The sequence below is a fragment of the Streptomyces sp. NPDC047706 genome (assembly GCF_043204795.1).
Classification (GTDB): domain Bacteria; phylum Actinomycetota; class Actinomycetes; order Streptomycetales; family Streptomycetaceae; genus Streptomyces.
The window spans coordinates 1-40,742 of the sequence record NZ_JBIDCW010000023.1 but is presented as its reverse complement, the minus strand read 5'-3'; the positions used below and the strand labels follow the sequence as shown (position 1 = coordinate 40,742).

Below are 40,742 nucleotides of genomic sequence, written 5' to 3'. Positions count from 1 at the left end.
GGGTGGCGACAGGCAGGCCGCCGCCGGGTGTGACGCCGCTCGCCCCCCACCCCCACCTGATGTGGGGGGGGGTGGCGCTGGGGGTATGCCGCTGCCGCGGAATCGCACCTGCGGCCCCGGCTCCCGACTGCGCCGCCCTACCGGTCGGAGCTGCGGCCGCCGCTCCCCACGGCGCCGCCCTTGGCTCCGCCGCCCGGCGTCCGGCGGCCGCCGGACGCGCGGCCGGCCTTGCCGGAGGCAGCGCCGTTCGCCGTACGGCCCCCGGACTGGCGGTCCGACCGGCGGCCGCCGGTTCCGAGGGCACCGCCCGTCGCCCCGCCGGAGCCGGTCCGGCGAGCCGAGTCGCGGCCACCGGTCGCGGAGGAGCCGCCGGACGCTGTCGCCCCGGCCGCGGCCCGGCGGTCCGACCCCCGGCTGCCCGTACCGGTCGCGGCGCCTGTCGCCGCCTTGGCCGCGCCGGCGCTTCGGCGTCCGCGGTCCCCGGGCCGGCTGCCGGTCCTGCGGGCCGGGCGGGACGCGGTCGGTGCCGCCGGCTGAGGGACCTCGATGGTCACGGCCACGCCGGACGGCTCGCGTGCGCCGGTGATGGCGGCCAGTTCCGCATCGCTCGCCCCGGCCGTCCGGGGGCGGATGCCCGCGTCCGACATGAGCCGCGCGACGTCGCGCTTCTGGGTGGGCAGGACCAGTGTGACCACACTGCCGGAGCCCCCGGCGCGGGCGGTGCGGCCGCCCCGGTGGAGGTAGTCCTTGTGGTCGGCGGGAGGATCGACGTTCACGACCAGGTCGAGGTCGTCGATGTGTATGCCCCTGGCCGCGACGTTCGTGGCCACCAAGGCGGTGACCTGACCGTTCTTGAACTGCTCCAGGGTGCGATTGCGCTGCGGCTGGGACCGGCCGCCGTGCAGGGCCGCCGCTCGGACGCCGACGGCCAGCAGCCGCTTGGCGAGCCGGTCCGCGGACCTCTTGGTGTCGAGGAAGAGGATGACCCGGCCGTCACGGGCCGCGATGCGCGTGGTGACGGTCTTCTTGACGGTCTCGTCCTGGATGTGGAGCACGTGGTGCTCCATCGTCGTCACCGCTCCGGCGGACGGGTCCACGGAGTGGACAACCGGGTCGGTCAGGAAGCGCTGCACCAGGCGATCGATGTTGCGGTCCAGGGTGGCCGAGAAGAGCATGCGCTGTCCGTCGGGCCGTACTTGCTGGATCAGTTTCGTGATCTGTGGCAGGAAGCCCATGTCGGTCATCTGGTCGGCCTCGTCCAGCACCGTGATGCCTACGTCGCCGAGTACGCAGTCACCGCGCTCCACAAGGTCGTTGAGCCTGCCGGGACTGGCGACGACCACCTCCGCGCCGCGCCGGAGGGCACTCGCCTGCTTGGTGATGGACAGCCCACCGACCACGGTGGTCAGCCGGAGGTTCACCGCCGTCGCGTAAGGGGTCAGCGCGTCGGTCACCTGCTGGGCGAGTTCACGCGTGGGCACCAGCACCAGGGCGAGGGGCGCCGTGGGCTTCGCGCGCAGTCCGGCCGTCCGGGCCAGCAGCGCCAACCCGAACGCGAGGGTCTTGCCCGAGCCGGTACGTCCCCGTCCCAGCAGGTCGCGGCCTGCGAGTGAGTTGGGCAGTGTGGCTGCCTGGATGGGGAAGGGCGTGGTCACGCCTTGCGCGGTGAGGGTCTTCAGCAGCCCTGCCGGCATGTCCAGACCGGCGAAGTCCTCGACGGCGGGTAGTGCGGGCGTCGTGCTTTCCGGCAGCCGGAACTCACTCGGCGACGACGCGGACTGCCGGGGCGACGTGGCGCGCCGGTTCGGCTTCTGGGGCCTGCGGGACATGCAGTGTTCTGCCTTCCTGGAAACAGCACAAACCGGGGTCCGCACCGTGACGGTGCAAACCCCGGTGAGCGGATACGCGCGCCCGGCGATCAGGCGGGGACGATGTTCTCCGCCTGGGGGCCCTTCTGGCCCTGAGTGACGTCGAAGGAGACCCGCTGGCCCTCCTGGAGCTCACGGAAGCCCTGCGTCGCGATGTTCGAGTAGTGGGCGAAGACGTCGGGGCCGCCGCCGTCCTGCTCGATGAATCCGAAACCCTTTTCGGAGTTGAACCACTTGACGGTTCCCTGTGCCATGAGCTGCTCCTTCCGTAGGCAGAGGCCCCATCCGGAGACGCCGGAAAACAAATAATGCGCCTGCAGGAGAAACATTCCCGTCAGGCGCACACAGGTTCATGGGTACCACAACTGCAACAGCGGCAGCCTAGCACGGCTCGGCGGCTGATGCGGGGTGCCCCCACGAGCCGGCCGACCACCGGCGGACCCGGGCGCCCCGCGCATGCCCTCGAAGCGCGTCGCGGTGCGGAAAACTCGCTGGACATCGTCCCTGCCGGCGGCAAACGTGTCGGTATGCAGCAGGAGCAGATCTGGGACGCCGGTGCGGCGCAGCGCTACGACACGCCTGGCTCCGGCATGTTCGCGCCCGAGGTCCTCGGGCCCACCGTCGGCCGGCTCGTCCAGCTCGCGGCGGACGGAGCGGCACTCGAGTTCGCCATCGGGACCGGCCGGGTAGCCGTCCCGCTCGCCGAACAGGGTGTCTCCGTCACCGGCATCGAGCTGTCGGTGCCGATGGTGGAGCAACTGCGGACCAAGGCCGACGAAGCGTCGATTCCAGTGATCATCGGTGATATGGCGACCACCGCCGCCCCCGGGAAGTACGCGCTCGTCTATCTCGTCTTCAACACGATCTCCAACCTGCTCACGCAGGATGAGCAGGTCGAGTGCTTCCGCAACGCCGCCCGCCACCTCTCACCCGGGGGACGGTTCGTGATCGAGCTCTGGGTACCCGAGCTGCGCAAGCTCCCGCCGGGCCGGGCGGCCACCGTCGGGCAGTGCGAGCCCGGCTACATCGCTTTGGACACCTACGACGTCCTGCGCCAGCACGTGGTGTCGCACCACTTCCACTTCGACGAGTCCGAGCAGGCGCGCCTGTACCGCACCCCGCATCGCTACATCTGGCCGGCCGAACTCGACCTCATGGCTCAGCTGGCCGGCTTCGAGCTGGAGACACGGCATGCGGACTGGGCCGGCACCCCGTTCACCGCCGAGTCACGCTCGCACGTCTCCGTGTACCGGATCCCGCCGATGCCGTGACACCGCCTGATCCACGCCGGCTGACCGGGGCGTGGATCTGCCAGAAGGGCTGCGCGGGGCGGGAGTTCACGACTGGTGACGGCAGGTCACCTGGCCGGCCGGTCGCGGTCAGAGTGGAGCGCCGCCGAAGCCGATCTCGTTGCCGTCGGGGTCCCGGTAGGTGACCTTGCGCACGCCGTTGGAGTAGGTCTCGCGACTCGTGGGCTCCACTCCCCGACCGGTGATCCCGGCGATGCGCGCGTCGAGATCGTCGACGAACACGGTGTGCAGGGCATGACCGGCGCGCCCGGGCCGAAGCTCGATGTACACGTACCGGTGCTCCGCGAGCTCCCAGACGGCTTCCCTGTCGTTCGGGACGAACGCCGCAGGGGAGCCGAGCAGCCGCTCGTACCAGTCCAGCGCCGCCGGGTAGTCGTTGACCGGAATGCCCGCGAAGAGGTCGACAGCCATGAAGCACATGGTAGGGAGTGACCGAGAGGAACGGCTCCTGCGACCACTTCACGGCAAACGGTGTCCTGGACAAGCAGCCCCACGGTCAGACCGCGCCACCGCACCTCGCCCTCGGCGAGCACGGCCGGCAGGGTTCGACTTCCCGGCCCCGTTCCCATCGGTCACGAGCAGCCGGTCGTGCTCGGACACCTTCACGCTCATGCGTGCGAGACGCCCCGGGACCCGCACCCCGTCCAGGGATAGGAGCGGGCCGTCCCCGGCGGTGGGCGCGGCGAGCGCCGTACTCGCGAAGAGGGCCTGTCTCTCGCCCTCCCCGGTGTACGGGGTCAGGTGCCGCGGTCGCGTTCCCGGACATCACGTTGCCGTGCGACGGGGCGCTTGACGGAGCTAACGCCGATCACTGTCGCCGGCCTGCTGCTTTCTCGTGGCCCGCAGACTGGTGAAGGTCGTGACGGCCAGGACCAGCACGATGAAGGCCAGCGAGAACGGAATGCTGATCTCCGGGACGTGGACCCCGGACTCGTGCAGGGCGTGGAGCACCAGCTTGACGCCGATGAAGCCCAGGATGATCGACAGGCCGTACGACAGGTGGACCAGCTTCTCCAGCAGGCCGCCGATCAGGAAGTACAGCTGTCTGAGGCCCATCAGCGCGAAGGCGTTGGCGGTGAACACGATGTAGGGGTCCTGGGTCAGGCCGTAGATGGCGGGGATGGAGTCCAGCGCGAACAGCACGTCGGTGGAACCGATGGCGAGCATCACGACCAGCATCGGGGTCATGACCCGCTTGCCGTCCTGCTTGATCCACAACTTGGTGCCGTGATAGCGGTCGGCCACTCCGAAGCGCCGCTCTGCTGCCTTGAGCAGCTTGTTCTCCTGGTACTCCTCCTCGTGCTCCTCCTTTCGCGCGTCCTGGATCAGCTTCCACGCCGTCCAGATCAGAAAGGCCCCGAAGATGTAGAACACCCACGAGAACGCCGAGATGATCGCCGCGCCGGCCGCGATGAAACCGGCCCGCAGCACCAGCGCCACCAGGACACCGACCATCAGCACCCGCTGCTGGTACTGCGCCGGCACCGCGAACTTCCCCATGATCAGCACGAAGACGAACAGGTTGTCGACGCTCAACGACTTCTCGGTGATGTACCCGGCGAAGAACTCCCCCGCCGGCCCGCCCCCGCCGTAGAAGCCCAGGAACACCCCGAACGCGCAGGCCAGCACGATCCATACGACCGTCCAGGTACCGGCTTCCCTGATCGACACCTCGTGGGGCTTACGGCCGATGAAGAAGTCGACGGCGACGAGGGCACAGAGGACGGCGACGGTCAGCAGCCAGACGGTCGGGGAGACGTTCATCGGTCCACTCCAGGTGCTGATGAGACCGGCGGCATTGCCGGGCTGCTTGCCGAGTTCCACGCGGAACAGGCGAACAAGACGTCCGGGTGATGCAAGGGGGTGACTCGGGAGCGGGCTCCTCGAAGAAGCGGAGTCCGACCAGACAGGCGATACCCCTCAGCGCGTCCGGCATCGTCGCGGGTGTGTCACCGAGCCGGTCGACTCGGCGTACTCCCCGAGGCTGCCGGTCCCTCCGGTCGTGCGCAGCCGGTCGACCCGTGGCAGGAGAAGTGCAGCAGGATCGTGTCGCCGGAACTGCGCTCGGTGGAGTGTTCCTCGATCCGCGCAGAGATTTCGTGCGCCGGTTCGTTGCGCCCGACCGCGACGCGAAACCACCGCTGCCGGGTATCGCCCAGGACGTCGGCGAGGGCTTCGGCCTCCTGCGCCGGTGCCTTCAGCGCGAGCCGAGGCCTGGGCCGGGCCTGCCGCCGGGCTCGGACCCCGGCTCGGTCGTGGTCAGGTCCCCACCGTGGAGTGGCGGCGGAGGAACACGTCGAACGCCTCCGCCACCTGCTGGTCCGTCGCCTCGGACAGCTCCAGCACGTCGTCGTCGAAGGTCAGGCGCAGGGACGGACGCCTGCCATGGCAGCGGCCCCACCAGTCGCGGACGACGTTCAGCACCTGGCTCAGATCGGTGGCAGTCGCACCCAGGTTCACCAGCAGCGCGCCGATCAAGGCGACCTCGCCCGCCCTTGCGCCGGGCGGGACCGGCGGACCGGGGACGGCCGTCACATCGTCCACATCGAGCTGGAGCAATTCCTCACGGAGATAGCCGGTGAGCTTCGCGATGTGCTCGGCTTTCGCCCCCTCCTCGGACAGGAGAATCTGCAACTGAGTTTCCACCGGGAGCCCCTTCGTTCGTGCTCGTCGGGGCGGCGCGGGTTCCGGACGTCGATGGGCCCGCGCCCTTTACATCCAGTCTCTGCCGTCCGCTTTCGGGTGGCAAACTTGCCTGTGAGCCAGCGTGATTGACGTTTCAACCGGAACCGCTCGGGTGAGTTCTGCGCCGGCAACGACATGCCGGCTGCGGACGGTCACGGCCACTCACGCCGAGCTCCGGGCACCCGGCTGGGACGGACGGGCTCGGCGGACACCTCGGGCGGGGCGCGGGTGCCTCAGCCGGCGGGGAGCGCCTCGGTGACAGCGGGATCAGCCCCGCCACCCGGCCGCTCCGCCGGGGTGGCGTCGCCTCCGGCGCCGGGTCGTCTACTCCGCCGCCACGATGCGCTCCACCGCGGCCGTCACCAGTTGTTCGCGCTCCGCCTCCGTGAAGACGTCCGGCAGGGTGAGCTGCTCGACGATCAGCCAGTTGAGCGTCAGCATGAGCAGCTTGACGGCCATGGCGTCGCCAGGGAGGCCGGAACCCTCGTGGTGGGCGACGTTGGCGTCGACGTCGGCCCGGACCCGCTCGGTGAGGACCCTGCGCAGTTCGGGTCGGCGGGTGGCCTCGAGGCGGAGTTCCAGCAGCGCGAGGTAACCGGTGCGGAACGAGGCGACGCGGCCTACGAGTTCGCGCATCAGTGCGCCGTAGGTCTCCCGGTCACGGTCGGCCGCCTGATGGCGGGCGATCGTGGCCTCGTCGGGCTGGAGTCGCTCGTAGACCCGTGCACCGGCCTGGGTGAACAGGTCGTCGCGGCTGGTGAAGTAGTTGGACGCCGTGCCGACGGGAACGGCCGCCTCGGTATCGACGGCCCGGAAGGTCAGGCCGCGTGCGCCTTCTCGGGCCAGTACCTCGATCGCCGCGTCGACGAGCGCAGCGCGTCGCTGGTCGTTCCGTCTCACCATCGACACCACTCCAGGCGCAGTACTACGTTCAAACCACTCCAGGCAGAGTAGTGCATCTGGGGGGATCGCTGCGCGAGGGGACCCGGTGCACCACGCCGGCCTCACGCAGGGCCGACGGGCAAGGGATCAGAGAGGCTGAAGCCGGGTCTGCAGGAGGCAGAACTCATTGCCTTCCGGGTCGGACAGGACATGCCAGCTCTCGCTGCCGGTCTGGCCGACATCGACGGGCCTGGCGCCGAGGGCGAGCAGTCGCTCCAGCTCGGCGTCCTGGTCGCGGTCGGTGGCATTGACGTCGATGTGCAGTCGGAGCTTGCCGGATCGCCGGTCGGCGCTGGGACTGAGCACGAGGGTGGGCAGCGGGCCGCCGAAGCCGACGCCGGACGGCCCGATCTCGATGCTTCCGTCATCCTCCCGGCCGAGTTCGACGTAGCCGAGGACCTCGCTCCAGAACACGGCGAGGCGTTCGGGGTCGGCGGCGTCGATGACCAACTCACTGATGCGGCATGCCATGCCCGCGAGTGTAGGCAGCCGGCCCAGGAGGCGCATCGTCCGCAGGGGCTGAAGTCCGCCGGTCTGCGCTCCCTCACCGACGAGCAGTGGGAGTTGCCCGACGCCTCCGACGCGATCGTCTTCGGCTCGCCGACCTCACTCGGCCCTCGCCCCGGCAACGAGCATCGCGCTCCGGTCCCGGGTGAGCGTCCTCGCGGTCGCGAGGATTATCCTCTTCGTGCGGATAATAGGTGACGCATTCCACCCCGCGGAGCCAGCCCTCCGAGAGGTGTGATGCGCGTCCGGCGATCGGGGCGCCGGCCTTCTCGAGCGGTGCACCGAACCAGCAGCTGCGTGGAGTGGACATGAGGGTTCCGCAGAACCGGAGTCCAGCGCCATGGGCACGTCACGCCCCTGGCCCCGGAAGCGCGAGGACCGGGCGAGGGCCTGGCCCCGGGAGCCGTGCCGGTGCTGAGAACGCCCGGCAGGAGCATCCAGGCGCGAGCCGCCGGGCCCAGGATGAGCGCGCGAAGACGGGCCTGGACGCGCTGCCTCGGCCCGTGGCGGCTGTGGTGGGCGCCGGTGGTGTGCTGGGAGCGGCGCATGTGGGGGTCGGGTACGCGCTGGAGCAGCGCGGCTTCGCTCCCGACATGATCGTGGGCACCTCGGTGGGCGCGCTGAACGGAGCCATCGCTGCCGCGCATCCCGACGAGGCCGCTCCGTGGCTCGACAACGTGTGGACCCAGTTGCGGCGCCGTGACGTGTATCAGCTCGGCTACCTGTCCTCACGGGCGAGCCTTTTCACCGACCGGGGCCTGCGCCGGCTGATCGCGGGGTCCGGGCTGCCGTCCCGGATCGAGGAACTGGTCGTGCCCTTCACCGCGGTGGCCATGGACCTGGCCACCGGGGCTCCCGCGTTGCTCGACCACGGGGACCTCCAGTCCGCGCTGCTGGCCAGTGCGGCCATCCCCGGGATGCTGCCCCCGGTGGAGCGTGCTGGGCGGACCCTCGTCGACGGCGGAGTGGTCGCCTACGTTCCCGTGCATGCGGCCCTGCAGGCCGGGGCGGCCAGCGTGGTGGTGTTGTCGACCGGGCCGGAAAGCGCGCCTTTGAGCCCGGACATCCCACGCCGGCGTGCGGGCGCCATCGCGGCGCGGGCCGGGCTGCTGCTGTTGCACCACCAGATCCAGCGCGACCTGCGCGAGGTGTCCCGGCACATCCCGACGGTGGTGCTTCCGACCGGTATCGACGCCTGGCCCTCACCCTGGGACTTCAGCCATTCCAAACGGCTGATCAGCACCGCGGCACTCGCGGCCGGGGACTTCCTGGACAGCCTGCGCATCGACGGGCCGGGCCTGTACCAGGGCGGCGACCTCGTCACAGCGCCGACCGGTCCGGGCGCGGGCCCGCAGGGTTCCGGCGGGCCGCCGGCCTCCTTCGTCCAGGGAGGCGGCCCGTGAGCACCATCGCCTTCCTCAACATCGCCATGCGGGGCCACATCAACCCGACCCTGCCGATCGTGGCGGAACTCGTCCGGCGCGGCCACCGCGTCACATACCACACCTCGCCCGCGTTCCAGGACGAGATCCAGGCCACCGGCGCGAATGTGCTCCTCCACCCCGGGGGCGACCGGCCGATCGCCGATCCGCCGATGCCGGTCACGCTGATGGAGGGACTCACCCGCACCGCCGTCCGCCTGCTGCCAGGCGTCCTGTCCGACCTGCGAGGCATCCGGCCCGACCTGATCGTCCACGACAACGCCTGCCCGTGGGGCGCCATCGCCGCCCGCGAGCTCGGGGTGCCGGTGGCGTCGTCCTTCACCACCTTCGCGTACAACCGGAGGGTGCCCAGCCCCACCAGCGGTTCCTGGGCACTGCTGGCCTCGGCCGCGGCACACACCCGCAACGTGCGGGGCTATCTGCGGGCGCGCCTGGAGTTGCGCCGCCGTTATGACACCCGGGGGCTGCCCCCGCTCGACCTGGGGAATATTCGCCAGGCCCTCAACCTGGTGTACACCTCGCGGGCGTTCCAGCCCGGCAGCGACGGCGTCGACTCCTCGTACCGGTTCGTCGGGCCCAGCATCGGTGCCCGCCCGGCCGACCCCTCGTTCCCCGTCGAGGACCTGCGCGGCCCGGTGCTGTACGCGTCGCTCGGCACGCTCTTCGGCGCCGGCCCGGCTTTGCTGCGCTCCTTCGCCACCGCGCTCGCCCCGCTGGGCGGGACCGTGATCGTCTCCACCGGGCGCACCGATCCCGAGGCGCTCGGCCCGTTGCCGGCCCAGGTGCTCGCCCGCCGCTCCGTGCCCCAGCTTCAAGTTCTGGAACGTGCCGCCCTGTTCGTCACCCACGGCGGGATGAACAGCGTCAACGAGGCCCTGTACACCGGAGTTCCGATGCTGGTGATCCCGCAGGGCGCCGACCAGCCGCTGGTGGCCCGTCGTGTGGTCGAACTCGGCGCCGGTCTGTCGATCCGCAACCACGACGTCACCGAGAGCTCCGTCCGCGCCCTCGCCCGGCGTCTGCTCGACGAACCCCGGTTCCGGGCGGCGGCGGGAACCCTGCGTGCCGCACAGCACGAGGCCGGCGGCTACGAGCGCGCCGCCGACGAACTCGAGCGGTATCTGCGGCAGTCCGGCCCGGTCGGTCGTCCGGCTCCGGCTCCGCTCGATCCGTCACAGCGAGGCTGAGTGATGTCACCCGTCGTCGTCATCCTGCTGTTGCTCGCCGGAGTCTCGGAGGCCGCCGGGCGCGTCGTGCCCCTGGCGGTGCGCCGCCCCGGCGTGTCGCGAAGCCACCTGATCAGCCTGCTGGTGACGGGCGGAGTCGTCGAGGCGGTCGTGTTCGGGCTCTGGCCGCTGACCGCATGGGCCCTGGCCGGCTTCGTGCTTGCCTCCCCGCCTCCGGGCGACGGCCTGCTGTGGACGCCGGGCCTGGTGGCTCCGCTGGTGTTCACCGCAGTCCTCGCGTTCCCACTGCTCGGACCGTTCCTCCACCTGCTGCTCCTCGTGGGGGTGGGTGTGACGCTGACCGGCCCCTTCGCCGGGGCGACCGGGCTCGGCTGGTGGACGGCCGCCGCAGGCCTGGCCGTCGCCGGAGTCGGCCTCGGACTCGCTGTGGAGGCCGTCCGACGGCTGGTCGTGTGGCTGAGCGTGCCCCGCAGGCCGGAGCCGGTCGCATGAACGAACTGCTCCTGTGGGTGTGCGGTGGAATCGGGACCGCCTTGATCGCCGAGGCGCTGCTCGCCCGCTACGAGGTGCTGGTGTACGGCGCCGGCTGGCGGGCGCCGACCACCGAACTCCCCGCCGGTACTCCTTACGCCCGGGGTGCGGCCCCCGATGCCCCTCCCGGCGCGTACCTGGTCTTCCTGGACGGCATCGGCAAACGCCGCGTACGCGACAGCCGGGACGGTGGCGAACTGGTCAGGGCCCTGATCGCCAAGGCGCCGGAGCTCCGGGTCCTCGGCCAGGTGCAGCCGTACTCGCCGCTGGCCGATCCGCTCGCCGACCGGCCGGTCTGGGCGTGGCTGCGCCGCCGTGCCGGCCTGCTGCTGTTCCTGCACAACGTGATGCAGATCTTCGTCGCCGCGGACCGGCGCTACCGGCCGCTGTACAACCGCGCCGTCGGCAGTCAGACAGCCGCACAACTCCGGCTCGCCGGCTACCGGCCCGACAGCGGCATCCCCGTGGTGCTGCTCAGTTACAGCGGCGGTGCCCAGGTCGCCACCGGCGCCGTGGAGGAACTGCACACCCGACTGCGCGCCCCGCTGCTGCTGGTCACGCTCGGCGGGTTCCACAACGGCGCGAACGATCTCACGTACGCCGAGCGGCTGCACCGGCTCACCAGCGCGAACGACCGCATCGAGCGGGTCGGCACCTGGATCTTCCCGCAGCGCTGGCGGCTGTGCCGGCGCAGCGGATGGAACCGGGCCGTCCGTGCCGGGAAGGTCATCGGGCACCGGCTCGACCCGGCAACCCACGTGGGCCCCCTCAGCTACATCAGCCCCAAGGCGCTACTGCCCGACGGCCGCAGTCATCTGGACCGCACGGCCGACACAGTGATCGAGGTCGTCCGGGCCCGCGAAGGGGTGATCCCGCCCCCGGCGTCGGCAGGCGGCCCGCACTCGGGCGACGGCGCGGCCTGACGAGCCGCCCCGCGACCGGGTGCGGCAAACCGGGTGTCCGCAGCGTCGTCGGCGGCTGCGTTGTGGAACGCGACAGCCGGGTGCCCGGGGCTGCGCACATGGGGGGAGAGACATGAAGCGGCTGACCAGGCTCGGCACGGCGGTGGCGGTCGGCGCGGCGGCGTTGCTGCTCGCCGGCTGCGGCACCCCGACCGACTACAGCGAGGTCGTCACGTTCACCGACGAGCACGGCCGCCTCTGCACCGCGGCCGTGGTCGTCGACCAGGAACAGAACCAGCGCGACGACTACGAGATCGCCGGCCTCGACCGCGACTACCCTCCGCAGGGCCGCACTCCTGGGCCCACCCGCTACTCCCCCCTGCCGCCACGGGCCGTCGAGTGAGCTAGGCGCAGGGGAAGTCCGTGTCCGGCAGGCGGCCCGCGGTCGCCTGCCGGGTGCGCGCGGTCAGCGGCGGCGGACGGTGATCTTGTGATCGGCGGTGACGCTGTTCACGGTCACGCGCAGGACCGTCGACGGTGTGCGCCGCCGGGGATGTGCTGCCGATGCCGGTTCCGTGCGGGCAGGGCAGGCGTGGGTGCCCTGCCCGGGGCCGGTTTCAGTGGTGACGGGCCCCGGATCGGGTCTCGGGTGATGCCGCCTCAGGCGCGGTGGCGGAGGGCGAGGGTCCAGGTGTCCACCGTGCAGCGGCCGGTCTCGTCCGCGTGCTGCCCGGCGACGACCACGGCGACCCGGTCACCGTCCCACCGCAGCGCCCGCGTCGTCCGCGCCCCGATGTCCGCCGAAGCGCCGGCGAGTTCGGCGAGGACGGCGCTGTCGAGCCTGCGGCCCACCGCGCGGACCACTCCGCCGTCGAGGACCAGGATCGTACCGTCGGGCAGGACCAGCGGCTCGGGCGGCAGCGGGTCGGTCAGGCGCGGGCCGCGCTCCACGACTCCGCCGGGCAGGAGCCGGACGACCCGGCCGCTGGTCGGCACGTTGCGGTCGGCTTCGACGACGCGCAGACCGGTGCCGACGACGTAGTGGCCGTAGGAGCGCCAGTTGTCCGTCCGGGTGCCGTCCCGGTCGTACTCCCAGGTGTCGAAGACGTCGTAGCCCTCCAGCCCGAGCACGAAGCGGCCGCCTCCCCGCGCGGCGGCGCGCTCCCCGCGCAAATCGGCGACGAGCCGCCCGTCCGCCATGTCGAGGAGCAGCGCCGGACCGAGGTTGCCCCAGGGCGTGTACTCCAGGGAGTCCGTGGTGACGAGCACCCGGTCGCCGGACAGGTGGGCGGCATTGGGCCGCCCGCCGCAGCGGTGCGTCCAGCAGGTCCGGCCGGTGGCGTCGACACAGCTGACCGACCCGACGGCGCCGAGGATGCGCAGCCCGTCCCGGCGCGCCAGCGGCTCCTGCGGGCACGGGGACCGCTTGTACGGCGGCTCCCCGACCGCGCGCCGGTGGTCCACGACCTCGGCGACCCAGGCGGCGGCGCTCCCGCCCCGCGCTCCCCCACCCGTGTCCCACCTCGACATGCCGGGGATCGTAGCGGAACGCGCGCCACGGGCATCCCGGTCCGGACAGAAGGCGGTGGGCGGTCGTCAGTCCTCAGCCCGTGCTGGTCCACGCATCCGGGCGGGGCGTCAGCACCGCCGAGGCGACAGCGCCGGACGAGGCCACGACGTCCGTCACGAATCGCAGGCGTCCGACGCCGAGTTGTCGCAGCCCCCGCCCGTGGTCGGCGGCGACGACGAGGCACACCGCGACCAGAAGGAGCCGCCACAGGGCCATCACCGGACGGCGCGTGACGCGGGGCAGCTCGGCGAGCGAGTCGTGCAGTCGCTCGCAGTGGAAGGGGACATGGCGCTGTTCGTCGGCCAGGATCCGCCCGGCGATGTCCGTGACGAGCGGGTCGTCGGTGCCGTCGCGCAGAGCCCGGTAGTAACGCAGCGCGACCACTTCCGCGATCAGCAGCACCAGGAGTTCCATGCGCAGTCCCAGCAGGCGCCGCAGCCTGACGAATACCGTGTCGCTCCAGTGGCCCGTCAGCGCCGGTACACCGCCCGCGGCCAGCAGCCGGGCCAGGAGGCGGGCGTGGTTCTGCTCCTCGGCGACGAAGAGCCGCACGGCCTGGGCGTAGTCGTCGTCGCCGGCCTCGTCCGCCTTGGCGACGAGGTTGGCGCCGTCACCGTCCTCGCCCACCTGGAAGCGCTGAACGCCGGCCCACACCGCGGGATGCAGGGTCGCGCGGTGCCCCCAGTCCGGGTCATCGAGAGCAACCCTGCGCGCACGTTCGTCCTCGAACTGCCTTGTCCACTTGGCGAAGCCGCTCGTCCGCACCCGGGCTCCCCTCTCCCGGGCACGGCCGGCGCGCCCTGGAGAGGGACGACGCGTGCGCGCACCGAACAGTTCCACGGCTGCCCGGTACCGGGACTTGCTCCCCGCCCGCCACCGGGGCCGACGCGCACGCCGGCGTCAGGGACCGGGGAGAAAGTGTTCGCGCACGAGGATGACCTGGTCGATCCACTCGTCCAGTACCTCCTCGTCACGGGTGGTGACCCGGCACGAGTGGGAGACGCCGTCGGCGAGGTGCACGGTCACGGTGAGGCCGAGTCCGCGCCCCTTCTCGTCGTAGGTGACTGCGCGGACGGCGCTCCAGGAGAGATGGGTGGTACGTCCGTTGTTGCCGAGTGAGATGCCGTCCGTGTCCGCCACCACGGCGTTCCTGCGGTCCATGGCGAGGAGCTGCGGCTCCTCGGTGCCCGCATCCGCCGTGGGTGGCAGCTTCGGGGTGCCGGAGGGTACGCAGGGATCGGCGGCGGTGGCGCGGAGGGGACCACCGAGGTGGGCCGGTAGCCGTCGGACCGCTGCTGGTCTTCGGGGGGCGCGAGCGTGTTCAGCAGTTGCTCGGAGGTGGGCCGCTGCTCGGGCGACTTGGCCATGCAGGCGGCGACGACGCCGCGCGGAGGGCACGGCGGTCAGGTCGGGCTCGTGGTGCACCGACCGGTACATCATCGCCGCCGGGGTGCCCTCTCCGAAAGCACTGCCACCGGCGGCGGCGACGAGGACCGCGCCCAGTGCGAAGACGTCCGCCGCCGGGGAGACCGGGTGTCCCTCGGCCTGCTCGGGGGCCAGGAATCCCGGGGTGCCCACGGCGATACCGGTGACCGTCAGGCGTGAGCCCTCCACGGCCCGCGCGATACCGAAGTCCACGACTCGCGGACCGTCGTGGGCCATGATGATGTTGCCGGGCTTCAGGTCACGGTGGACGAGCCCGCAGTCGTGGATGGCCTGCAGGGCTTCGGCCAGGGCAAGCCCGAGCTGCCGCAGGGCCATGCCTCCCATCGGCCCCTGGGCGGCGAGGAGTTCGGCGAGCGTCGGGCCGGGAACGTAGGCGGTCGCCAGCCACGGCGCCGAGGCGTCGGGATCGGCGTCGACGACCGGCGCCGTGTGGAAGCCCCCACGGCACGCGCCGCGGTGATCTCCGCGCGGAACCGTTCGCGGAACCCCGGATCCTGTGCCAGCTCCGGCTTGGCGACCTTCACGGCCACCGGGCGTCCGCCCCGCGAGCGCGCGAGACACACGGTGCCCATCCCGCCCTCGCCGAGCACCCGCTCGATCACGTACGTACCCATCCGCCGCACACCGGCCCCTTCCCCGGGCACCACCCTAGAGCAGCCGAGGCCCCTGGAGCGGTGACCTTCCCTCTGCGCTGCCGGCCAGGTCCGGCCGGCGTGAGCCGTTCGGCTTGACCTTGACACGGTGGCAAGGCCTTCACTGCGGGCAAGGAGGTGGCCGATGATCGCGCCGCAGGAGGACACGAACACGATGCGAGCTCTGCAGGGACTGGACGACAGCAACCCGTCGGTGCGGCTGCGGGCGGCGCTGGCGGTGGGCACGGCTCCGGACGTCCGGTTCGTCGGCAAACTCGTCGAAAGAAGCGCGGTCGAGCCTGAGTTCTACGTGCGGGACATGCTGACCTGGGCACTCACCCGGCACTCGCCGTCGATCACGGTCCCCCTGCTCATCGAGGAGCTCCGCTCGGACGTTGCGCAGGCACGCAGTCAGGCTCTGCACACCCTGTCCAAGGCCGGCGATCGGCGAGCGTGGCCGGCGATCACACGGGACCTGCTGACCGACGCCGACGACGAGGTCGCGAGAAGCGCCTGGCGGGCAGCCGTCGTACTGGTGCCCCCGGGTGCGCAAGCCGGACTGGCTGAAGTACTGGCGACCCAACTCGGGCGTGGCGAGCGGGAGACACAGCTGAGTCTCAGCCGGGCTCTGTCCGCGCTCGGTGAGGTGGTCATGCCGGTCCTGCGCGCCGCGACGACCGATGCGGAGCCGCATGTGCGTGAGCACGCGATCGCCACGGAACGGCTGGTGCGCGACCCGGATGCCGGAATCGGTTTCGCGATCGAGGAGGCGAAGCGCATCGTAGCCCTGGGAAGGAGCGGTCACGAGGGGTGATGGGCAGTGTTGATCGGTGATGTGGCACAGCGGTCCGGGGTCAGCGCCCGCATGCTCAGGCATTACGAGTCGCTCGGCCTTCTGCGGCCCGCGGGACGGACCGATGCCGGATACCGGGAGTACGCCGGCGAGGACATCCGGCGAATCTTCCATATCGAGAGCCTGCGGTCACTCGGTCTGTCGCTGCGCGAGGTCGGGCGCGCGTTGGACGATCCCGGCTTCGAGCCCGCGGAGCTCGTCGAGGATCTGATCCGCCGGACACGGGAACGCATCGCGAGTGAGACGGAGCTTCTCACTCGACTCGGCCGGATCGGTGCCGCGGAACCCGCCGGCTGGGAGGACGTGCTCCGAATCGTCGCGCTCCTCCAGGCCCTGGGTTCAGAGAGTGCCGGAAGGCGCCAGCGTGCGGCCCTTTCCGCGGTCGAAGGAGCTGCGGTGCCCGTGGAGGCCGTGGTGGAGGCGGCGCTGAGCGAGTCCGACCCGATCGTCGCCGGCGCCCTTCGATGGGCGCTGGCTCAGTCGGGCGGCGGAGCACTGGCACTTCTGGCGGAGGGGCTGCGCTCACCGACGGCGGAGGTCCGCAAGCGCGCCGTCCAGTCCATCGCCGACATTCCGGCCGGCGAGGCGACCGCGCTACTGCGGAGTGCCCTGACGGACACCGACGTCACGGTCCGCCGGTGTGCGGCTCTTGAGCTCGGGGCACGCGGGGTGGCCGACGCGGTCCCGACGCTCCTGGACATGATCGTCGATGAGGTGAACGACGTGGACGCGGCTGACGCCCTGAGCGGGCTGGCGAGTGATCCGGCGATGGCGGATCAGATCTCCGCCCGGCTCGTTGAGCGTCTCGGCCGGGCCACCATGGGAGCGTCCGCACGCCGGCGGCTGGCACAGGCGCTCGCGGAAATCCCGGGGGACGGGGCGTCTCGTGCCCTGGCCGGCCTGTCACACGACGAGGATCGGGCGGTTGCGCTCACGGCGACGTACATTCTCGGGCTGCGCGGTGCGCGATAGGGGGCTTCTCGCTGCTGACCCCCTCGAAGGGCCGTCGGGCATCGGGCAGCGCCGTCCTCCGGCTCGGCGGTGCGCCGTCCTCCGGCTCGGCAGTGCGCCGTCCTGCAGGCTCGCTGATGCACCGGTCCTGCCGATCCGCGGAGCGCCGTCCCCCCAGCTCGCCGGTACGCCCGTCCTGCCGATCCGCGGAGCGCCGTCCCCCCAGCTCGCCGGTACGCCCGTCCTACCGATCCGCGGAGCGCCGTCCCCCCGGCTCGCCGGTACGCCCGTCCTGCCGATCCGCGGAGCGCCGTCCTTGCTGACCGGCCGGGGACGACCTGCGGCACATCCCGTTCCGTACCCTGGCGGCATGCGCATGCGCCCCACCCTGAGCTGGATCCCTTCCGAGGACCTGCCGCCGGGCACCACAGACCTGGAACCGATCGCCGGCGCGCTGAGCACCGGCCGTGTTCTGGTGCTCAGCGGGGCCGGCATCTCCACGGAGTCGGGCATCCCCGACTACCGCGGCGAGGGCGGGAGCTTGAGCCGGCACACCCCGATGACCTACCAGGACTTCACGGCCGACGCCCAGGCCCGGCGCCGGTACTGGGCGCGCAGCCACCTCGGCTGGCGTACCTTCGGCCGCGCCCGCCCCAACGCGGGGCACCGGGCCGTCGCCGCGTTCGGGCGGCACGGCCTGCTCACGGGCGTGATCACCCAGAACGTCGACGGACTGCACCAGGCCGCGGGCAGCGAGGGCGTCGTGGAACTCCACGGAAGCCTGGCCCGGGTCGTCTGCCTGTCCTGCGGCGCCTTCAGCCCACGCCACGAGCTCGCCCGGCGCCTGGAGGAGGCGAACGTGGGCTTCGAGCCGGTGGCCGCCGGAATCAACCCGGACGGCGACGCCGACCTCACCGCCGCACAGGTCGGCGACTTCCGCGTGGTGCCCTGCACGCGCTGCGGCGGCGTTCTCAAACCGGACGTGGTGTTCTTCGGGGAGAACGTTCCGCCGCGGCGGGTCGAGCACTGCCGCGACCTGGTCGGTGAGGCGGCCTCGCTGCTTGTCCTGGGGTCTTCACTGACGGTGATGTCCGGGCTCCGATTCGTCCGTCAGGCGGCGCAGGCCGGGAAGCCGGTGCTGATCATCAATCGGGATCCGACCCGGGGTGACCGGCACGCCCTCACCCGGGCCGCACTCCCTCTGGGCGCGGCCCTCGCCTCCGTGGCCGCGCGGCTGGACATCCCCGTCGACGGCCAGGCGGCTCCCCCGGTCGTGCGGGGCACATGAGCGGGGCCGTTCCGGGGCGGCCGTCGGGGGTGGCGGAACACTCGAGGTCCGGCCCGACCCACGTGGCTGACGATCTGTCAGGCGAGTCCGGCGGCTTCTCGCCCCTCCCCTCGGGCAGCTCGGCGCTCGCGGTTCGCCCGGCGACGCGGCCGAACGGTCCGTCGGTCCCGCGGAGTGGACGCCGTCCTCCGGATGCCACGCGTGAGACGCCCGAGAACGGCACGACAGGGTAAGCCTGCGGTATTCCGGGCGCGGTGGGGTAAGACGACAGTGCTCGCGGATGGCGGCTACCGGGGCACCGGCCTGGTTATCCCGCACCGCCTCGAACGCGGCCAGGCGAACTCCCGGCCTGGAATGAGGAACACGATGCCTCCCACCGCAAAGTTCGCGCCCACTTCGAACACGCCATCGCCCGCGTGAAGACCTGGAAGATCCTTCACAACTGGCACCTCAGAAAAGCACGTCAACGGTGGCCGCCGGCTCATCTGCTGCCGGTAGGTGTCGTCCACCGGGTCGACCACGGCCAGCAACACAAGACCGCTACCCAGGCAAGCTGAGGTTCGGCTCCGAGCGGACCTGTGTCGGAGCCCTCCCTTCGCGTGGATGTGGGAGCCGTCCACGCAGGCTCTCGACCCAGTCGCGAGGTGGCCGACCGCGTTCAGTTCGGCCAGCAGGATGTGGTGCAGTTGGTCGAAACTGCTGTCTGCTGCAACCCCTCCAAGCGTCGGCACGGGTCCGCCGCCGGTCGACCGGGGGAAGACCAGCAGCAAACCACCTTCTCTACGATGGCGCTGCACGCCGCTCAAGGTCATCACGACCGCGGCCAACGTCAGTGCGCGGTAGGGCAGGGAGGAAGCGGTACGTGTGACAGCGGGACAAGGCCGCTGTGCGGCGTTCCCTCTGCCGAGCCGTACCTCCAGGCCTTCGGCTTGACACCTGACGGGTTCACCCGCAACCTTCTTCTACTAGTTCACTAGTAGAAGGTTGATTCGGGTGCGATACCGCATCGATCGACGCAGTGGCGTGACCGCCTACATGCAGATCGTCCAGCAGACCAAGCAGGCGATGCGGCTGGGCCTGCTGGCGCCGGGCGATCGGCTGCCGACGGCTCGCGAAGTGGTGGGGATGACGGCCATCAACCCCAACACCGTGCACAAGGCTTACCGGGAACTCGAGCACGAAGGATTGGTCGAATCACGACGGGGCGCCGGGACGTTCGTGACCCGGTCACTGTCGCGACCTGAGACTTCCGGCGACTCGGCTCTGCGTACGGGCCTGTTGCAGTGGCTGCGGCGGGCCCACGCGGCGGGGGTCGGGAGGGACGACGTGGCCGCCCTGTTCACGGACCTCATCGCGGATTACGACGCACTGCCCGCAGAAGGCCATACCGCCGATTCCCGCGAAGGGCCCACGCCTTGTGAGACAGACATTGAGGAAGTGTGATGAACAAGCCTTTGCCCACTGACCATGCCGGCGGACCGGGCTCTCACCATGCAGGGCCGGCTCGGGACCGAACCGCCTTGGAAGCCCGCGGATTGGGACGGCGGTTCGGCCGGTCCTGGGCACTGCGGGACTGCAGCTTCCGCCTGCCCGCCGGGCGGATCTGCGCCCTCGTGGGCCCCAACGGGGCGGGCAAGACGACGCTGCTGTCCATGGCCGCCGATGTGCTGAAGCCCACTCAGGGCGCACTGAGTGTGTTCGGTGACGATCCGAGGACGCCGGCGAGTCGCGGGCGTGTGGCGTTCGTCGGGCAGAGCAAGCCGCTCTATCCGGGGTTCACCGTCGCCGAGATGCTTCGTGCCGGCCGTGAGATGAACCCTGGTTGGAACCAGGGGGTCGCGGAGCGCCTCGTGGCACAGGGCGAGATATCGCTGCACGCGAAGGTCGGACACCTCTCCGGCGGCCAGCGCACCCGGGTCGCCCTCGCCCTTGCGCTCGGCAAACGGCCTCGACTGCTGCTCCTGGACGAACCCATGTCCGACCTGGACCCACGTGTGCGCCACGAGATGACGGCGGCTCTGATGAGCGAGGTGGCCGAACACGGAACCACCGTTCTGATGTCCACGCACTTGGTCTCCGAGATGGACGCCGTGTGCGACTACCTCCTCACGATCACAGGGGGCCGCGTACAACTGGCCGGGGAGATCGACGACCTGCTCGCCGCGCACACCATGCTGGTCGGCCGCGACAACGGGCACGTCTCGCCCCCCGAACTCGCCCCTCACACCGTCGTCTCGACGGAGCGCTCCGGCGGGCAGGTCACGGCCCTGATCCGACCCGAGGGACCGGTGGCCGGCACATGGATGCGACACCAGCCAAACCTGGAGGAGCTTCTGATCGCCTATCTCGGTGTCTCCGACGTCCCTCCCCTGATCACTCCCAGCGCGCGCACCGGCGCCGGTAAGGACGACGCCGCATGAACGACAGCCACGCCGCCACGGTCTCCCTCTCTCCTGTGCGCTTCCCGCACCTGTCCGGCCCCGTCTGGCTCATCTGGCGCCAGCACCGTGCCGCGTTCTGGACCGGCGCCGGCCTGCTCGCCGCGTTCGCCGTGTTCGTCGTCTTCCAGCGCGCCGAAATGGTCCGGTACATCGGCGCCCACAACCTGCTCGGCTGCGTGTACGACGCCCCTGAGCCGCGCTGTGAGGGGGTGAACGCCTTCCGCGGGCAGTTCTACGACCTGCTGCACTACACCGGCCTTGTGATCTCTTTCGTCCCACTGATCATCGGCGTCTTCCTGGGCGGGCCCCTGATCTCCCGTGAGATGGAGAACGGCACGTATCTGCTGTCGCGGTCGCAGTCCGTCAGCGGCACCCGGTGGTTCGCGTACAAACTCGGTGTGCCCACCGTCGTCACGCTCGTCGGCACCGGCATCCTGTCGGCTCTCTACACCTGGTGGTGGAAACCCGCGGACGAACTGCTGAAGGGGATGCACTGGTACGACTCCCCGCCGTTCCACAACATCGGCGTGGTACCGGTCGCCATGTCCCTGATCGCACTGGTCACCGGCGCGGCGATCGGCGTCGTCATGCGCCGCACAGTGGCGGCCATGGCCGTCACCGGTGCTGCCTGCGTCGCCGGCTGGGCCGGCCTGAGTCTCCTGCGCCCCCTGCTGTGGCCCACGAAGGAGGCGACGGCACAACAGTTCACCGCCGACATGTACGGCTCACCGACTCCCCTGGGGCTTCTGCAACCCCATGCATGGCCGATGGACCTGCCCAGCAAGCCGTACTCCTCCTGGAACATCGACTGGGGGTACCTGACCACGTCGGGAGAGAAGTTCACCTCCACCGCATGCGGTGGTCTCACCGAAGCATCCGCAGCCTGTGTCAGGGCCCACGACGTGGCCGGTGTATGGATTCAGTACCACCCGGCCACCCACTTCTGGCCGCTCCAGTGGGTCATGGCCGCGGTGCTGCTGGCCATGACGGGCGCCGTCACCGCATTCTGCTTCTGGTGGGTACAGCGCCGGTCATAGCGTTCATCCGTGTCGTACCGCGGGGACGCCGGAGCCGCCGGGCTCCGGCGTCCCTGAGCGGCAGCATCCTCGGACCCGACGAGTCTGCGGTTCTCCCGACCTCCGGCCGAGGAGCACGACGGAGGACACGAAACATAGCGTGTCACAGCTTTTCGTTGGCGGAGCCCGAGCGAGGTGCGAGCCTCGGGTGGGCGTCCGCATCCGAGCACAGGCGGCTACGGGGGCCTCGGTACGCCCTGATATGGCAGCTGGGGCGCCGCACTCGAGGGAAGAGCACGGCGCCCGGCGCGGTCCGTATCCGTGCGAAGGGTGCCGTGGTGATCAGATGGACTTGGCCGATGTCAGAGTGTCCCGGCAGCGGCGCCACCCGTGGCGCTCCTCCATGTGGTGCTCTCCGGCGGCACGACCCGAACCATGCCGGTGTCGTCCAGGCGGCTCCGGCAGCGGGAGAAGGCGGCCCACTGGTTCATGGAAGCTCGTGGGTCAGCCGTCCTGCTCGGAGCGACAGTGAGGCCGTGAAGTCGGGCGAGGTGCCGCCGCCTATGTCCAGCGCCGCACACCGAGGAAGGTGAGCTCCGCCTCCGTTCCGTCGGACAGCGTGCACAGCTCCACTCTGGTCTGAGGGCGTCGAGGCCATGCACGCGGGGGGGCCTTGGAGGAGACTGGACGGATACAGGGCTCTGTGGCGAGTGAGAGCTGATCGTTATGTCTGCGTCGCACACCACCGGTCGCCCGGTTCACGACCCCGTGGTCCGGGAGCGGATCCACGTCATGGTCGACCAGCACGGCATCTTGGCGAGGTGGAGCCCCGCAGCCCAGAAGCTGCTCGGCTACCCGGAGGAGTCCGTACGGGGGCGTCCGGCCATGGACCTGCTGTTGGGCATGGCCGTCGAAGGGCTCCAGGCCCCCGCCGGTGAGGACTTCACCGTCACCCTGCGACACCGCGACGGTGGTCTGGTGCGCTGCCGGCTGGCCGTCCGGCCGCAGCGCACCGACGTGCGGACCGGGTGGGACGTGCTGCTGATCCCGGCCGATCCGGACGGCTTCGTCGAGCCGGACCCGACCGCGCAGCGGAACGCGACCGCGGACATGCGCCGGCTGGCGGCTCCCGGCGGGTTCGCGCGGCTGGGGGACACCCCGGAACTGGAGCGGGCGCTTCTGGAGATGCTCTTCACTCGTGCCCCCACGGGACTGTTCCTGCTCGACCCCGAACTGCGCCTGGTGCGGTTCAACCCCGCGGCCGAGGGCATGCAGGGCACCTCCGTCGAGGAGGCCCTGGGCAGGCGTCCGACGGAGGTGTGGTCCGGCTTCGGAGTGCAGTCGGTGGAGCGGGTCATGGCGGAGGTGCTCGCCACCGGTGAGCCGGCGGTCGGCGTCGAGAAGCGAATCCACCCCCCTGGCGATCCCCAGCACGAGCACGTCTACTCCGCCTCCGTCTTCCGGATGGAGGACGCCGACGGCAGGGTCCTCGGCATCGCGGACGCCACCGTGGACGTCACCGACCGCCACCTCGCCCACCAGCGGCTGACGGTGCTGGCGCAGGCCAGCACCCGGATCGGTGCCACGCTCGACGCGCTGGACACGGCCCGGGGCCTGGCGGAGGTGTCGGTGCCGGTCGCGGGCGACAGCGTCGCCGTCGAGTTGCTCGAGGCTGTCCTCGCCGGCGAGGACCTGGAGGCGGGGCCCCTACGGCCGGGCACCGTACTGCGCCGGGCGGCCGCCCGCTCCCGCGACGACGACCCCTCCGGGACGGCCGATGTGCCCGAGGAGCCGCTCCCTCCGGTGGCCCCGGGAGAGGCCCTGGCATGTCTGGAGCCCACCCTCGTCGATCCCCTCTCCCCGCTGGGCCAGCAGGCGTTGCGGGGCATGAGGACGCCCATGGGTACCGGGGAGGAGGTGCACTCGCTGATCGTCGCACCGCTGGTCGCCCAGGACCGGGTGCTCGGGCTCGCGACCTTCTGCCGCTGGGGGGAGCGCAGGCCCTTCGGGGTGGACGACGTCGCCCTCGTCGGCCAGCTCAGCCGGCGCACGGCCGAGAGCCTCGACAACGCCCGTCGGCACCTGAGCGAGCACAACTCCTTGGTCGCGCTGCAGCACGCGTTGCGCCCGGCCCGGCTTCCGCACCAGCAGGCGCTGGAGGTGGCGCACGCGTACGTGTCCGCGGGCTCCGGCGGGGACTGGGTCGACGTCGTGCCGCTCTCCGGGGCCAGGGTGGCCCTCGTGGCCGGCCGGGTGCCGGGGCGCGGCATCCAGTCGGCCGCCGCCGCGGGACGGCTGCGGGCCGCCATGCACACGCTGTCCGACCTGGACCTGGAACCGGACGAACTGCTCGCCCGGCTCGACGACATGGTGCGCGGGCCCGTCGGCGTGAGCGGCTCCGGCGACGACGACCGTGCGGCACCGGACGGAGCGAAGTGGGCCCACGGGCGGGAGTGCGGGGCCACCTGCCTCTATCTGATCTACGACCCCCTGTCCCGGCGCTGCTCCGCGTCGACCGCCGGTCACCCGTGGCCGGTGGTCGCGCTCGCGGACGGCACCGTCAGGAGGCTGGGGAGCCCGGTCGGCGACACGCTGTGCTGCCCGGGGGCGCCGTTCGGCAGGGAGGACTTCGCGGTCCCCGAGGACTCTACGCTGGTCCTGTACACCCCTGGCCTGTTCCCGGGATGGTTGCCCGAGGCCGCTTGCGAGGAGCGCCTGACCGCCCTGCTCACGGACCCGCCGGGCCCCGTGAAGTCGACGTGCGCGATGCTGATCGAAGCCCTGGTCCCGCCGCGGCCCCGGGACGACGCCGCCGTCCTGGTCGCACGCACCCACGAACTGGACCCGGCACGCGTCGCCTCGTGGGATCTGCCCAGCGACCCGGCCACGGTCGCCAAGGCCCGCTCCCTGGCCACCCGGCAGCTCTCCGCGTGGGACATGGAGGAGGCGTCCTTCGCCACCGAACTGATCGTCAGTGAACTCGTCACCAACGCAATCCGGTACGGCAAGCCGCCCGTGACGCTCCGGCTCATCCGCAGCCACGTGCTGACCTGCGAGGTCTCCGACGGCAGCAGCACATCTCCCCGGTTGCGGCACGCCCGTGCCACCGACGAAGGCGGCCGCGGGCTGCTCCTCGTCGCGCGGGCCTCGGACCGCTGGGGGACACGCTACACCGACGACGGGAAGATCGTCTGGGTGGAGCAGAGCACCGACGGACAGCGCATCGACTGAGCGGACGGGGCGTCACTCCGGCAGGTACTGCTTGGCCCGCGCGCCCAGCTCTTGGAGCGTGTCCCGGGTCCGGTCCGGGCTGGTGAACGTCACCTCGGTAATCTCTGTCACGGGCCTGCCCTGCGCGGAAAGCAGCACCATCTGTGCCCGCCGCCAGGTCACCACCGAACCGGTGCCTCTACGGACGGTCGGCAACAGGCGCTGCCCGTTGTCGCCATCGATCTTGCGAACGCGTACCCGCTCTGCCATCCGCACATGATCGCGTTCTAGCCCCACGCTTTCACCAGGTGGATTGTCCGACTAGTGATCACGAAAGCAGAAAGTGCCTCTGACCAGCGAGAATGAGGATTGCTGAGGTCCTTGTTCCCGCCACCGCCCGAGGCACCTTCCAGGTGAGAGTCCGACACGAGGTCGTGTGTGTTGAGTGGATGCTCCTGGAGAGGGGGTCGGCGGTGTCGCCGATGACAGGGTAGTCCCGGGTTCGTGTCCGATGACCCGTCCCCGCCTGGACGTGCGTCGCTGGCAACGGCGGGGTGCGAAGCTCCAGGAAGAACCCCGAGGATCTCCGTTCCCCCCGGAGGCGACAGGCAAGGGGAAGGCCGGACGCGGAACCTGCCGAAGCTGATGCTCCGGAGCCTTTCCCACACGCTGGTCAGCGTGCGGCGGGCGACGGAGATCAATGCCGGACGCAAGACGGCCGGGGTGGACGGGCAGGTCGTGCTCACCGCCCCGGGCGAGGCCGAACTGGCGCGCTTCATCCAGCAGCGCTCCAGTAGATGGCGGGCGCGTCCGGTCCGGCGGGTGTTCATCCCGAAGAACGGGGCGGGGCGAAAGCGCCGCCCGCTCGGCATTCCCGTGATCATCGACCGATGCCATCAGGCCCGGGCGGCGAACGCGCTGGAGCCCGAGTGGGAGGCCCGGTTCGAGGCGAGGTCGTACGGCTTCCGCCCGGGCCGGGGCTGCCATGCCGCGATCGGGGTCATCTACAACAAGCTGAACGGGAGGAACCCGGGCGCGTGTGGATCCTGGACCCTGACCTGGCGGCGGCGTTCGACCGCATCGACCACGACGACCTTCTCGCCCGTCTCGGCACCCTTCCCGCCCGGGACGTGGTGCGGCAGTGGCTGAAGGTCGGCGTGGTCGCGGCCGGTTCACCACGACCCAGGGGGGGACGCCCCAGGGCGGGGTGATCAGCCCCGTGCTCCTGAACGTCGCTCTCAAGGCGCGGCTTGCCGCATGGACCGCCGAGGGGGCTGGTCTTCAACGAGGACAAGACACGCATCGTCCACGCGGAGGCCGGCTTCGAGTTCCTCGGATTCAACGTGCGCCGCTATCGAAGGGGCAAGCTGCTGATCAAGCCGAGCGCGACGGCCGTCTAGCGGATCCGGGAACGGCTGCGCGAGGAGGTCCGTGCCCTTCGCGGCGCTCCTCCTCTCGCGATGCTGCGGACGATCAATCCGATCGCGGCCAACTGCTGCTGCACGCCGGCCGGCCTCCGCAGTCCCCGACCGGGTGGGAGCAGTGGCTCTGCACCACCCGGACAGCGATGAAAGCACGTCACATCGCCTATCAGGGAGCAGGAACGCCGGGTGGGGTGCAACTCCGCCTCGCCCACGCCTCGTGCATCCGACGCAAAACGGCGGACAGTGCGGGAAATCAGCACACCCGAGAGCCTTCAGGGCTTGCTTGAGCCGAGATGCCTGGAAAGCGGGCACGTCCGGTTCTGAGGGGGCCCTGGTGCAGCAATGCACCAGGGCTACCCGACAATCGTATCGGGTCTTATCCGCGTGTCCGTACCGAAGGCGGCGGCCGCGGGATCGTCTCCCAGGCCGGTGGTGTGCTGCTGGTGGAGACGGTCCGTAAGACCGGTCTGGATCAGGCGATATCGGCGGTGTTGGTGCCGTGGCGCAAGCCGCGGGCGGTGCATGATCCGGGCTTCTCCGCGGCCGCTCAGCTCGTCACCACCGGACGCCGCCCCGCCCCTACGAGCAGCACCACCCGACCGGCCGGCAACCATGACTGAGACGGCGAGTGCGCGGGGAGGCGGCCGGCTCACCACCTGTAAGACAATTCAGACGCCGCCTGTGTGACAGCGCCGGGTGCCCGCTCACCGGACCGACGGGTCAGCCCTGCCAGCCGTAACGGTCGCGGGCCTTCGTGACCGTCTCCGGGTCGACTGCTCCCGTCCCGGCCAGCCGGTCCAGAGCGGCCACCACGATGGACTCGGGGTCCACGTGGAAGTGGCGGCGCACCGCTTCCCTGGTGTCCGAGAGCCCGAACCCGTCCGTACCGAGCGACGAGTAGTCCTGCTCCACCCACTGACTGATCTGGTCCGGCACCTGCCGCATCCAGTCGCTCACGGCCAGGACCGGGCCCTGCGCCCCCGCGAGCGCACGGGTCACGTACGGCACGCGCTGCTCACCGCGCAGCCGCGCCCGGTCGGCGGCCAGCGCGTCGCGGCGAAGCTCCGTCCACGACGTCACCGACCACACGTCGGCCCGGACACCCCACTGGGACGCCAGGAGTTCCTGGGCCTCCAAGGCCCAGTGGATGGCCGTTCCGGACGCCAGCAGTTGGATCCCCGGCCCGGCGCCGGGGAAGTCGGCCCGCCGGTAGCAGTAGATGCCGCGCAGGATCCCCTCCTCGATCGACGCTTCGGCCGGCATGGGCGGCTGCGGCTTGGCCTCGTTGTACACCGTCAGGTAGTAGAAGACGTCCTCCGGCCGTTCGCCGTACATCCGCTGCAGCCCTTCCTTGACGATCACCGCGATCTCGTACGCGAAGGCCGGGTCGTAGCTCACCGCAGCCGGGTTGGTGGACGACAGCAGGTGGGAGTGCCCGTCGGCGTGCTGCAGCCCCTCCCCCGTCATCGTTGTGCGGCCGGCAGTCGCGCCGATGACGAACCCGCGCCCCAACTGGTCCGCGAGCGCCCAGAACTGGTCGCCGGTGCGCTGGAACCCGAACATCGCGTAGAAGATGTAGAACGGGATCATGGGTTCGCCGTGGGTCGCGTACGACGTGGCCGCGGCGGTGAACTCGGCCGTCGAACCGGCCTCGGTGATGCCCTCGTCGATGAGCTGGCCGTTTTTGGCTTCCCGGTAGTGCAGGAGTTGGTCCGCGTCGACCGGATCGTAGGTCTGGCCGTCGGGTGAGTAGATGCCGGCCGTCGGGAACAGCGACTCCATCCCGAACGTGCGGGCCTCGTCGGGAATGATCGGCACCCAGCGGCGCCCGGTCTCCGGGTCGCGCATCAGGTCCTTGACGAGGCGGACCAGTGCCGTTGTCGTGGCTATCTCCTGTCTGCCGAAGCCCTTGTGGAGCGCCTCGAAGGGTCGGGACGACGGCTGCGGAAGCGGCCTGTGGACGACCCTGCGCACCGGCGCGGGGCCGCCCAGGGCGGCGCGGCGCTCCCGCAGGTACTGCACCTCTGGAGACTGCGCCCCGGGGTGGCCGAAGGGCACCACGTCCCCGCTCAGCGCGCTGTCGGGGAGGGGAAGCTCCAGAGCGTCACGCAGCTCACGGAACTGGCGTGTCGTGAGCTTCTTCATCTGGTGGTTCGCGTTGCGCGATTCGAAGTCCGGTCCGAGCGTGTGTCCCTTGACCGTCTGGACGAGGATGACGGTCGGCGCTCCCCGGTGTTCGGCCGCGGCCCGGTAGGCGGCGTACACCTTGAGCGGCTCGTGGCCACCGCGCGAGTGCCGGAACATCTCGGTGAGCCGGGCGTCGCTCAGCCCCGCGGCGAGACCGCCGAGCGCGTCGCCGGCGAAGAAGTGCTCGCGCACGTAGGCGGCGTCCCGTGCGGCGTAGGTCTGCATCTGGGCGTCGGGCACCGCGCCTAGACGGCGCACCAGCGCGCCGTCGGTGTCCTGCTGCAGCACGGAGTCCCACGCCTCGCCCCAGAGAGACTTGACCACGTTCCAGCCGGCCCCGCGGAAGCGCGCCTCCAGCTCCTGGATGATCTTGGAGTTGGACCGCACGGGGCCGTCGAGGCGCTGCAGGTTGCAGTTGATGACGAAGGTCAGGTTGTCGAGGCCCTCGCGGGCGGCGAGCGTCAGTGCGGCGGTCGCCTCGGGCTCGTCCGTCTCCCCGTCGCCGAGGAACGCCCAGACCCGTGAACGCGCGGTGTCCTTGATGCCCCGGTCGTGCAGGTAGCGGTTGAACCGGGCCTGATAGATCGCCCCCAGGGGGCCGAGGCCCATCGAGACCGTCGGGAACTCCCACAGCCACGGCAGACGCCGGGGGTGCGGGTAGGACGGCAGTCCGTTGCCACCGCTCTCACGCCGGAAACCGTCGAGCTGGTCCTCGCTCAGCCGTCCTTCCAGGAAGACTCGGGCGTAGATGCCGGGCGACGCGTGCCCCTGCACGAACAGTTGGTCTCCGGAGCCGTCCTCGTCCTTGCCCCGGAAGAAGTGGTTGAACCCGATCTCGTAGAGCCATGCCGCCGACGCGTAGGTGGCGATGTGGCCCCCCAGGCCCAGGTGAGATCCGCGGGACACCATCACCGCCGCATTCCATCTGTTCCACGCCGTGATCCGGGACTCCATGGCGAGGTCTCCCGGAAACGCCGGCTGTGCCGAGGCCGGGATCGTGTTGATGTAGTGCGAGGAGAGCAGGCCGGGCAGCGCGACGCCGGACCGGGCCGCGTGCTCGTGGATGCGCCGCAGAAGGTAGCCGGCCCGTTCCGGACCCGCGTTCCTCATCACCGCGTCCATCGAGGCCCGCCATTCCGTGGTCTCCTCGGCGTCACGGTCGGGCAGCTGGTCGAGCTGGCTCGTCGCGGTGGACTTTACGGGGGAAACCGGGTCACTCATGGCAGCCTTCCTGTCACGGTCTTGGGGAAAGAGAACACGGGGGCGACCGAACCAGACGTGCGGGTCCCCGGCCACCCAGGGGCGTGGGGCGACGGACAGCACTCACGCGGACGGCTCGTCGCGGACGACAGCCACGGTGCCAGTGTTGTGACACCGTTGGACGCGATTGGTGCACCCCGTGCCGTATTACTGACCGGGCCCCCGAGCGGAACGTGACACGGATCGCCGGACAGCACTCCGGTCGGGGGCAGGCTCCGGCTGCCCGCACGACACGGCAGGGAGCCCGAGATGACTTGCTCAGCCACGCCGCGATGAGAGCCGGTCACTGGAGGCCCTCGGCACCGAAGTCGTGGAGACGTGCTCGCAGCCAGCGGCTGTGGCGATGCTGGGCGTGTCGTGGGCCAGGCGGCTACGGGACGTCGTGCATCAACTCAGCGATGGCGGTGGGAATCGGGGGGACCGGTTCGTAGCTCACCCCTGTCTGCGCCGACCACAACAGGTTGACTCTCAGGTCCGGATTGAGATCGAGATAGTCGGAGCGGTGGTGACAGCCCCGGGTCTCACGCCGCTGCAACGCGCACTCGAGGGTCGCTCGTGCGGCGAGGACGGCGGATCTGAGGTCGAAGGCGTGTGCCAGGTCCTGGAAGCCGCTGATGTCGACGTGGACGCCTACGTCGACCATTCGGGTTTCGATCTCGGCGAGGCAGGCGAGGCCGGCGGCGAGTCCGGCTTCGCTTCGCACCACACCTGCGTGCTCAGTCATCAGGTGGCGTACTGACCGTTGCAGCGCGCGGACGTTCTGGTCGCCGTCAGCGGTGAGGAGTCGGCTCACGTCCGACTCGGCGTCGCGAACTGCTCCGAGTGACCGTTGCTGGCCGGTGAGCTTGGCCGAGTACTCCACTGCGGCCCGGCCGGCGATCGGGCCGTAGACGAGTAGTTCGATCAGTGAGTTGCCCTCCAACTCGTTTGCGCCGTGCAGGCCGCTGGCGGCCTCCCCGATCGCAAAAAGTCCGTCGACATCGGTGCTGTGGTCCTCAGGCCTGACCCAGATACCGCCAAGGGAGTAGTGAGCGGTCGGTGCGATCTCGATCGGGTCGCGGGTGACATCGAGCATGTGCTGCTCCAAGAGGCTCTGGTGCACCGCTGAGAGTCGGGCCAGAACCGTCTTTCTCGGCAGGTGGGACAAATCGAGCCACACGCCGCCGGCCTGGGTTCCGCGGCCTTCTTTGACCTCTGTGTAGGAGGCCACCGCGACCTTGTCTCGGCTGGACAGCTCCATGCGCTCGGGATCGTAGCGGGTCATGAACCGCTCGCCGAGGTTGTTGAGCAGGATCCCGCCCTGGTCGCGTGCAGCCTCGCTGACCAGTGTGCCGGCCGCCTTCTCTGGCTTGATCAGCCCGGAGGGGTGGAACTGCACCAGTTCGGGGTCGCGCAACCGGGCACCGGCCTCGGTGGCCAGGCGGAAGGAGTCGCCGGTGTTCTCGTCGCGGCGCGAGGACGTGACCCGCCAGATGCGGGTATGCCCCCCTGTCGCCAGGATGACGGCGTCGGCGTGTACGAGGTAGCGCGAACCGTCGGCGAGGTCGAATCCATAGGCGCCGAACACCGTGCCGTCGTCGACCAGAAGCCGAGTGACGAACAGGCTCGTCAGGATGGGAACGGCGAGTTGCTTTGCCCGTTTCAGGAGCACTCGCTGTACCTGCGAGGCTGTGACCTCGTCCCCGAGCGCGGCTCTGCAGTATGAGTGGGCGCCACGTTGACGGTGGCTGGTCCGCAAATCGCCATGGTCATCGAAACGCATGCCGTAACGCTCGAGGTCGTGGAGTCTCCGCGCGGCTTCGTGGGCCACGACCAGCACAGTGCGTGGGTCGGCCAGCAAGCCGCTCTCTTGCAACGTGTCAGCCGCATGCTGCTCCCACGTCGCCGCAGGGCCGACGGTGGCCGACGCCGCGTTGATCCCACCAGCCGCCATAACACCGTGGGCGTCTTCGGCAGTGCGCTTGCCTACTGCGATGACCGACACACCGGCTTCGGCGACCTCGACAGCTGCTCGAAGACCTGCTGTCCCGGTGCCCACCACAAGGACGGATGTGGCGAGGTGGTGACCGAGCGATGACATGAGGCCTCCTGTGACGGCGGACGGACCGTACCTGTCGACCGGATAGAGGCGACGTCTGTGACAATTTCGCGGTCACAAAGTGTGGAGACTGTCACAGTTGCTCGACCTCATGCCGCCCACGTGGTCCGAGACGTCCCAGGTATTGTTTTTGCAAAGAGTTCCGAAAATTGCCCTGGGGTGGTCCCGGGCATCCTCTAGGAGTCGAGTCGCATGGCCACAAGCCCGCTTCCCGCCCTGGTCGGCCGACGCACCGAGTGCGCGGCACTCGATGACATGCTGTTTACCTTGCGTGAGGGTGGGTCCCGTGTGTTGGTGATCCGCGGCGAAGCAGGTATCGGGAAGTCGGTGCTTCTGGAGTATGCGGCTGGCCAGGCGTCACGTGTGACGGTGACCCGGGGGCAGGGCATCGAGGCCGACATGGAGCTGCCCTACGCGAGCCTGCACCAGCTATGTGCGCCGTTCGTGGCCGGCGTCGAAGCGTTGCCGGAACCCCAGCGCGATGCCCTCCGGGTGGCATTCGGGATGGCAGCAGGCGATCCACCCGACCGCTTTCTGGTCGGCCTCGCCGTGCTGACTCTGCTCACCCGGGCTTCAGAGAACCGACCGGTACTCATCGTGGTGGACGACGCCCAGTGGTTTGACCAGGTTTCCTTGCAGACGCTGGAGTTCGTGGCTCGGCGACTGTGCGCCGAGGCCATAGCTATGGTCTTCGCGGTACGCGACCCTGAGGGACAGGCAGCACTCGCCGGTCTGCCGGAGTTGCGGATCGGGGGTCTCGATACCGCCGCAGGCGGAGAACTCCTCGAGACTGCCGTCGGCGGGCGGCTGGAGAAGCGGGTCCGGGACCGGATGGTGGCCGAGACGGACGGCAACCCTCTTGCGCTCCTTGAGTTTTCCCGGGGTAGCAGCGCGGCTCAGCTGGCTTACGGTGTGGCCTCCACTTCCACTGATCTCCGGGGAACAGGAACGGTGTCCAGCCGCATCGAGCAGGACTTCGCCAGTCGGCTTGCTTCGCTGCCGGAGCACACGCGAACGCTGCTGCTGATCGCCGCAGCGGAACCGGTCGGTGACGGACATCTGTTGATGCGCGCAGCCACCCACATGAAGATCCCTCGCAATGGCGCACCGGCCAAAGCGGCCGGCCTGATCGAGTTCGGTGAGTCTGTTCGGTTTCGGCACCCGCTGGCGCGTTCCGCGGTTTACCACAACGCCGACCCGGAAAAGCGCCGTGCTGTACACCAGGCGCTGGCCGCGGCCACGGACCCGGTACTGGATCCCGACCGGCGGGCCTGGCATGCCGCGCAGGCCGCGGAAGGGCCGGACGAGGAAGCGGCCTCAGGCCTGGAGCAGGCCGCCGGCCGTGCCCGGCAGCGCGGCGGCATGGCCGCCGAGGCGGTTCTGCTGGAGCGCGCAGCCGATGTGACGCCGGATCCCGGGACGCGGGGGCGCAGGGCCCTCTCGGCCGCCGAGGCGCACCTGTCAGCCGCTTCCCCCGACAACGCCACGGAGTTGGCGACGCGGGCCGAACTGTGCCCCCTCTCCCCTATGGACCGCGCACGCCAGACACGCTTGCGTGCCAGGATCCTCATCGCCCGCAGCCGCAGAGACGAGGCGGCACCTCTGTTCCTCGACGCCGCCGCACACTTTGCGGCCGCCGAGTCGCCACTGGCACGCGAGACCTACCTCGAGGCGATCAGCGCGACCATCTTCGCCAGCACGGTCCACGGTCCGACAGGTGCCCGCGCCGCAGCGATCGCGGCCCGCGCATCCGGGGCGCCTCCTTCGGATTCCAAGGCCGCCGACCTGCTCCTCGACGGTGTCTCCACGCTCCTCACAGACGGCTACGAGACCGGCGTCCCGGCTCTGCGGCGCGCGCTGGAACCTCTGGCACAGGAGGAACTCGGCACCCGGGAGGCGACCATGCGCTGGCTTCTCCTGGCCCCGGTCGCGTTGGAAGCGGTCATTCACCACGCCTGGGACCTGCATGCCTGGGATGCGCTGGCAACACGGGCGGTGCGCCTGGCTCGCGACATCGGAGCACTCGGCGCACTACCGCCGGCACTGATCTACCTCAGCGGGGTCCACATCCACACCGGCAACTTCGCCGAAGCAACCCAAATGATCGACGAAGCCGACGCCATCGGCGCGGCGACCGGGCGCGCACCGCATCAATTCGCAGCGCTCGTCCTGGCCGCATGGCGAGGCGACGAAGACGCTGCCGCCGGCATCATCCAAAACGCCAAGACAGACACCGCAGAACGGAGCGAGGTATCCCTCCTGGGCGTCACGGGCTACAGCCAAGGCGTGCTTTTCAACGGCATGGCACGCTACGACCAGGCACTGGAAGCCGCTCGCTCCGGAATCGAACATGACGGATTCAACTTCGCCGGATTGTCGCGAGTCGAACACATCGAAGCCGCCACCCGCTGCGGCAAGATCGACGAAGCGCGCGCCTCGCTCACCCACCTGATCGAACTCGCCCGAACCGCCAAGTCCGGCTGGGCATGCGGCGCCAGCGCCCGCAGCCAAGCCCTCCTCACCGACGACGATGACGAGGCCGACCGCCTCTACCAGTCCGCCGTCGAAGAGTTCACGCGCGGCCGCGTTGTCGTGGAAGTAGCACGTACCCATCTCCTCTACGGAGAGTGGCTACGTCGGTCCCGTCGCCGTGCGCTCGCCCGCGAGCATCTTCGCACGGCCCACGAGATGTTCGACGGAATGCAGGCGAAGGCATTCGCGGAGCGCGCTCGCCGCGAATTGCTCGCCACCGGCGAGCACGTCCGGGTTCGAGAAGCCAACCCGACGAGTGCCCTGACCCCACAAGAATCACAGATCGCAACTCGGGCCGCCAACGGCATGACGAACACGAAGATCGGTACGGAGCTGTTCATAAGCCCACACACCGTGGAGTGGCATCTACGGAAGGTGTTCACGAAACTCGGCATCAACTCGCGTCGCGCGCTGCCGGGCGCTCTCTCGATCGCTCCGGCCTCGGACGCCAACGGGACAGAAACTGTGCAATCCGACTGATGCCGCCCACACGGGGTGGGGGGGGGTACACGGGGTACTTCTCGGAACAGTCCGCAAGAGCGGCCCCTCGGGAGGGGGGGTCTTCCCGTCTGGCCGGTGCAAAGCCACTGGCTGCCGTGGCCGCACTCGGCGCCCGCCCGCCGACATGGACCGGGGTCGGATTGCGCGCCGCTCGGGCCGTCAGTTTTCGCGTCTCCGGTTACAAGGCGATGTGGGTGGCAGAGGAGCCGGGCGCCTGGTGGTGGTCCGGTCCCCGTCGTGGCGCTGGTGTACTGGCTGGTTCACCCTCGGGTGAGTGCGACGAGGTCGGGGAGCGGCGCCCGACCAAGACAGAGAGGCGAGTCCGGTGAGCGCGCCGGTCCAGCAGTCCCGCTTTGGAGGGGTCCGGCCGGCGGCTGTGAGCGTGGTCAGCGGCAGCGGTCGTCACGGCTCCGACGATGGCCAACGCTCCCTGGCAGGCCGTGGTGGTGACGGTGTGCGCCACGCTCGTGGTGTCGCTCCTTCTCGGTCCGGCCAAGATCGTGGTACCCGATGAGTCCCAGCACAAGCGGGACCTGGTACGCGAATACTTCCGATACCGCGAGCGCCGGGCTGAACGGCGCAAACGCCGACGGCGGCAGCGAGACCAGGCACGAATCCGCAGGAACAGCGCGACCGGGCCCCGGAGATGATCGCCCGCTTCCGTGATCATTGGCTGACCCTCGGCCAGTGACGGCTACCGGTGATCCGGACGTGTACTGGCTGGCCGGACGTACCCGGCCGGGCCAACGCCACCTGATGGCGGTGGCCCGGCTTCCGGGACATAGGACACGTCGGGCCCCGCACCCAAGCGATCTTCCGGATGTGGGCGGGTTGCCGCATAGTCACGTTTCCTCTACCAGCAGTAGAGGAGCGCGGTAGAGTGAGGAATATGGCAGCAGACGAGACGAGCATCAAGGTGAGCGCGGCGGCGCGGGACAGGCTGGCGCAGCTGGCGGCCGAGCACGGCACCACCATTCGCAGCCTGGTGGAGGACCTTGCGCAGGGCACTCCGACTCAGGCCGAATACGCCGAGCGTGCCGAGCTGGCCCGTGCCGAGCTCGCTTCCGCCCTCGGCAGCGCGCCCAGCCCAGAGGCCGAGGCGAAGGCCCGGGCGCTGCTGGAGCGCCTGGGCGGGGCGCACCATGGCTCGCAGACGGCCGCGTAGTGGCGGCGATCTCGGTCGTCCTGGACCACACGACCGCCGCTGCTCTGTACGACCCGAAGGATCCGTTCAACGAGGCGGTCGCCGCGTTCTACGTGCAGGCCTCCGGCGGGCTCGGTGATCTGTATGCGCCGGTGCTGTCGCTGACGGCCGGTGACGCCGAGCGGCCCGGACTGCTGGGCTACATCAAGGGGCTGCGGTTCATCCGGATCGAGGCGTTCGACACTGACGCAGCGGTCACCGCCACCGAATTGCTGCGCTTCGGGCACTCCTGGGCCGCTGTCCACGCCATCCACGCCGCCCGCCCATCCGCCGCCCACCCCGCCGGGCGGTTTCTTCTCACCCTGACCCCCAAGGCCTACGCCGGCACCGGCGTCCAGGCCGTCCACCCCGGTCAGTAACCGGGTTCAAGAGACCGATCGACTACGAACGTGACTACCGGGCCACCCTCGCCGAAGGACTGGCCGCATAGATCGTCTCCACGGTTCGAGGGGATTGACAGCCCGACGAACTGCGAAATCAGGATGAGACGATCTCAATGTGAGCAGGGCCGTTCGTTTGCCAGACCCGAGATAGCAGGACTACTACAGCGCCCGTTCTTTCTGCCGGGCCAGGCGCACGGCATCGCGTACAGAACCCCGGTGGACCGGTCCATGCCCAGGCAGTAGCACATCGGCTTCCAGCCCTTCGATCAGCTCCAACGAGGCCAGCGCCCGGGGGCGCTCGTGCTGGAACATGTCTGGTAGCACTTGGGGGCCTTCGATCCGCGAGGTTGTGTGGCCACTGACCAGGGCGTCGCCGGAGATCACCACTCCGGCGTCCGGTAGGTGGAAAACAGCGTGTCCGTCGGTGTGGCCGGGTGTGTGCACGGGCACCGGGCGCCCGGGCAGATCCAGCGGGCCCGCCGTCGGGAAGGGCTCGGGCGAGGTCACCGGGAGGTGGGCGTTACCGCCGGCACGTACCGCGTTCAGCGCCCACGGCAGCACCCCCGGGCGCCAGCTGTTGCGCAGCACCTGCCCGAGGCCCACTTGCTGCAGGATCTCCCGGCGGGCGTGGGGTACTTCGGCCTTGTGCACGTAGACCGGTGTGCCGTACGTGGCGCGCAGGTACTCCGCCGAGCCGATGTGGTCGCTGTGGGCGTGGGTGAGCAGCACCGCAGCGACCGCCTCAGGTGAACTGCCGACCGTTGCGAGGGACTCAAGGAGCAGCTGCCGATCACCGAGGTATCCGGTGTCGACCAGGGTGACGGCATCCCCATCCTTGATGATCACCCAGTTGGCGTTGCTCCCATGCACCCAGTGAATTCCTTGGGCGACTTGCTGCATTCCTGACCTCATAATCTCTCCTCATGGTGAGGTTTGTGCTTGTCGGCACAGCAATGCAAATCACGAGTTCTTCTCGACTGCGGGTTGCTGCGTTGGTTGGGGGTCCGGTGTTTCGAAGCCGCTCTTCATCATCTGGTTCCGACGGCGCCTGCGCTTAAGAGTTCCAGGAGATTTCGCGAATCGCGTTGAATCGATCCTGTGTCTTTGCGGCGTCGCGTGAGCCTCCCGTGCGATGGGCCGCACCGAAGCGAGTGTCATGCCGTGGCAAGGTCGACCGTCTTCATCTGAGAGGCCTTGCTGCGACGCCGCAACTTGACGAAAATTTTCCTGTTGAACGTCTTGGCCATGACGTTCGACAGAACGGAAAGTCTCCGGTACTCGGCGTGGTCGCCCGATACGAAAAGTTTGCGCATGGCCATGCCGGAACTCTGGTGGAAATGGATGAAGGGGCGGAGCTTGTCTTCCCAGGCCTGCAGCGCCCGCGGTATGTCGGAGGGGTACCGCTCGAGCATGGCGCCCAGCTGGTCAGCGCCGGCCAGGCCGCTGGAGGCCCCCATGCCGGAGTAGAGGGTCAGGCACCAAGCCGAGTCACCGACGAGGACGACCCTGCCCTTGTGCCAGCTGTCCATCCGCACCTGCTCGGCGGTGTCGAACAGGTGGTCAGGTGCCTTCTCGAACTGGTCGAGCAGCCAGCCCAGCGTCGAGCCCTTGGGCTGCGGTCCGAACGCCGCGCGCAGCGAGTCGATGGCAGGCCGGGTGAACTCGCTGTCCACGTCGTCGCTCATGTAGCTGAACAGCACCGTCGGCGGCCGGTCCCCGAAGGCAAACACATGTACCGAGCGGCCCAGTTCGAACTGGGCGACTCCGTCGGTGCTCTTGTATCCGGGGACCGGTCCGGGCAGGCTGCACGCCGCGAGCATGTAGCCGAGGCGGTGGACATAGCCTTCGTCGGGCCCGAACACCATCCGGCGCACGGTCGAGCGCAGGCCGTCGGCCCCGACCACCAAATCGAAGCGTTCGGTGCTCACCCTCCCGGCCGCCCTGTCCTCGATCTCGACCTCGGCACTGTCCGCGTCCTGGCGTATCGCGAGAGGTACGCAGGAGAACCGGATCTCGACATCCTCGGGCAGAGCATCGAACACAGCGGTCTCCACGTCGCTGCGCATCAGCGGGCGCGACCGGCCCGGCACGATATCGGTGAAACCCACATAGCGCCGCCGTCGGCCCGCGCGATCGAGGGTGTAGTAGGCGATGTCCGCCGAGGAGCGGTTCGGTACCTGGACACCCAGTCGTTCCGCCGCGGTGATCCCGCTGTCAAAAAGGGCGAGCCAGTAGCCGCCACGGCGGCGCTCTGGCGCCTTCTCCAGGACGACCACGTCCCAGCCCGCCTTGTGCAGCCGCAGTGCGGAGGCGGTTCCGCTGATGCCGAGTCCGACCATGAGAGCCCGCTGACGAGGGGCTGTGTTCGTCTTCATGACACCAGAGTACACACACTGACCAGATCAGTCATCTGGTCAGTCACTCGTTCCGAAATGTCGCTGCTCCTCGCAGGGCGCCAAAGGGGCGACCTCATCACCGAACGGGGTCCCTGGTCGGGTGATCTCGGCCGGGTGGGCGCATGAAGGCAGGACCTCCGGTGCAGCACGAGGGTTGCGAAGCCGGCTCGACTGCAAGGAGGCCCTGTTGTCCCAGTCCCCGCATCGGCCTGGACGGCGGACGTCGAGACCAATGGCGAGATCCGGGACGCGGCCTGGGTCGCTGAGCTCACCGGCAAGCTGCTGGACGGCTGGCCCAGGGGCATGCGACTGATCGTCCGAAAGGAACGGCCGCATCCCGGAGCACGTTTGTGGTTCACGTGCTCACCGTCGTCGCGCAGCTCGGCGGTGATCCTCGGTCGTCTCGGCGTGCACGGCCCTGATCCGCTCGGCGAGAGCGGTGTCCGCCCGCTCACGCGCGGCGCGGGCCTCACGGCCGGCCCGCCACTTGTAGAAGCTGGAGCGGGCGACCTCCAGCACGGCACACAACCGCTTCACGCCCCAGGCGCGGTGGTGGTCCTCGATGAACTGGAAGCGGTTGGTCACCAGGTCATCTCTTGTGCGAAAAACTTCGTCGCCTTGCGGAGAATGTCCCGTTCGGTAGCGAGCTTGTGCATCTCCTTGCGGGCTGCCGCCAGCTCCCGGCGCAGGGCCTCGTTCTCGGCCTGAAGCTCCTCGGCCGTCGGCGGGGAATCCACCGTGTTCTTCTCCATGCCCGTCGTGCTGCCCCCGCAGTGGCGGGCCCGTTCGGCCCGTACCCCGTTACGCAGCGTCTCGCGGCTGATCCCCAGATCCTGCCGATGCCCTCGAAGGTGTGGCTCGGGTCCGACAGGTACAGCGCGACGGCGTCTGCCTTGAACTCGGGCGAGTAGACCTTCATCACCATAGAAGATGCCTCCTACCCAGAGGTGTCCACCACTCGGGGACAAGGCCCAAGGCCGGGAAGTTAGCCTGTTTGTGCTGGTGGCAAGGGGGTTGAGGTCCAGGCTGTGGCCGCGTAGAGGCCGGGTCCGAGCTTGTGGATGAGCCCGGTGTTGGCCCATCGGGACAGCTGCCGATACATGGTGTGCAGGGTGACGTCGCCGAAGTGGGCGGCGATTTCCGCGGGTCTCCACAGGCGGGTCGGGTCGTGCTGCAGCAGGGCGAGAATGCGATGCCGCCGGCGCTGGGCTGGGACGGTGTGGCGGTCGTCGCGGGAGGCCGTGGGCAGAGGCGGCTGTTCGGGACCGGGTTCGAGGACGGTGACGGCGAGGTGGGTGATGATGCGGCTCTGGTCGGGGCGGCCGTCGTTGCGTCGCTCGCTGTAGCGGGACGTCGGGGACTTGACCTTGCGGGTGCTGGTCCGGTGACGGCGGGGCGCAAGGAGTCGGGCCAGCACCCGCTGGCCGATCAGGCCCAGGGAGCCGGGCTCCTCGGGGACGATCCCGATGGCCTGGACGACCTGGTCACGGGCGGTCTGGAGAGCCACGGTGAAGCAGCAACGATCGGGGTCGGTGCCGGGGACGGACTCTGCGGCCTCGACCATCACGGCCCGTAGGGCCTGGTAGAGCGTGAGCAGGGCCCACATCTCCTGTTCGAGGCCGGCGGGGTCGGTCGAGCGCAGGGTCCGACCGGCCAGGATCGTGTGGCGGAGCGCGTAGTACGCGCTCTCGTGTTCCCAGCGCTCGTGATAGAGGTTGATGAGCGCCGCCGCGGGGTGCCGGCGGGCGTCGGTCAAGGTGGTGACCAGCCGGTAAGAGCCGGTGAAGACGGTGCCGTCGGCGCAGGTCACCGTGATCTCGGCGTCGATGACCCGGACGTTGACGGTGCCGATCATCGACAGGTAGGAGCCGTCGTCTAGACGCAATGCCGCTGACTTTGGGGTGAGTTGCTTGTAGCTTGTGGCCGGGAGGGATGCTGGTGCCACGGGCTGGGCAGGTGAAGCCGCCGGTTGAGGA

At 70.0% G+C, this 40,742-nt stretch carries 33 protein-coding genes and 6 pseudogenes; 21 read left to right on the top strand and 18 right to left on the bottom strand.

Annotated elements, in window-relative coordinates; genetic code table 11:
* Positions 1–137: 137 nt before the first annotated feature.
* The gene (locus tag ACGF8A_RS25305) at positions 138–1,829 is read right to left on the bottom strand and encodes a DEAD/DEAH box helicase (RefSeq protein ID WP_393111890.1); all 1,692 of its coding nucleotides are present in this window, start codon (positions 1,827–1,829) and stop codon (positions 138–140) included.
* 89 nt (positions 1,830–1,918) lie between these two features.
* Positions 1,919–2,122 (bottom strand): cold-shock protein, encoded by a 204-nt coding sequence (locus ACGF8A_RS25300; protein WP_007502648.1) that lies wholly within the window; start codon positions 2,120–2,122, stop codon positions 1,919–1,921.
* Between the two features lie 273 nt (positions 2,123–2,395).
* Here ACGF8A_RS25300 and ACGF8A_RS25295 point away from each other — a divergent pair, with 273 nt between their 5' ends.
* Complete coding sequence (locus tag ACGF8A_RS25295) at positions 2,396–3,139, top strand: class I SAM-dependent methyltransferase (RefSeq protein ID WP_393111888.1); 744 nt, start codon at positions 2,396–2,398, stop codon at positions 3,137–3,139.
* Between the two features lie 108 nt (positions 3,140–3,247).
* On the opposite strand, the gene ACGF8A_RS25290 is transcribed toward ACGF8A_RS25295, so the two are convergent.
* The 5 genes from ACGF8A_RS25290 to ACGF8A_RS25270 form a co-directional block, all read right to left on the bottom strand.
* A complete protein-coding gene (locus ACGF8A_RS25290; protein WP_393111886.1) occupies positions 3,248–3,589 on the bottom strand; it encodes a VOC family protein in 342 nt (113 codons plus the stop codon).
* 387 nt (positions 3,590–3,976) lie between these two features.
* The gene (locus tag ACGF8A_RS25285) at positions 3,977–4,942 is read right to left on the bottom strand and encodes a TerC family protein (RefSeq protein WP_393112062.1); all 966 of its coding nucleotides are present in this window, start codon (positions 4,940–4,942) and stop codon (positions 3,977–3,979) included.
* A gap of 495 nt (positions 4,943–5,437) precedes the next feature.
* On the bottom strand, positions 5,438–5,824 hold the full coding sequence (locus ACGF8A_RS25280; protein ID WP_393111884.1) for a hypothetical protein: 387 nt from the start codon (positions 5,822–5,824) through the stop codon (positions 5,438–5,440).
* A 363-nt stretch (positions 5,825–6,187) separates the two neighbouring features.
* On the bottom strand, positions 6,188–6,766 hold the full coding sequence (locus ACGF8A_RS25275; protein ID WP_393111882.1) for a TetR/AcrR family transcriptional regulator: 579 nt from the start codon (positions 6,764–6,766) through the stop codon (positions 6,188–6,190).
* A gap of 126 nt (positions 6,767–6,892) precedes the next feature.
* Positions 6,893–7,276 (bottom strand): VOC family protein, encoded by a 384-nt coding sequence (locus ACGF8A_RS25270; RefSeq protein WP_393111880.1) that lies wholly within the window; start codon positions 7,274–7,276, stop codon positions 6,893–6,895.
* A 539-nt stretch (positions 7,277–7,815) separates the two neighbouring features.
* Here ACGF8A_RS25270 and ACGF8A_RS25265 point away from each other — a divergent pair.
* The 5 genes from ACGF8A_RS25265 to ACGF8A_RS25245 all read left to right on the top strand — a co-directional run bounded on the left by ACGF8A_RS25265 (position 7,816) and on the right by ACGF8A_RS25245 (position 11,777).
* On the top strand, positions 7,816–8,715 hold the full coding sequence (locus ACGF8A_RS25265) for a patatin-like phospholipase family protein (protein WP_393111878.1): 900 nt from the start codon (positions 7,816–7,818) through the stop codon (positions 8,713–8,715).
* Positions 8,712–9,941 carry a macrolide family glycosyltransferase gene (locus tag ACGF8A_RS25260; RefSeq protein ID WP_393111876.1) on the top strand — a complete coding sequence of 410 codons (1,230 nt, stop codon included), beginning with the start codon at positions 8,712–8,714 and terminating at the stop codon, positions 9,939–9,941. Before ACGF8A_RS25265 ends, ACGF8A_RS25260 begins: the two co-directional genes overlap by 4 nt.
* A gap of 3 nt (positions 9,942–9,944) precedes the next feature.
* Positions 9,945–10,433 (top strand): hypothetical protein, encoded by a 489-nt coding sequence (locus tag ACGF8A_RS25255; RefSeq protein ID WP_393111874.1) that lies wholly within the window; start codon positions 9,945–9,947, stop codon positions 10,431–10,433.
* Positions 10,430–11,395, top strand: a complete 966-nt coding sequence (locus tag ACGF8A_RS25250) for a hypothetical protein (RefSeq protein ID WP_393111872.1) — start codon at positions 10,430–10,432, stop codon at positions 11,393–11,395. The genes ACGF8A_RS25255 and ACGF8A_RS25250 overlap by 4 nt, the downstream gene beginning before the upstream one ends.
* 112 nt (positions 11,396–11,507) lie before the next feature.
* Positions 11,508–11,777, top strand: a complete 270-nt coding sequence (locus ACGF8A_RS25245) for a hypothetical protein (protein WP_393111870.1) — start codon at positions 11,508–11,510, stop codon at positions 11,775–11,777.
* Between the two features lie 257 nt (positions 11,778–12,034).
* Here the strand turns inward: ACGF8A_RS25245 and ACGF8A_RS25240 are convergent, their stop codons facing one another.
* The 3 genes from ACGF8A_RS25240 to ACGF8A_RS25230 all read right to left on the bottom strand — a co-directional run bounded on the left by ACGF8A_RS25240 (position 12,035) and on the right by ACGF8A_RS25230 (position 14,951).
* Positions 12,035–12,904, bottom strand: a complete 870-nt coding sequence (locus ACGF8A_RS25240; RefSeq protein ID WP_393111868.1) for a hypothetical protein — start codon at positions 12,902–12,904, stop codon at positions 12,035–12,037.
* A 73-nt stretch (positions 12,905–12,977) separates the two neighbouring features.
* Positions 12,978–13,709 carry a ferritin-like domain-containing protein gene (locus ACGF8A_RS25235; protein ID WP_393111866.1) on the bottom strand — a complete coding sequence of 244 codons (732 nt, stop codon included), beginning with the start codon at positions 13,707–13,709 and terminating at the stop codon, positions 12,978–12,980.
* Between the two features lie 135 nt (positions 13,710–13,844).
* Positions 13,845–14,951, bottom strand: a complete 1,107-nt coding sequence (locus tag ACGF8A_RS25230; protein ID WP_393111864.1) for a protein kinase — start codon at positions 14,949–14,951, stop codon at positions 13,845–13,847.
* Between the two features lie 216 nt (positions 14,952–15,167).
* Here ACGF8A_RS25230 and ACGF8A_RS25225 point away from each other — a divergent pair, with 216 nt between their 5' ends.
* The 8 genes and pseudogenes from ACGF8A_RS25225 to ACGF8A_RS25190 all read left to right on the top strand — a co-directional run bounded on the left by ACGF8A_RS25225 (position 15,168) and on the right by ACGF8A_RS25190 (position 24,802).
* Entirely contained in the window at positions 15,168–15,836 is a 669-nt protein-coding gene (locus tag ACGF8A_RS25225; RefSeq protein WP_393111862.1) for a HEAT repeat domain-containing protein, read from the top strand.
* A 6-nt stretch (positions 15,837–15,842) separates the two neighbouring features.
* Positions 15,843–16,847, top strand: coding sequence for a HEAT repeat domain-containing protein (locus ACGF8A_RS25220; protein ID WP_393111860.1), 1,005 nt, complete (start codon positions 15,843–15,845; stop codon positions 16,845–16,847).
* A gap of 349 nt (positions 16,848–17,196) precedes the next feature.
* Positions 17,197–18,114, top strand: a complete 918-nt coding sequence (locus ACGF8A_RS25215; RefSeq protein WP_393111858.1) for an NAD-dependent protein deacetylase — start codon at positions 17,197–17,199, stop codon at positions 18,112–18,114.
* Between the two features lie 246 nt (positions 18,115–18,360).
* Positions 18,361–18,569: pseudogene (locus ACGF8A_RS25210) on the top strand (transposase family protein); the annotation flags it as partial.
* Between the two features lie 580 nt (positions 18,570–19,149).
* Positions 19,150–19,557 carry a GntR family transcriptional regulator gene (locus ACGF8A_RS25205; RefSeq protein WP_393112060.1) on the top strand — a complete coding sequence of 136 codons (408 nt, stop codon included), beginning with the start codon at positions 19,150–19,152 and terminating at the stop codon, positions 19,555–19,557.
* Between the two features lie 77 nt (positions 19,558–19,634).
* On the top strand, positions 19,635–20,534 hold the full coding sequence (locus tag ACGF8A_RS25200) for an ABC transporter ATP-binding protein (RefSeq protein WP_393111856.1): 900 nt from the start codon (positions 19,635–19,637) through the stop codon (positions 20,532–20,534).
* Positions 20,531–21,592 carry a hypothetical protein gene (locus ACGF8A_RS25195; RefSeq protein ID WP_393111854.1) on the top strand — a complete coding sequence of 354 codons (1,062 nt, stop codon included), beginning with the start codon at positions 20,531–20,533 and terminating at the stop codon, positions 21,590–21,592. The genes ACGF8A_RS25200 and ACGF8A_RS25195 overlap by 4 nt, the downstream gene beginning before the upstream one ends.
* 705 nt (positions 21,593–22,297) lie before the next feature.
* Positions 22,298–24,802: a SpoIIE family protein phosphatase gene (locus tag ACGF8A_RS25190; RefSeq protein WP_393111852.1), complete on the top strand. Its 2,505-nt coding sequence runs from the start codon at positions 22,298–22,300 to the stop codon at positions 24,800–24,802.
* Positions 24,803–24,841: 39 nt separating this feature from the next.
* Here ACGF8A_RS25190 and ACGF8A_RS25185 read toward each other — a convergent pair.
* Positions 24,842–25,051, bottom strand: a pseudogene (locus ACGF8A_RS25185) (IS630 family transposase); the annotation flags it as partial.
* Between the two features lie 375 nt (positions 25,052–25,426).
* On the opposite strand from ACGF8A_RS25185, the gene ACGF8A_RS25180 reads away from it, so the two are divergent.
* From ACGF8A_RS25180 to ACGF8A_RS25170, 3 genes and pseudogenes are all read left to right on the top strand, one after another.
* On the top strand, positions 25,427–25,930 hold the full coding sequence (locus ACGF8A_RS25180) for a reverse transcriptase N-terminal domain-containing protein (RefSeq protein WP_393111850.1): 504 nt from the start codon (positions 25,427–25,429) through the stop codon (positions 25,928–25,930).
* Positions 25,931–26,031: 101 nt separating this feature from the next.
* On the top strand, positions 26,032–26,181 hold the full coding sequence (locus tag ACGF8A_RS25175) for a hypothetical protein (protein ID WP_393111848.1): 150 nt from the start codon (positions 26,032–26,034) through the stop codon (positions 26,179–26,181).
* A gap of 392 nt (positions 26,182–26,573) precedes the next feature.
* Positions 26,574–26,738: pseudogene (locus ACGF8A_RS25170) on the top strand (IS1380 family transposase); the annotation flags it as partial.
* Between the two features lie 187 nt (positions 26,739–26,925).
* Here the strand turns inward: ACGF8A_RS25170 and aceE are convergent.
* Entirely contained in the window at positions 26,926–29,613 is a 2,688-nt protein-coding gene (gene aceE, locus ACGF8A_RS25165; RefSeq protein WP_393111846.1) for a pyruvate dehydrogenase (acetyl-transferring), homodimeric type, read from the bottom strand.
* 409 nt (positions 29,614–30,022) lie between these two features.
* Complete coding sequence (locus tag ACGF8A_RS25160) at positions 30,023–31,732, bottom strand: FAD-binding protein (RefSeq protein ID WP_393111844.1); 1,710 nt, start codon at positions 31,730–31,732, stop codon at positions 30,023–30,025.
* 210 nt (positions 31,733–31,942) lie between these two features.
* Between ACGF8A_RS25160 and ACGF8A_RS25155 the strand changes: the two genes are divergently transcribed.
* The 3 genes from ACGF8A_RS25155 (at position 31,943) to ACGF8A_RS25145 (ending at position 36,346) form a co-directional block, all read left to right on the top strand.
* Positions 31,943–34,762, top strand: coding sequence for an AAA family ATPase (locus ACGF8A_RS25155; RefSeq protein ID WP_393111842.1), 2,820 nt, complete (start codon positions 31,943–31,945; stop codon positions 34,760–34,762).
* Between the two features lie 910 nt (positions 34,763–35,672).
* Positions 35,673–35,948, top strand: coding sequence for a hypothetical protein (locus ACGF8A_RS25150; protein ID WP_358569927.1), 276 nt, complete (start codon positions 35,673–35,675; stop codon positions 35,946–35,948).
* Complete coding sequence (locus ACGF8A_RS25145; protein ID WP_189880498.1) at positions 35,948–36,346, top strand: hypothetical protein; 399 nt, start codon at positions 35,948–35,950, stop codon at positions 36,344–36,346. The genes ACGF8A_RS25150 and ACGF8A_RS25145 overlap by 1 nt, the downstream gene beginning before the upstream one ends.
* A 183-nt stretch (positions 36,347–36,529) precedes the next feature.
* On the opposite strand, the gene ACGF8A_RS25140 is transcribed toward ACGF8A_RS25145, so the two are convergent.
* Together ACGF8A_RS25140 and ACGF8A_RS25135 are read right to left on the bottom strand one after the other, a co-directional pair.
* On the bottom strand, positions 36,530–37,282 hold the full coding sequence (locus tag ACGF8A_RS25140) for an MBL fold metallo-hydrolase (protein ID WP_393111839.1): 753 nt from the start codon (positions 37,280–37,282) through the stop codon (positions 36,530–36,532).
* Between the two features lie 242 nt (positions 37,283–37,524).
* Positions 37,525–38,745 carry an FAD-dependent monooxygenase gene (locus ACGF8A_RS25135; RefSeq protein ID WP_393111837.1) on the bottom strand — a complete coding sequence of 407 codons (1,221 nt, stop codon included), beginning with the start codon at positions 38,743–38,745 and terminating at the stop codon, positions 37,525–37,527.
* 207 nt (positions 38,746–38,952) lie between these two features.
* Here ACGF8A_RS25135 and ACGF8A_RS25130 point away from each other — a divergent pair.
* Positions 38,953–39,144 (top strand): annotated as a pseudogene (locus tag ACGF8A_RS25130) (IS1380 family transposase); the annotation flags it as partial.
* On the opposite strand, the pseudogene ACGF8A_RS25125 reads toward ACGF8A_RS25130, so the two are convergent.
* The 3 genes and pseudogenes from ACGF8A_RS25125 to ACGF8A_RS25115 form a co-directional block, all read right to left on the bottom strand.
* Positions 39,111–39,416 (bottom strand): annotated as a pseudogene (locus ACGF8A_RS25125) (IS3 family transposase); the annotation flags it as partial. The pseudogenes ACGF8A_RS25130 and ACGF8A_RS25125 overlap by 34 nt on opposite strands.
* Before the next feature lie 107 nt (positions 39,417–39,523).
* Positions 39,524–39,691: pseudogene (locus ACGF8A_RS25120) on the bottom strand (transposase); the annotation flags it as partial.
* Positions 39,692–39,751: 60 nt separating this feature from the next.
* Positions 39,752–40,651 carry a hypothetical protein gene (locus tag ACGF8A_RS25115; protein ID WP_393111835.1) on the bottom strand — a complete coding sequence of 300 codons (900 nt, stop codon included), beginning with the start codon at positions 40,649–40,651 and terminating at the stop codon, positions 39,752–39,754.
* Positions 40,652–40,742: the final 91 nt, after the last annotated feature.

Excerpts from the sequence above, each read along its gene's own strand:
- ACGF8A_RS25245 (WP_393111870.1), top strand. The coding sequence starts at position 11,508 with ATGAAGCGGCTGACCAGGCTCGGCACGGCGGTGGCGGTCGGCGCGGCG.
- ACGF8A_RS25240 (WP_393111868.1), bottom strand. The coding sequence starts at position 12,904 with ATGTCGAGGTGGGACACGGGTGGGGGAGCGCGGGGCGGGAGCGCCGCC.
- ACGF8A_RS25275 (WP_393111882.1), bottom strand. The coding sequence starts at position 6,766 with ATGGTGAGACGGAACGACCAGCGACGCGCTGCGCTCGTCGACGCGGCG.
- ACGF8A_RS25255 (WP_393111874.1), top strand. The coding sequence starts at position 9,945 with ATGTCACCCGTCGTCGTCATCCTGCTGTTGCTCGCCGGAGTCTCGGAG.
- ACGF8A_RS25300 (WP_007502648.1), bottom strand. The coding sequence starts at position 2,122 with ATGGCACAGGGAACCGTCAAGTGGTTCAACTCCGAAAAGGGTTTCGGA.
- ACGF8A_RS25225 (WP_393111862.1), top strand. The coding sequence starts at position 15,168 with ATGATCGCGCCGCAGGAGGACACGAACACGATGCGAGCTCTGCAGGGA.
- ACGF8A_RS25195 (WP_393111854.1), top strand. The coding sequence starts at position 20,531 with ATGAACGACAGCCACGCCGCCACGGTCTCCCTCTCTCCTGTGCGCTTC.
- ACGF8A_RS25155 (WP_393111842.1), top strand. The coding sequence starts at position 31,943 with ATGGCCACAAGCCCGCTTCCCGCCCTGGTCGGCCGACGCACCGAGTGC.
- ACGF8A_RS25190 (WP_393111852.1), top strand. The coding sequence starts at position 22,298 with ATGTCTGCGTCGCACACCACCGGTCGCCCGGTTCACGACCCCGTGGTC.
- ACGF8A_RS25295 (WP_393111888.1), top strand. The coding sequence starts at position 2,396 with ATGCAGCAGGAGCAGATCTGGGACGCCGGTGCGGCGCAGCGCTACGAC.
- ACGF8A_RS25140 (WP_393111839.1), bottom strand. The coding sequence starts at position 37,282 with ATGAGGTCAGGAATGCAGCAAGTCGCCCAAGGAATTCACTGGGTGCAT.
- ACGF8A_RS25135 (WP_393111837.1), bottom strand. The coding sequence starts at position 38,745 with ATGAAGACGAACACAGCCCCTCGTCAGCGGGCTCTCATGGTCGGACTC.
- ACGF8A_RS25150 (WP_358569927.1), top strand. The coding sequence starts at position 35,673 with ATGGCAGCAGACGAGACGAGCATCAAGGTGAGCGCGGCGGCGCGGGAC.
- ACGF8A_RS25305 (WP_393111890.1), bottom strand. The coding sequence starts at position 1,829 with ATGTCCCGCAGGCCCCAGAAGCCGAACCGGCGCGCCACGTCGCCCCGG.
- ACGF8A_RS25215 (WP_393111858.1), top strand. The coding sequence starts at position 17,197 with ATGCGCATGCGCCCCACCCTGAGCTGGATCCCTTCCGAGGACCTGCCG.
- ACGF8A_RS25285 (WP_393112062.1), bottom strand. The coding sequence starts at position 4,942 with ATGAACGTCTCCCCGACCGTCTGGCTGCTGACCGTCGCCGTCCTCTGT.
- aceE (WP_393111846.1), bottom strand. The coding sequence starts at position 29,613 with ATGAGTGACCCGGTTTCCCCCGTAAAGTCCACCGCGACGAGCCAGCTC.
- ACGF8A_RS25205 (WP_393112060.1), top strand. The coding sequence starts at position 19,150 with ATGCAGATCGTCCAGCAGACCAAGCAGGCGATGCGGCTGGGCCTGCTG.
- ACGF8A_RS25250 (WP_393111872.1), top strand. The coding sequence starts at position 10,430 with ATGAACGAACTGCTCCTGTGGGTGTGCGGTGGAATCGGGACCGCCTTG.
- ACGF8A_RS25290 (WP_393111886.1), bottom strand. The coding sequence starts at position 3,589 with ATGGCTGTCGACCTCTTCGCGGGCATTCCGGTCAACGACTACCCGGCG.
- ACGF8A_RS25270 (WP_393111880.1), bottom strand. The coding sequence starts at position 7,276 with ATGGCATGCCGCATCAGTGAGTTGGTCATCGACGCCGCCGACCCCGAA.
- ACGF8A_RS25180 (WP_393111850.1), top strand. The coding sequence starts at position 25,427 with ATGCTCCGGAGCCTTTCCCACACGCTGGTCAGCGTGCGGCGGGCGACG.
- ACGF8A_RS25160 (WP_393111844.1), bottom strand. The coding sequence starts at position 31,732 with ATGTCATCGCTCGGTCACCACCTCGCCACATCCGTCCTTGTGGTGGGC.